Genomic DNA, 57,671 nt, shown 5'->3' with positions numbered 1-57,671 from the left:
TAAAATCTATAGAGATACACCAATATTTGATCAAGTAGAAAATATCGAACAAGTTCAAAAAAATGTAGCAAGTAGTTATGAACTGTATCTAGATAAAGCTAGAAAATATAAAACAATTATTCCCAATGTAGTCGGAATGCCAGCAATGGATGCAATTCCCTTACTTGAAAATTTAGGATTGCGAGTAGAAGTGAAGGGAAAAGGAATTGTAACCAAACAATCACTTGAAGCAGGTGAAAAAATAGGAACAGAAAAACGAATTGTGTTAGAATTATCGTGAATATATTAAAAGACATACTATACAAAGTTCACATTGAAGCTGTTACAGGAGATACAAATATCTCTGTGCGCGAACTTGTTTTTGACTCACGCAAAGTGGAACTCAATGATGTATTTGTTGCTATAAAAGGATATGAATTTGACGGTCATAGTTATATAGACTCAGCAATAAAGTTGGGAGCGATTGCTATAATTTGTGAAGAAATTCCAAAAAAAATTATTCAAGGAATTACATATGTGCAAGTAGATAATACAAGTAGTGCTCTTGCAATTATGGCTTCCAACTATTACGGCAATCCTTCGGAAAATTTAAAACTCATAGGAGTAACAGGAACGAATGGTAAAACAACAATAGCTACATTACTTTATCAACTATTTAAAAAAGCTGGATATAAAGTAGGGTTGTTGTCAACGGTAAAAATATTAGTAAATGATACAGAATATAAAGCTACGCATACAACTCCAGATTCATTGACAATTAACAAATATTTGCAACTCATGAATCATGAAGGAGTTGAATACTGCTTTATGGAAGTTTCTTCTCACGGAATTCACCAAAAAAGAACGGCTGGACTTCATTTTCAAGGAGGAATTTTTACGAATCTTTCGCACGATCATTTAGATTATCATGACACATTTGCGGAATATAGAAATGTTAAAAAGCAGTTTTTTGATGAATTGCCAAAGGAAGCATTCTGTTTAGTAAATATAGATGATAAAAATGGTTTGGTAATGATGCAAAATACACGAGCCAAAAAATACACATATGCACTGAAGACCTATGCAGATTACCGAGCGCAAATCTTAGAAAATAGCTTGGCAGGATTGCTTTTAAAAGTAAATGATAATGAAGTGTGGACAAAACTTATTGGGAATTTCAATGCATACAATCTATTGGCAATTTACGCTACAGCAGAATTATTAGGTCTGGAGGAAATTGAAATACTACGCTTGGTAAGTGAACTTGAAAGTGTAAGTGGACGATTTGAGTATTTTATATCTGCAAATAAAGTAACTGTTATTGTAGATTATGCACATACGCCAGATGCACTAAAAAATGTGCTTGAAACAATCAATAACATACGAACGGGAAATGAGCAATTAATTACGGTTGTAGGTTGTGGAGGTGATCGAGATGTTACTAAGCGTCCTAAAATGGGAAATATTGCTTCTGCGTTAAGTACAAAAGCAATATTCACTTCAGATAATCCGAGAAGTGAAAATCCTGAATCTATCATTGAAGCTATTGAAAAAGGTGTGGAAGCTCAAAATTATAAAAAAACACTGTCTATTACAGATCGAAAACAAGCTATAAAAACAGCATGTCAAATGGCAAGTGAAAATGACATTGTTCTCATCGCGGGGAAAGGACATGAAACCTATCAGGAAATTAAAGGAAAACGCACCGATTTTGACGATTACAAAATTGCAAAGGAAATACTAGAAAATCTTAGTAAATAACCAGTTTAAAAAGAGCGCAACAAAAAGAATATGTTATACTACTTATTTGAATATTTAGAAAAACAATATCAGTTTCCAGGAGCTTCCTTATTTGGATTCTTGAGTTTCCGAGCGGCAATGGCAGTTATTTTTTCATTGTTAATCTCAACAATCTACGGAAAAAGAATTATCCGTTATCTGCGTTCAAAACAAATAGGGGAAACTGTGCGAGACTTAGGCTTGGAAGGGCAGAAGGAAAAAGCAGGGACACCAACAATGGGAGGTCTAATCATTATCCTAGCAACACTAGTACCTGTATTGTTATTTGCTAAACTAGAAAATATATACATCATTTTGTTGATTGTAACTACTGTTTGGATGGGAATTATTGGATTTGTTGATGATTATATCAAGAAATTTAAAAATGATAAAGAAGGGCTTAAAGGTAAATTTAAAGTTTTAGGACAAGTTGGATTGGGAATAATAGTTGGCGCTACACTTTTCTTTCATCAAGACGTGACAATTCGAGAAGAGTTACCAGTAACGCAACAACAAGAAGTGGTGGTGGGAAACAATACGCCTACTAAAAAGTTTGGAGAAGAAAAACGCTCTATGAAAACAACCATCCCTTTTGTAAAAAATAATGAAATTGATTATGCAAAACTAATTACTTGGATTAACCCTGAGTATGCTAAATATGCATGGCTGGTATTTATTCCAATTGTTATTTTTATCATTACAGCGGTGTCAAATGGAGCCAATCTTACCGATGGAATTGATGGTCTCGCCGCAGGAACTTCAGCTATCATTGTTCTTACTTTAGGAATCTTTGCTTGGATATCAGGAAACTTAATTTTCTCAGAATATCTAAACGTAATGTACATACCAAGAGCTGGAGAAATTACTATATATATAGCGGCATTTGTCGGTGCTTTAATAGGTTTTCTTTGGTATAATACATATCCAGCTCAAGTGTTTATGGGAGATACGGGAAGTTTAACCATAGGGGGAATTATTGCAGTTATTGCTATTGCAATTCGTAAAGAGTGGTTAATACCTATTTTATGTGGAATCTTTTTAGCAGAAAATTTATCTGTGGTATTACAAGTAAGTTATTTCAAATACACTAAAAAGAAATTTGGGGAAGGAAGAAGAATATTCAAAATGTCTCCATTACACCATCATTATCAAAAATTAGGATATCATGAAAGTAAAATAGTAACACGATTCTGGATTGTGGGAATCTTGCTAGCGATTTTGACAATTGTGACATTAAAAGTGAGATAACATAAAGTATTGATAAAAGATAGCTTAAATAAAAGAGAAACAAGCAAAAAAGTGTTAAAACAACGATTGGTCATATTAGGAGGTGGAGAAAGTGGAGTAGGAACTGCCATTTTAGGAAAACAGAAAGACTTTGAGGTATTTGTGTCGGATAAAGGAACAATCAAATCGCACTATAAAAAAGTTCTGAATCAGTTTGAAATTGACTGGGAAGAAAAACAGCATACGGAAGCTAAAATTTTCAATGCTGATATCGTAATGAAAAGTCCAGGGATTCCTGATGCAGCTCCTTTAGTAAAACAATTGCATGAAAAAGGAATCTCAGTCATTTCTGAAATAGAATTTGCGGCACAATATACAAATGCAACGATTGTTGGAATTACGGGAAGTAATGGAAAAACAACAACGACCATGCTTACACATCATGTGCTCAAGCAAGGAGGGTTGAATGTGGGAATCGCAGGGAATATTGGAGATAGTTTTGCTAAGCAAGTGGCGAAGCAATCGTTTGATGAATATGTGTTGGAGTTAAGCAGCTTTCAGTTAGATGGCATTATCAACTTTAAACCGCATATAGCAGTCATTACCAACATAACGCCTGATCATTTAGATCGTTACGAATACAAATTTGAAAACTATATCGCATCAAAATTTAGAATTGCGATGAATCAAACTCAAGAAGATTATTTGATTTACGATGCCGATAATGAAGTTCTTGTGAATTGGCTTAAAAAGCATCCGGTCAAATCAACACTAATACCATTTTCTATAGAGAAAAAACTAGAAAATGGCGCATATATAGAAAACAAACAAATAATATTAACAATACAAAATAAGACATTAACTATGCCGACGGATTCGCTAGCACTAGAAGGGAAACACAACACAAAGAACGCAATGGCTGCGTCTGCGGTTGCGCAATTATTAAAAATTAGAAAACAAACCATACGTGAAAGTATGTCTAGTTTTCAAGGAGTAGAACATCGTTTAGAAAAAGTGTTGAAAATTCAAAATGTTCAATACATCAACGATTCAAAGGCTACGAATATCAATGCTACCTATTATGCATTGGAAAGTATGACAACTCAAACAGTTTGGATTGTTGGAGGTGTTGATAAAGGAAATGACTATTCAGATCTTTTACCGTTAGTTCATGAAAAAGTAAAAGCAATTATTTGCTTAGGAGTAGATAACACAAAAATCATTGAAGCTTTTGGACGTGTAACCGACTTAATGGTAGAAACTACCTCTATGGAAGAAGCGGTAAAAATTAGTCATAAGATTGCCGAAAAAGGAGATACTGTATTATTGTCTCCTGCTTGTGCAAGTTTTGACTTATTTGAAAATTATGAAGATAGAGGAAGGCAATTTAAAGAAGCAGTGAGAAGTTTATAAAGTAATGAATACCATCTTTAAAAATATAAAAGGAGATAGAGCGCTTTGGGCAGTAGTGGCCTTATTAGCGCTATTCTCGTTTTTGCCTGTATACAGTGCTAGTAGTAATTTGGCGTATTTATATGGAGATGGTAATACACTTAAATTTCTTATAAAACATGCATCGCATCTATTTTTAGGATTTGCAATTATATATGGTGTACATCGAATGCCATACCATTATTTTAGAGGATTATCTATCATAATGCTTCCAATCGTGTTGTTATTCCTAATATATACATTAGCGCAAGGAACTACTATTGGAGGAGCTAATGCAAGCCGTTGGATGCGAATTCCTTTTGTCGGACTCAAGTTTCAAACATCTACATTGGCAGGTGTGGTATTGATGATTTATGTAGCGAGATACTTATCGCGTATCAAAGACAAAACAGTAACGTTCAAAGAAACCATTGTTCCCTTATGGCTTCCAGTATTTTTAATTGTTGGATTAATCCTTCCTGCTAACTTTTCTACAACAGCAATCATATTTTCAATGGTATTAATGTTGTGCTTTTTGGGAGGTTACCCTTGGAAATATCTCTTAGGAATAGTAGCTGTGGGTATGTTAAGTTTAACAATGTTCATCTTGGCAGCGAAAGCTTTTCCAAGTGCATTTCCTAACAGAGTTGACACTTGGGTCAAGCGGATAGAAAATTTTTCAAGTAATGAAAAAACAGAAGCAAACTATCAAATAGAACGAGCAAAAATTGCAATTGCTAGTGGAGGAATAGTAGGAGTAGGTGCAGGTAAAAGTGTTATGAAAAACTTGTTGCCACAAAGTTCTTCTGATTTTATTTATGCAATCATCGTGGAAGAATATGGTTTAATTGGAGCACTATCATTGCTATTTCTATACTTATTATTACTATTTAGAATTGTAATTGTAGCGCATAAAGCAGATTCTATATTTGGGAAACTGTTAGCTATTGGAGTTGGAATTCCCATAGTATTTCAGGCGCTAATTAATATGGCGGTTGCGGTAGAATTATTTCCTGTTACAGGGCAAACATTGCCACTTATCAGTAGTGGAGGAACATCGATATGGATGACGTGTTTGGCGATAGGAATTGTGTTAAGTGTCAGTAAAAAAAGGGAAGAGATTAAAGAAAATCTAGAAAATCAGGAAAAAGTAGATGAAAACGAAAATCCGTTAGATGTATTAACTGAAGCAATTTAATCCAAAGATATTCTGCTGTGAAACATGCAGCACAAAGAAAAAATAAATAGTCAAATTTTAGACCTAAAAGAATAAACATTGAATAAGCAGGAGCAACCATACAGAATCATACTCTCAGGAGGCGGAACAGGAGGGCATATCTATCCTGCAATTGCGATTGCAAACGAGCTCAAAAGAAGATACCCAACAGCTGAATTTCTATTCGTTGGGGCAAAAGATAGAATGGAGATGGAAAAAGTGCCGCATGCGGGTTATAAAATAGAAGGATTGTGGATTTCTGGCTTACAGCGAAAACTAACGCTCAAAAACCTATTATTTCCTGTAAAATTGATGAGTAGCTTGATAAAATCACGAAAAATCGTTAATAAATTCAAGCCAGATGTAGTAATTGGAACAGGCGGATTTGCAAGCGGTCCTTTATTGAAAGTAGCTTCCAATAAAAAAGTGCCAGCGTTAATTCAGGAACAAAACTCATATGCTGGAATTACGAATAAACTGCTAGGAAAGCAAGTACAAAAAATTTGTGTGGCATATGATAAAATGGATCGATTTTTTCCTAAAGAAAAAATTGTAAAAACAGGAAATCCTGTGCGACAAGACTTATTAGAAATTAAAGGAAAAAAAGAAGAAGCAATTCATCATTTTAAATTAGAAAAAAATAAAAAAACGATTCTTGTAATAGGAGGAAGTTTAGGAGCAGGAAGAATTAATGAGTTGATTGAAAAAGAGCTTCCCTACTTTAAGCAACAGAATGTGCAACTGTTATGGCAATGCGGAAAATATTATTTCGAAAAATATAAAAAACATACTGAATTAGCGTATGTGCAGGTACGTCAATTCATCAATAAAATGGATTTGGCGTATGCTGCCGCAGATATTATTATTTCAAGAGCAGGAGCGAGTTCGGTATCTGAATTGTGTATAGTAGGAAAACCAGTGATTTTTATTCCGTCACCCAATGTAGCAGAAGATCATCAAACAAAAAATGCATTGGCGATTACGGAGCAAAACGCAGGAATTTTAATTCGTGAAAAAGAATTAGATAATCAATTTGAAATATGTTTTGATGAATTGATAGGGTCTGAAAAATTGCAAGCAGATTACGGGGCAAAGATTAAAAAACTAGCCTTGCCAGATGCAACCATGAGGATTGTAGATGAAGTAGAAAAATTATTAGAGAAGTAAAGTGAATTTGGAACAAATACATAACGTTTATTTTATTGGAATTGGAGGCATCGGAATGTCTGCCTTGGCACGTTATTTCAAATTCGTCAATAAAAATGTTGCTGGTTACGACAAAACTAGAACAACCATTACTGAGGCGCTTGAAGAAATGGGAATTGATGTGTCCACAGAAGATAATATCTCTAAAGTAGCTACTGAATTTTTAGATAAAGACAAAACAATTATCATCTATACGCCTGCAATACCCTCATCGCATGCAGAGCTTACATATTTCCGAGAAAACGGATTTACCATTTATAAAAGGGCGCAAGTCTTAGGATTGATAACTAAAGATACATACTGCTTAGCAGTTGCGGGAACACACGGAAAAACAACGACATCTAGTATTTTAGGACATTTATTGGCTGAATCGGGTGTAGAAGTCACAGCTTTTTTAGGAGGTATTGCAGAAAACTATCAATCAAATTTAATTCTCAAAGGAAATAAAATTACGGTAGTGGAAGCAGATGAGTTTGATCGCTCATTTTTACAACTGTCACCTAATATAGCGTGTATCACTTCCGTAGATGCAGATCATTTGGATATTTATGGTGAAAAAGAAGTTTTACAAGATTCTTTTGTAGCCTTTACAAAACGACTCAAATCTGGAGGAGAACTTTTAGTACAGGAAGATATTCAATTACAAGGAATCAAATATGGATTCGATGATGCAGTTGACTATCAAGTGCAAAACATACGTATACAAAACGGAACATACATTATTGATATTAAAACGCCTTCAGAAATAGTGAAGGACATACGATTTAATTTGCCCGGACGACACAACTTGTTAAACGGACTAGTAGCTTTTGCGATGGCGGAGAAAATAGGAACCCCAACCGACCGCCTCGCTAAAGCTATGGAAACATTTAAAGGTGTACAGCGTAGATTTTCATATCAAATTAAAACAACAAACTTTGTATTTATTGATGATTATGCGCATCATCCGACAGAAATCAATGCGCTGCATCAAGCAGTGCGAGAAATGTATCCAGGCAAAAAAGTAACGATAATATTTCAACCACATTTGTTTAGTCGTACAAAAGACTTTGCAGATGAATTTGCTGAAAGCTTATCGCAATTTGATGAAATTATTTTATTGGAAATCTATCCAGCACGAGAAGAACCAGTGGAAGGCATCACTTCTAGTTGGCTGCTTAATAAAATACATAACGAAAAAAAACAGTTGTTAACCAAAAACAAACTCATAGAACAAGTAGCTCATCTTTCAACAGATGTATTGCTTACTGTTGGAGCAGGAGATATTGGAGCAGAAGTAAAAAAAATAAAAAAAGTACTCGCAATTGAAAATTAATTGGAATCTCATAAAAGGAATTGTACTTGTTGCAGTAGTAGTGTTTTTATATGCTTTTTCAGCAAATAGAAATGCAGCACGCATCATAGAAAATCCTGCAATTCAATTTCTAGATGGAGAGCAATATTTCATTACACGTACAATGGTTAATAAATTGTTAATACAAAATAATGATACGGTTACGAACATACGGAAAGAACAGTTAGATTTGGATGTTCTAGAGGAACGTTTACGCGCGAATGAAATGATTCAAGATGCAGAAGTGTATCTGTCTGTAAATGGGACTCTTGGTGCTAAAATTAAACAGCGAACGCCTATTGCACGTATCGCAACTAATGACTCTTATTATGTCGATTCTGAAGGAAAAGCGATGCCTTTATCCACGGTTTCGGCTGCGCGTGTTCCATTTGTAGAAGGACATGTCGATAAAAAAGAGTTGAAAAACATATATGTATTAGCCAACTATATTGCTGCTGATGACTTTCTCAAAAAGAATGTGATCACCATCATACAAAACCAAAACAAAACATTCGATCTGAAATTAAGAGCGAATGACTTTGTGGTACAATTTGGCGACATAAAAAATATAGAAAAGAAGGTGAATAATTTGAAAGCGTTTTTCAAAAAAGCAGCAAAAGACAAAACGCTTGATAATTATACAAAAGTTGATTTAAAATTTACCAATCAAGTAGTGTGCACCAAAAAATAAGTCATGGAAAACAATAACATTGCAGTAGGATTAGACATAGGAACCACGAAGATCGTGGCAATGATTGGGCGAAAAAATGAGTATGGAAAACTAGAAATTCTTGGAGTAGGAAAATCCAAGAGTCTCGGAGTGCATCGTGGTGTGGTAAATAATATTACACAAACAATTCAATCTATTCAGCAAGCAGTACAAGAAGCGGAAAGTGTTTCTGACTTAAAAATTAGTGAAGTTGTTGTTGGAATTGCTGGACAGCATATTCGTAGTTTGCAACATAGCGATTACATCACACGTTCCAATGCAGATGAGGTTATCGATGATTCTGATATTGACATGTTGATTAATCAAGTATATAAATTGGTTATGCTGCCTGGAGAAGAGATTATTCATGTGCTTCCGCAAGAATATAAAGTAGATGGACAAGCAGAAATTAAAGAGCCAATCGGAATGTATGGCGGGCGATTGGAAGCAAATTTCCATGTGGTGGTTGGACAAGTTTCCTCAATAAGAAATATTGGTCGCTGTGTTAAAAGTTCTGGCTTAGGTTTGGCAGGAATCACTCTAGAACCTTTGGCATCTGCTAATGCCGTATTAAGTCAAGAAGAAAAAGAAGCAGGTGTTGCCTTGATTGATATTGGAGGAGGAACCACAGATTTGGCAATTTTTAAAGATGGAATCATTCGTCATACAGCAGTTATCCCTTTTGGAGGAAATGTGATTACAGAAGATATCAAAGAAGGGTGTTCTATCATTGAAAAACAAGCAGAACTACTTAAAATAAAATTTGGTTCAGCGTGGCCAGGAGAAAATAAAGATAATGAGATTGTTTCCATCCCTGGCTTACGCGGTAGAGAACCTAAAGAGATTACGTTAAAAAATCTCTCTAAAATCATTCATGCACGTGTAGTTGAGATTATCGAACAAGCCTATTTAGAAATCAAAAACTACGGACATGAAGAACAAAAGAAAAAACTAATTGCAGGAATTGTGTTGACAGGAGGAGGAAGTCAGTTGAATCATTTAAAACAATTAGTAGAATACATTACTGGAATGGATACGCGAATAGGCTATCCTAACGAACATTTGGCAGGAGACTCAGATGCAGATATGGCAAGTCCGTTATATGCTACTGCTGTCGGATTAGTAATGAATGCTATCGAAAACCAATCAAAAGTTGTTGTTGAAGAAGAAATTGTGGAATCACCTACAGAAACAATTTCAGAAGTAGAAACCACTACAAACGACACAACAGAACATACCAGCGCCCCAAAACCATCGGAACCAAAAAAAGAACGAAAATCAATCTTTGAAAAATGGGCCGATAAGTTAAAAGATTTTTTAGATAACGCAGAATAATAAAAAACCAGTTAAAGAATTATGAGTAGCAACACAGAATTCGGTAACATTTCGTTTGATTTACCAAAAAACCAATCAAATGTAATCAAAGTGATCGGTGTAGGTGGAGGCGGAAGCAACGCCATCAATCACATGTTTCAACAAGGAATAAAAGGTGTAGACTTTGTGATTTGTAATACAGATTCACAAGCTCTTCAAAATAGTCCCGTACCCAACAAAATTCAATTGGGAGTTTCCCTTACGGAAGGACTTGGCGCAGGAGCCAATCCAGAAGTAGGAGAAAAAGCGGCATTGGAAAGCATTGATGACATAGGAACAATGCTTGATACCAATACCAAGATGGTATTTATCACTGCTGGTATGGGTGGAGGAACAGGAACTGGAGCTGCTCCTATCATTGCAAAACTAGCAAAAGATAGAGATATACTTACAGTAGGAATAGTAACAATACCTTTTCAATTTGAAGGAAAAATGCGAAATGCACAAGCACGTATAGGTGTTGAAAAGTTACGTTCGCATGTAGACTCTTTGATAGTAATCAATAATAATAAGCTCAGAGAAGTATATGGTAATCTAGGATTTAAAGCTGGTTTCTCTAAGGCAGATGAAGTTTTATCAACTGCTTCTCGCGGAATTGCAGAAGTAATTACGCATCACTATACGCAAAACATCGACTTACGTGATGCAAAAACTGTGTTATCAAATAGTGGAACAGCGATCATGGGATCGGCTAATGCTTCTGGTGCCAATCGTGCCAGCGAAGCTATTATGAAAGCATTGGATTCTCCGTTGTTAAATGATAATAAAATTGCCGGAGCTAAAAACGTACTGTTGCTTATCGTTTCTGGTTCAGAAGAAATTACGATTGATGAAATTGGAGAAATTAACGATCATATTCAAAATGAAGCAGGTGGAGGAGCAAACATCATTATGGGTGTTGGTGAAGATGAAACATTGGAAGATGCAATTTCTGTAACCATTATTGCGACTGGTTTTGATGTGGATCAGCAAGACGAAATCGTCAATACGGAATCTAAAAAAATTATTCATACACTTGAAGACGAACAACGTGCAGTTCAAAACTTAACACCGAAGCCTACTTCTGTAGTAACACCAACTACGCCAAAGGCAACGATTCCGGTTGAGACTCCAAAAAAAGAAGAAGTGATTCGTCACACATTAGTGGATGATACAGCTGAAATGAAGCTTATTCCAACTACTGAAATACTTAAAAACATGTCAGTGGTCTATGAAGAAGTAAAAGCAATTCAAGAAGATGAATTCATCATCACGAACATGACAGAGGAGATTAAGTCAATTGAAGTGCATGATCCAGAGTTTGTAATTGCAGAAAAGAAGGACGAAAATCAGATTGCTTTTTCATTTGATATGCCGTTAAAAAATTCTTCGGAAGAAACCGTAGAAAAAAAGGAAGATATTATTAAATTTGAACTTTCTTCAGATGAAGTAAATGCGATTGAAGTAAAAGATCATGTAGAAGTTATACCTGTAACCGAAGTAAATGATAAAGGAGTTACACGTTACAGTTTGGACGACTATATGGATGAAGAAGAAACTTCAGAGAAGAAAATGCCTAAAGCTGCAGAAGAAAGTATTGTTTTTGAGAAAAAAGTCATTGATTCTCCTGTAGAGGAAGTACAAAAAGTAGATGAAATTGATCCTTTTAATTCAACGATTGAAGAAAGCTTAAAAAGCAGAGCTGATGAGCGTAGAAGAAAACTAAAAGAATTCAATTATAAATTTAATAATAGCGTTTCTCGCATTGATGAAATTGAAAAACAACCTGCATACAAAAGAGCAGGAATTGAATTGAATGATGCGGCTACAGATTCAAAAGCTTCCCGAACTAGTTTAGGTACGGATAGCAATGATGATATGCAATTAAGAAGTAATAACTCTTTCTTGCACGATAATGTTGACTAATTAGATTTAGTACTATTATATATGTTTTTTAGACCCGGAAATTGCTGTTCTATTTTCGGGTTTAATTTTTTATCTTCGCTATTCAAAAAAATATAAAATCATGGCATTACAACAAGATATAATGACGGCGATGAAAGTTGCAATGAAAACAAAAGATCAAACTGCTTTAGCTGCACTAAGAGCGGTAAAATCTGAAATATTGCTTGCAAAGACTCAAGATGGAGCTAAAGATGAATTATCAGAAGAAGAAGAAATTAAACTGCTTCAAAAGTTAGTAAAACAGCGAAAAGATAGTGCTGTAATATTTAGCGAGCAAGGTCGTGAAGATTTAGTAGAACCAGAATTGGCTCAAGCAGCAATTATTGAACAGTTTTTACCTGAGCAACTATCTGAAGAAGAAATAGAAAAAGTAGTCGTAATGACCATTGATGAGATTGGAGCATCAGGAATGAAAGATATGGGAAGAGTAATGGGCATTGTATCCAAAGAGTTGGCTGGACAAGCGGATGGAAAAACCATATCTACGATTGTCAAAGCTAAATTATCAAATTAAAAGATTTATTTTTTATATAAGTATATCAATGGCCTCGTAGCTCAGCTGAATAGAGCACTGGATTTCGGCTCCAGCGGTCGCAGGTTTGAATCCTGCCGAGGTCACGAATAAATGAAAAGCAAGCTAAAATAAATAGCTTGCTTTTTAATTTTAGCGCGTTTTTCATTTTCAAAGCGGAGCTTTAAGGAAATATAATCCTGCCGAGGTCACAAAATTGTAAAAGCCTGTAATCTTTTAAACTACAGGCTTTATTATTATATTCAAACGGATTTTAGTATATGTTTTTAGGTAACTTTTAAAGGTTAACATTTAATGCATAATCTGAAAACTTGTGTGTAATAAATTAACCGCCACACTCATCAGTTTCTACATAACCTCCTGTTCCGTTTCCTAGTGTTCTTGTTCCTCCATTTGTACCTCCTTTAATTTTATTAAGTTTTATAGATGAAACAGTTTTTTTGTTCAAATTAAGGGTTTTAAAATTCTTTTTTTTCATAATATTTTAAAATTTAATTTTCTGTAAAATACAAATAAATTTAAGATGATTTCTAGTCAAAAAATAAATGAGAGTGTTCCTACAAAAACTTTTATGGTAAATAGTAGTTTCTTTGAAATAACTTACTTCTTCAGTTTTAGGGATAAAATATTTAACCGCCACACTCATCAGTTTGTGCATAGCCTCCTTGAGTTCTAAGCGTGCCTCCATTTGTTGTTTGACAGCTAGTATCATAAGGGTCTTGAGTTTTCTTAGGCGGGCAGGTATGAGTGTCTGGCAGACAACCTGAAATGATAGTTTGTTCAGCACCTCCTAAAATCATACGTAAATTATTGATTTTAGCAATTTTCATTTTTTTCAGTTTTAAATTTTTCATAATGTTAATGATTTTATGTTACAGATGACAAGGTGTAAATTTTTTTTAAAATCTGCTAAATTTTTAATTGATGTTTTATAAAACATCAATTTTTTAACTTGTTGGTAGATAGTGATTTAATGTAATATGAAGGAAGCATTTTTGTTTGAGCTTTAAAAGCTTTAGAAAAAGTCTCCTGACGCTTAAAACCAAACTCTTCTGCAATTGCCTTGATGGTATAAGCTCTTAGTTTTTTGTCATTTTTTAAACGAATCAATGCAGCGTTGATTCGTAATTCGGTTAAATAAGATTTAAAAGGTTTTCCTTTATACGTATTAATTACATTCGATAAATAGGATGTATTAGTTTTTAATTTTTTGGCAACAAAACTTAGGGTACAATCCTGCCGTAAATAATATTCCTTTTTCTCGAAAGTCTCTAAACCTTCTAAAATTTCCAATACACTTTCATCTGTTATAACCGAAGCAATAGTTTTAGTAGGTTCAGATTCGATTTGAGATTGCTCTAAAGTTTCTATAGTTTGTAAAAGATCTTGAAAATGTTTCTTAGCTTGGTGTTGTTTTTTTCTATATAAAAAGAAAAATAAAAAAAGAGATACAACTAAAATGGCTGAGACAGTATACCATAAAGTAGCACGACTTTTTTGCTCTTGTCCATAAAGATCTAAAATAGTTATTTTGTTTTCTAAATCGGCTTTATCGTGCTTCTCGTATATAGTACTAATTACTTCCATATCCATACTATCATTCTTTTTATTTAACTCAGAATATTCGGTAAAAGTTTCCGAGACCTCATTCGTTTTTCCCGTAGCATTATAACTTAATAATAATAGTTCTTTGGCTTCTTCTAAATCGGGAAAATTGATTTTCTTTTTATTTACAATAGTATTTACTTTTTTAAGGGCTAAAATAGCTTCCTCATACTTTTCTTGTTTATAATAGCTTTTTCCTAAATAGAAATATGGAGTAACTAACTGATCTTCATTTGAAACACTCAAAAAGTACGATCTAACTCTTTCAGAAGATATAATAGTTTTGTTATAGTTTCCTTTCTGAAAATCAATAATGGCATCATTCATCAACAAAGGAAAGTAAGCATGTGGATATTTAGCTTCGGAACATTTATTTAGTGCCAAATTATTAAAATACTCAGCCTCCTTTGTATTTTTCATTCTTAGGTATGTGTCTGCAAGGTTCATTAAAAGAACAATCTCATTAAACTCTTTCTCGGAACTATCAATTTTTTCTAATAGCGCAAGAGTCTCTTTGTAAATAGTAACTGCCTCTTTAAGGTTTTTATGTATTTTTTTCAGATAGGCAATGTTAGAAGATACAATAATTAGATGCATAGGATCTCCTGATTTTAAGGAGTGTTTTTTTGCTATTGAATACTCATCAATAGCTTCAAGTTCATTCTCTTTTTCGGAAAGGATATTTCCTCTGAGATTGTGATTGTTAAAGAGCAAAGAATTGTCTTGTAATTCAGTAGCTGTGGTAATGGATTCATCAATGTGCTCTAATGCTAGATCATATTTAGCCATATTTGTAAAGGATTGAGCTATATAGTATTGAGACCAAGCAATTTGAGATTTATTTCCTTTTTTTAAAGCCATTTTGTTGGCCGCAATGGCATATATATTGGCTTTTTTAGGATTATTATATCTATAGGTCAAATACAAAGAATCCAGCTCTTCATATGATTTAAGTGCTAAAGAATCTGACTGTGCATATAGTATTGAAAGATTGGAAATAAGTATAAATAATAAAGTTATTTTATGAATATAAGGGGATTGTTGAGTGCTAAACATATATTAGGTTTATTGAAATTACCCAAATATAACGAGAAGTTACTTTTTATTGAAAAAGAAAGAGAATCTAAATATATTAATTAATGTTTTTTAAGCTTATAAAAAGGAGAAATTTACTTATTAAATTATATGAAAAGACACAATTGATGTTTTATAAAAGGTCAAGTGCATCCCTTTGTTTATAGGCTTTGAGATGTTTTCTTTGAGTTATTATTAATTCAAAATTTATTATTATGAAAAAACAAAATTTCAAATCATTAAAGCTTAACAAGAAATCTATTTCAAATTTTGAAATTACAGGAATTAGTGGTGGAATTACAGGACATCATTGGACATGCAATCCTTCTCATGTAGATAGTAAATGTTGCCCAGCCACAGTAGTTCACACATGTAATTATTCTGATGAAAGAACGTGTACAAACACCACTTTTTAATAGAATAAATAAAGTCATGATCGGAAGAAATTTCGATCATGATTTTTAATAAGTAACTATCGGCTACTTACAATTCAGTTTCCTACTCATCACACAATCTTTCACTCTTCCGAAATGTTTGTACCATAGTGTTATTTTTTCCTTTTTTATTTTCTATGTTTCGTATAATGAAATCAATGTCAAGATATTTATACTAATTCGGAAACTTAGCACGAATTTGATCCAAACATAAATTATGAATACTGCCAATATGTGTATGTTTTTTGGAGATTTCAGGTATGTAAATACCTTCTTGTACTTGCTTGCCAATGGTTTGGTAAGCTTCCCTAAACGAAACACCATTCATTACTAAATTATTAATACTGTCTACAGTAGAAAGATATTTGTACTTTTCATCACTCAAATCAACCTTTTTTACTTGAATTTGTTTGATAGAATGATTGAAGATTTCTAATATGTTTTTTACATCTAAAAAAGCAGCAATCATGTGTTCTTTTAAAAGTTGAAAATCTCTGTGGTAGCCGCTTGGTAAATTGTTTGTAATGAGTAACATTTCTGAATATAGCGCCTGAATTTTATTGCATTTTCCTCGAATGAGTTCAAAAACATCGGGGTTTTTTTTATGAGGCATAATGCTACTTCCTGTCGTGAAAGCATCTGGAAACGAAATAAAACCAAAGTTTTGACTCATATATAAACAAATATCCATCGCAAATCGTGCTAACGTATTGCATAAACTTCCCAATGCCATAGCAACTGTTCGTTCGCTTTTTCCTCTGCTTAATTGTGCAGCAACTACATTGTATTTTAAAGTTTTAAAACCTAATTCATTTGTTGTAAAAGCTCTGTCAATAGGAAAAGAACTTCCGTAACCTGCTGCCGAACCTAAAGGGTTTTGATCTACTGTTTTTAAAGCTGCTTGTAAGAGATACACATCATCAATTAAAAGTTCTGCGTAGGCAGAAAACCATAACCCGAAAGAAGAGGGCATAGCAACTTGTAAATGTGTATACCCAGGTAATAAAACTTCTTTATGTGTTTCTGCCAATTGTAAAAGCGTCTCAAACAAAACTTGTGTTTGCTCTGTGATGAAGTTTAAATTGTCTTTATAAAATAATTGTAAAGCGACCAACACTTGATCGTTTCGAGAACGTGCGGTATGAATCTTTTTTCCCACAGTACCATACGCTTTTGTAAGCTCATATTCAATTTTTGAATGTACATCTTCAAACTGTGATGCTATTACAAAAGTATCGTTGTGTAGTTGCATTAGTAAGGTTTCCAATCCTTCAGTAAGCTGCTCCAATTCTTCAGTAGTAATGCTATTAATTTTATGCAACATTTTTGCATGTGCTAACGAAGCCCATATGTCGTATTTAGCAATATACATATCTATTTCCCTGTCGTTTCCAACAGTAAATGCTTCAATTTTTTTATCTATGTTAATTCCTTTATCCCAAAGTTTCATATGTTTTCTATTTTAGTATACTAGTTTCTTTAATAACTCGATGTAAATTTTAATTCCTTCTTCTATTTCTTCTATATATATAAACTCATCTGCAGTATGTGAACGAGAGCTATCTCCAGGTCCTAATTTTACAGAAGGACAGGACAATACAGCTTGGTCAGATAGTGTGGGAGATCCATAAGTTTTTCTACCCAAAGCAATACCCGCTTGTACCAATGGATGCTCTTTAGGAATAGAGGAAGAGTTTAGTCGTAAGCTTCTTGGAATGATAGATGTGCAAGGCGATTCTTTTTGTAAGATGGAAACAATTTCTTTGTTGGTATATGCATCATTAACACGAACATCAACTACTAAATGTACATTTGCTGGAACGGCATTATGTTGTTTCCCTGCATTGATTTGTGTAACAGTCATTTTTACGTCTCCTAATATAGCAGATGTTTTTTTAAAAGTGTATTCTTGAAACCATTGCAAAACCTTTATGGTGTTATAAATGGCATTGTCTGTGTTGAGATGTGCAGCGTGACTTGGTGTTCCTGTAACGATAGCATCAAAAACCAACAATCCTTTTTCGGCAATGGCTAGTTGCATTAATGTAGGCTCTCCAACAATGGCAACATCAATTTTAGGAATGATAGATAACATACTATTCAATCCATTTTCACCACTACTTTCTTCTTCTGCGGAAGCAACAATGACAAGATTGTACTTTAAGTTTGGTTGATGGTAAAAGTAAGTGAAGGTTGCGATGAGTGAAACCAAACAACCACCAGCATCATTACTTCCTAAGCCGTATAGTTTTCCGTTTTCTATAATGGCTTTAAATGGATTTTTAGTATATCCATTATTAGGTTGTACCGTATCATGATGTGAATTTAAGAGCAATGTAGGTTTGCTTTCTTCAAAATGTAAATTGGTTGCCCAAATGTTATTATTTGTTCTTTTAAAAGGAATGTTGTGTTGCAAAAACCAATTTTCTATATGTATTGCAGTACCTTCTTCTTCAGAGGAAAATGAAGGGGTTTCAATAAGTTGCTTCAGTAACGTAATTGCTTCGTTTGTTAATTTGGTATGGTTCATTTTTGAATGGTTGTATGTTTTAAATTTTTATCCAGCAACATTGCATATTTTCCAATGTGAATTTTTTGTACTTGATGCGTAACTGCATGAAAACAATTAGCGAGCTTTGGCAGCATTCCATCTGTAATGATGTTACTTTTTAATAAGTTTTGATAGTTTTTCGAATCAATTTTTTCAATAACAGAATCGCTGTCATTGACATTTTCTAATACCCCATTTTTTTCAAAGCAATAATATAACTCTGTAGTGTATTCGTTTGTAAAAGCAATGGCTAATTCAGAAGCAACAGTATCTGCATTTGTATTTAACAATTGTCCATTTTTGTCGTGCGTAATTGCACAAAATACAGGAGTAATGTTTTGATTAAGAAGTAGTTTTAATGTGTGAATGTTGACTTTTTGAATGTCCCCTACAAATCCGTAATCAATAGTTGTTACTGCACGTTTCTTTGAAACTATACTATTGCCGTCAGCACCAGAGAGACCAATAGCATTGGTGTTTTTTGCTTGCAGCGTTGCAACGATTGTTTTATTGATTTTCCCTGCATAAACCATAGTTATAATGTCTAAAGTGTCTGCGTTTGTAATACGTCTACCATCTTTTATTTGTACCTCAATATTCATTTGTTGTGCCAATTTGGTAGCTGATTTTCCGCCTCCATGCACCAAAATTTTTGGAGAAGCTAATTTTGCAAAATCATCCAAGAAATTGGCTAAATCATTTTCATCATTTATAATGTTTCCGCCAATTTTTACAATTTTCAATGTTTCCATGATTATAGATTTTCTAAGACTTTTTTTAATATTATTTGCGCAGAAAACACCCTGTTATGTGCCTGTTGAATTACTACAGAGTGCTCTCCATCTAATACCGCATCTTCCACCACAACATTTCTTCTTACGGGTAAACAATGCATAAATTTTGCAGTATTCAATTTCTCCTTTGTTATCATCCAATTGGAGTCCTGATGTAACACTTTTCCATAGGATTCATAACTACTCCAGTTTTTCACATATACAAAATCAGCATTTTTTAAAGCTTCTTTTTGATTGTAACAAATAGGTATGTTTTTAGTGATTTCGGAGTTGAGTTCATAACCTTTAGGATGTGTTATGCTAAAATCAACATTGAGTTTTTGCATCATTTTTACAAACGAATTAGCTACTGCTTGTGGCAACGCTTTTGGGTGTGGTGCCCACGATAAAACCACCTTTGGTTTTTCTATGGTTTTTAATTCTTCAATGGTTATAGCATCTGCTAATGCCTGTAGCGGATGTTTTGTAGCACTTTCCATGTTGATTACTGGAACAGTGGCATATTTAACAAAGCTTTGTATGACATATTCTGATTCATCTTTTTCTTTATCAATTAAACTCGGAAACGCTCTTACAGCGATTATATCTGCATATTGTGAAATAACGAGTGCTGCTTCTTTAATATGCTCTGCAGCATTCAAATTCATTGTAATGCCATTTTCAAACTCTAAGTTCCAAGCATCTGTAACGTTTAACGTTGTTACTTGCATACCTAAATTTTTAGCCGCTTTTTCAGTACTCAATCTGGTGCGCAAACTCGCATTAAAAAAGAGCATTACTAAAGTTTTATTTTTTCCTATGTCCGAATAGTTATACGGATTTTTCTTAAGTATTAAAGCTTCTTGTATTGTTTCAGTAACGTTCTCTATGTCGTATATACTAATGTATTTTTTCATACTACTGCTTTTAGTGCTTTAAAAAATTGATCCATATGCTGTTGTTGAATGGTTAATGGAGGAAGTATTCTCAATAAATTTGGATTTTTAGAACTTCCTGTAAATACCTTCTGATCATGAATTAATTGCGTTCTCAATGTAGCAATTGGAAAATCGAATTCTAACCCAAGCATCAATCCTCTTCCTTTTACTTTTTTAATTTGCGGGATCTCTTTTGCTTTTTCTTTGAAATAATTTGACATATGTTTTGTGTGGTCGAGCAATTTCTCTTCTTCTAATACTTTTAATACAGCCAAAGAAGCAGAACATGCCAAATGATTGCCTCCAAAGGTGGTGCCTAACAAACCGTGAGTAGCTTTGATAGCTGGATGAATTAGAATTCCTCCGACAGGAAACCCATTCCCCATACCTTTTGCTATAGAAATAATATCTGGAGTTATGTTGTGTTTCTGAAAAGCAAAAAAATCGCCCGTTCGTCCGTAACCACATTGAATCTCATCTGCTATTAAAAGAGTCTTATATTTTTTTGTCAATTGTTCTAATCCTTGATAAAATGTTGTAGACGCTTCATCTAAACCACCAATCCCTTGAATTATTTCTACAATTACAGCGCACACATCATTTTTAGATAATGCCTTTTCAAGGGTTATTAAATCTCCTAATTCAATTAACTCTACTTCTTGTTGAGCATTAATAGGAGCAATTATTTTGGGATTGTCGGTGGCTACTACTGCAGCTGAAGTTCGCCCGTGAAATCCATTTTTAAATGCAACTACTTTGCTCTTTCCTGTATGGAAAGAAGCTAGTTTTAAGGCGTTTTCATTAGCTTCTGCACCTGAATTACAGAGAAATAAGTGGTAGTGTTCACATCCAGAAATTTTACAAAGTTTAGTAGATAATTCGTGTTGTAGAGGATTTTGAATGGAATTGCTATAAAAACCAAGTTTAGCCACTTGATGACTGATGTTTTTTACATATTCAGGATGTGAATGCCCAATTGAAATGACAGCATGACCTCCGTATAAATCAAGATACTTTATATTATTATCATCATACACAAAAACATCTTTTGCCTTAATTGGCGTTACATCAAAAAGTGGATATACATCAAATAAACTCATATCTGTTCTTCTTTAATGGTGTTAATTTTATTGAATGATGCAACCATTCCTTGAATTAATGAGGAGCTTAATCCTTTATGTTCCATTTCATTCAATCCTTCTATAGTACATCCTTTTGGAGTCGTCACTTTATCTATTTCTTCTTCAGGATGATTTCCTGTTGTGATTAATAAGTTTGCGGCACCTTCACTAGTAAACATTGCTAATTCTTGCGCTTCTTTTGCATCAAAACCTAATTGAATTGCTGCTTGTGTTGTGGCCCTTATTAATCGCATCCAAAAAGCAATTCCGCTTGCGCAAACTACAGTAGCCGCTTGCATTTGCGTTTCTGGAATCACAATAGAGTTTCCTAGCCTATTAAAGATTGCTTGCGCAATTTTAATTCGCTCTTTACCGTTTACATTCGAGCATAAACAGGTCATCGATTTACCTACAGCGATAGCAGTATTAGGCATGGCTCTTATAACAAATTGATTATCACCAACTATCGATTCTATTTTTGAAATGGAAAAGCCCGTAATTGTGGATATTAAGACATGTTTTTCTGTCAACACATGTTTGATGCTGTTCAAAATGGTTTCAAAATGTCTTGGCTGTACAGCAAAAATTAAAATGTCGGAATTCTTGACCGCTTCTTCGTTATTCGAGGTTAAAAAAACGTTAGTGAAGCTTGTAAATTCTTGAAGTTCTTCTAAATTACGTTTTGTTAAGTACAGAGTAGTTATTGCGTTAGTAGTAATTAACCCTTTAGCGATAGACTTCCCTAAATTACCTGTTCCTATAATTGCGATTTTCATATAGATTTTAGTTAAAAAAAGTTGGCTTTTAATTGCAATCCTTCAGTTTCTTCAAACCCGAACATTAGGTTCATATTTTCAATAGCTTGTCCGGACGCTCCTTTTAAAAGATTATCGATGCAACTTGTTATTAATAATTTATTGTTGTGTTTATGTAAATGAATAAAGCATTTGTTAGTGTTTATTACTTGTTTTAAATGCAAATCGTACTCAGATACAAATGTGAATGCTGCTTTTTTATAGTATTCTTTGTAGAGTGATATAGCTTTGTTTAAAGAAGCTTCATATTTTGTATAGAGAGTTGCAAAAATTCCTCTTGAGAAATTGCCTCTGTTTGGTATAAAATTAATCTCACCATCAAAATCACTTTGGAGTTGTTTAACTGACTGATTGATTTCTCCTAAATGCTGATGTGTAAAAGGTTTGTAATAGGAAAAATTGTTGTCTCTCCATGTGAAATGAGTGGTTTTACTCAATGAAGTTCCTGCACCGGTAGCTCCTGTTACGGCATTAATATGAACATCCTCTTTTATAAGATTAGCATTGGCTAATGGTAATAAGGCTAGCTGAATAGCTGTTGCGAAACAGCCTGGATTTGCAATATAATTAGCTCCTTTAATTGTTTCTTTTTGTAATTCAGGCAGACCATAAACAAAGTCTTTTTCTTGAAAGTTTTTATTAGATTTTAATCTAAAATCAGAGCTTAAATCTATAATTTTAGTTTTTGCTGAAAATTTATTTTCTGTCAAAAATGCTTTCGAATTTCCATGCCCTAAACATAAAAAAACAAGATCTACATCAGTATTAATAGTGGAGGTAAATAACATATCGATAGTACCAATTAAATCTTGATGTACTTCACTAATTTTATTTCCCGCATTTGAAGTACTGTACACAAAATTGATTTTTACTTTTGTATGATGTATCAATAATCTAATCAATTCACCTGCTGTATATCCTGCTCCTCCAATAATTCCAACTTGTATCATAGGTTTGAGTTTACTTGTTGATAAATTTTGTTTTGATTTCCCACAATCTTTATAAAACCTTTGGCTTCATCAGCGGTCCAATTGGAGTTCATTTCTCCATAACTGCCAAATTTTGCATTCATTAAATCGTGTTTGGACGCAATACCGTCTAAAGTGAAATGATATGGTTTTAATGTGATGAAAACATTTCCAGAAACTGTTTCTTGGCTGCTTTGTAAATAACTTTCAATATCACGCATTACAGGATCTAAGTATTGTCCTTCATGTAAATGCATACCATAAAAACTAGCGAGATACTCTTTGTGTTGCAGTTGCCATTTGGTTAATACATGCTTTTCCAATAGATGATGTGCTTTGATACAGATAATAGCTGCAGCGGCTTCAAACCCAACTCGTCCTTTAATCCCAACGATGGTATCGCCTACATGAATGTCTCTTCCTATGGCAAAACTAGAGGTTAATTTGTTTAAGATTTCGATATTAATTTCTGGAACGTTTTGTTTTCCATTCACAGCAACCAATTCCCCTTTTAGAAAGGTAAGTTGAACCTTTTCCTCTTCTTGTTTTTGAAGTTGTGAAGGATATGCTTCTTCAGGTAATGTTTTATGGGAAGTCAAGGTTTCGTCTCCACCAACACTTGTTCCCCAAAGTCCTTTGTTGATAGAATATTTTGCTTTCTTCCAAGACCAATCGATTCCATTCATTTTTAAATACTGAATTTCTTTTTCACGTGTTAATTTTTGATCTCTTATAGGTGTAATGATTTCAATTTCTGGAGCTAGTGTTTGAAAAATCATATCAAAACGGACTTGATCGTTTCCTGCGCCTGTACTTCCGTGTGCAATGTATGTTGCATTCACACTTTTCGCATATTCTATAATTTCAATAGCTTGCACAATACGTTCAGCACTTACCGATAGTGGATAGGTATTATTTTTTAACACATTTCCAAAAATTAAATATTTGACTACCTTTTTATAATAAGTGCTAACTGCATTAATATTTTTATACGTCGAAACACCTATTTTATATGCGTTTTCTTCAATTTTTTTAATTTCTTCTTCTGAAAATCCGCCAGTATTTACACTTACGGCATGTACTTCAAAATGTTTGTCTTTGGCCAAATGGATTGCACAATAGGATGTGTCTAATCCACCACTATATGCAAGCACTAATTTTTTTGGAGTATTCATTTTTTATCTTTTTTTAGAAATAAGGTTTGTTTAATACTTTTTAATCTATTGAAAACCTTCTCTTTAATTTTTGTTTTTTGTATTTGATCATTTGAGTTCGGATCGTACAACATGCCTGTGCATAAGCACATTTTTTGTTGCGTGCGTTGTAAAACGTCAAAGTTTTTACACGTTTGACAACCATTCCAAAAAGATTGATCTTCTGTGAGTTCTGAAAATGGAACTGGTTTGTAACCTAACTCACTGTTGAGCTTCATAACAGCTAATCCAGTAGTGATGCTGAATACTTTTGCATTAGGAAACTTTGCTCTAGAGTGTTCAAATATTTTTTTCTTTATTTGTTTAGCAATGCCTTTTCCTCGATAGTCAGGATGCACAATGAGTCCAGAGTTTGCGACAAATTTTCCATGACTCCAAGCTTCGATATAACAAAAACCTACAAACGTTTTACCGTCTAAAGCAATGACAGCATTTCCTTGTGCCATTTTTGAGATTATATATTCTGGCTTTCGCTTTGCGATTCCTGTTCCTCTTATCTGAGCAGCTTGTAGGATAGTTTCACAAATAGTTTCAGCGTAAACGCTATGTGAATTGTTTGCAATGACAATTTCCATGTGTTCAATTAAAAAATGATTAAAATATTATTTAGATGTATCTTGAAGAGAAAGAACCGGACTCACCTAAGTTCCCAAAATAGAAGTGCACCCTTACGGGCGTCGGATAAAAAAGCGGCGTACAGGAATATTGTTATTTATTAAAATAACGCTACTCTGGTAAAATGATATAGAAAAATTATGATTCAAGAAAAATAAATAAAACATTAATGAATAAAATACTGTGCTCGCTTGTAGAATTAGCAGCGTCGGCGTCGAAAACGCACTTCGGGTAGTATTCTATATGTCTTATTTTGAGAAATCATGAAAGCAAAAGTACTAAATTAAGTTTTATATCATCAATTCAAAAGATGATTTTTTTTGATATTTTACAAAGTAAAATGTGTTTCTCAAACTTTTTATTAAAATGTAAAGCTATAAAGACTCGTAATTAAAACACGTTATTTGTTTTACTTTTCAATACTGAAATTCACAATTACTAACTATTAAGAACAAGTAGCTCTTATAATTAACTCCGTAGGAAGTATAATTTTTTGAGGAATGGAAGAGATTCCACTTTTTTTGTTTTCAATCTCATTTAGTAAAAGCTGAGTGGCCTTTTTTCCCATTTTATATCCTGGTTGTTTAACTGTTGAAAGAGGAGGATTGGTAACAGAGGACATAAACCAATTGCTAAAACCAAAAACAGCAATTTCGTCAGGAACAGTAATAGAATGATCTGAAAAATATTTCATGGCTCCAATGGCAACTGCGTCTGTAATTGTAAAAACAGCATCTACGGTATTTTGATGATCTTCTATCAATTTTGCCGCTGTTTTATAACCATCTTTAAAGTCAGAATTTTTATTACATATGTATACGAGCGAAGGGTCGTAACTAATTCCGTGATCTTCTAAGGCTTTTTTGTAACCTAAAAAACGATCAATAGAATTTTGTGGATTTAAATCGCCTCGAAAATGGGCAATTCGCCTATGACCTTTATTAATTAAATGCGTAACAGCATCATATGCAGCTTTTCTGTCATCAATAACCACTTTGCTACAATTGACAGTTTTTGCTATTTTATCAAATAAAATAAGCGGAATATTGTATTCTTGTACACGCTTTAAATGATCAAAATTGTTAGTATTGTTGGAAAGTGAAATTAAAATTCCATCAACCCCTTTTTTTAAAAGTAAATCAATTTGTTTCTTCTCTAATTCATAGTTCTCATTAGATTGCATCAAAATAACCAAATAGCCACTTTTTTCTGCTTTATTGAGAATTCCATCAATTACTTTCGAAAAAAAATGATGAACTAAAGCAGGAATAACGACACCTATAGTTTTAGATTCTTGTGTACGCAAATAAACAGCAGAAGCATTAGGGACAAAATTCATCGATTTTGCCATATTCTTGACAATTTGCTTTGTATTTTCACTAATGTCAGGATAATCCTTTAATGCTTTTGAAACTGTAGTAACTGAAACGCCTAGTTTCTCTGCAATTTGCTTTAATGTAACAGTTTTCATAAAACTAAATATACTGTCTTAACACGGCACAACCAAATGTAATAATCAAAATAGCAATAATCTTTTACTAAAACGTTTTAGTAAAATCTAAAACGTTTTAGTAGAGAAATATTTATAAATAGAGTTATTAAATTATAGATTTGGTAACAATAACATCCAAAAATTATAAATAATGAAATTTAAATCTACGCGTTTAAGAGAAATGCTCTTCATGATTTTATTCCTCTTTTTAGGATATAGTTATGCGCAAACAGGGAGTATTTCTGGGATCATTACAGATCAGGGAAAACTTCCTTTACCTGGAGCAAATATTATTGTAAAAGATACGAGTAAAGGAGCTGTCACAGATTTTAATGGTGCATACACAATTCATGATGTAGCTAATGGTTCATATACAATTGTTATATCATCAGTAGGATACAAAACACAAGAAGTAACTGTTAGTATTAATAATGATACCCAAAATGTGAGTGTTTCTTTAGAAGAAGATTTATTATCACTCAATGAAGTAGTCATTACGGGTTCTTCAAATCCAAGAAAAAAGATTGAATCTAGTGTGGCAATTACTTCAATAGGAGTAAAGCAAATTGAAGAAAGAGCTCCTATCAGTACAGCTGATATCCTACAATCAGTTCCAGGGTTTTTAGTAGAAACTTCAGGAGGAGAAGTTGGAAATAACCTTTTTGCACGTGGTATTCCTGCAGCTGGAGCATATGAATTTGTGCAAATTCAAGAAGACGGATTACCTGTTTTTGAAGATGGAGCACTTCAATTTGCAAATGCAGATAATTGGTATAGACTTGACGAAACGGTAAAAAGAATGGAAGCCGTAAGAGGAGGTTCTGCATCAATTTTTGCGACAAATTCACCAGGAGGAATTATCAATTTCATCTCTAAAACAGGCCAAAATGAGCTTCAAGGACGTGCCAAAATGACTGTTGGAGATTACGGACTGTTTCGTACAGATTTGAATATTGGAGGTGCAATCGTTGAAGATAAATTATTCTTTAATATTGGCGGATTTTACAGAGTTGATGATGGAATTAGAAGTCCTGGATACGAAGCAAATCGTGGAGGACAAATGAAATTTAATGTAACATATAAATTTGACAAAGGATATGCGCGTATCAATTATAAAAAACTAAATGATCGCAACTTATTTTTATTGCCTATTCCTTTAAAAGGAGACAATGATGGAAATCCAGAAGAATTTGCAGGTTTTGACGCTAACTATGGAACATTGGCTTCTAGAAACTTTAGTCGCTTGCGTGTACCACAATTAGGAGGCGGATTTTTTGAAAGAGATTTAGAAGATGGAGTAAACCCAAATGTTGATGCTATTGGAGGAGAATTTCAGTATGAAATATCAGAAGTTGTAAAAGTGAAAAACTCATTTAGAAGCACAAAGATTGATTTAAACTACAATGCAATTTTTAGTACAGGAGGACCAAATACACAAGATGATTTTGCAACAAGTACCGCACAATTTCCTATTGCTAATGCAGCTGATGCAGCATATACATATGTAGACAATGGGCAAGCATTAAATTCGAATACGTTGGTTATGCGTGCAGATCATTGGGCAATTGATAAAGACATGAGTAATTTTGCTAATAATCTGAACTTTAGCTTTAATTGGGATAAAATTGATGTAACTGTTGGATACTATTACTCAAATTGGAAATCCAATCAATACTGGAACTGGAGTAACTATTTAGTAGATGTTTCTGATAATGCAAGATTGGTAAACTTAGTAGATACTAGCACAGGAATTTCACGAACTTGGAACGGAGTTGAGCGTATTACGTGGTTGGAAAGAGATGCGCAAACCAAAGGGAAGTTAAATGCAATTTATGTAGATGCAGAAATTAAGTTGAGCGATAATTTAACAGGAAATGTAGGATTGCGTTATGATGACAATCAGTATTCAGGGTATAGAGACAATGCACAATTTTTCTCAACCAATTTAGGAATTCTAGCAAATAATACTGCGGATGACGCCGTAACAGTAGTAGCAGGAAATCCATACACCTATTGGGAATATGATGTAAGTGAGCTGTCGTATACGATGGCATTAAACTACAAGTTTTCCGAAAACATGGCGATGTACGGGCGTTACAGTCGCGGATTCCGTTCTCCGATTGAAGAAGCGTATTACGACAATGCTACCAACTTGGATAATATTGAAATCACAAAAGTAAATCAAACAGAACTTGGTTTTAAGTATTCTCAGCCAAAATTTGCTGTATTTGCCAACGTATTCTACATGAGTATGGACAATATTGCTTTTGCTGATATTTTAGCAAATGGGACATCAGAAAATAGATTTGCAGACGTAAATAACTTAGGAATTGAAGTAGAAACTAATATAAAAATTGGGAACGTGGGAATAGATGCGAGTGCTACCTTGCAAAATCCAAAATATAAAGACTTTACAGGAACTAATGCAGATGGAAGTACATTTGATTATGACGGCAATACAGCTAGAAGAATTCCTAAATTTTTCTTCAACTTACGCCCAAATGTTGACATCACTAAAAAATTGAACTTTTATACACAATGGTCATACTTTGGAGAAAAATTTACCAATGAAAACAATGAAGTAGCATTGCCTTCTTTTAGTGTGTTTAATGCTGGATTAGCTTACAAAGTAAAGAACTTACGTTTTGCTTTGGACGGAACCAATTTGTTCAATGCCATCGGATTGACGGAAGGAAACCCAAGACAAACAACCAATGCAAACGATGATGTGTTCTTAGCGAGACCAATTTTGGGAAGAGCATTTAGGTTATCTGTTGCACTCGATTTTTAAAAAAAGTAAGTGTTAATAATTTAGAGCTAGTTTTTTAATTTATTTAATTCATCTATTTGAATGCTGCTTCGGACAAAGGCAGCATTCAATTCATTTGACTCAATAACAACGCATGAAAAATCTTGGTATAAAAATAGCATTGTACATTAATTATTTCGTTTTCGCCATTCTGCTAAATAGTGTTGGAATTGTCATTGCAAAAGCGATTAATGTATATCAGGTGAGTGAATCTAATGCTTCTGTTTTAGAAGCATTTAAAGACTTGCCAATTGCAATAGTATCTTTTATAGTCGCTTCATTTTTACCAAGATTTGGATACAAAAAAGCAATGCTCACTGCTTTAGCAATTGTTTTTGTTGGATGTTTGGCAATGATTTTTGGAAATACATTTATGTATACCAAACTTTTGTTTCTCACAATAGGAATCAGTTTTGCGCTAATAAAGCTTTCTGTCTATTCATTAATTGGAGTATTGACAGAGTCAAAAAAAGAACATGCAGCTTTCATGAGTTCTATAGAAGGTTTTTTCATGATTGGAATTGCTACTGCTTACTTTTTATTTCCTGCATTTTATTCGGAAACAGATCCAAATGCTTGGCTTAATGTTTATTATGTAGTGGCAGGACTTATCGCAATATCATTTCTAGTTTTATTGTTTTCAAAAGTAGCTCATGTAGAAACAACAACTGTTACTACTTTAAAAGAAGACGTAAAAGTATCAATTGGATTAATAACGATTCCTCTTGTACTTGTGTTTCTCGCAGCAGCATTTTTCTTTGTAATGATTGAACAAGGAATCATGACATGGTTGCCAAGATTCAACGAAAAAATATTTCAATTTTCAGATGTGCTTAGTGTGCAAATGGCAAGTATCTTAGCATTATCCTTGGCTTTAGGGCGTTTTATTGCGGGATATCTTTCCAAAAAAATTTCATGGGTATATTTAGTCATTGGTTGTGTTATTACATCATGTGTTATCTTGGTTACGGTATTGCCAAAATTAAGTTCTAACCCTTCTTCTATAGATACTATACAAACACTTAACGGTGTGCCAGTAATTGGATTCATTCTTCCATTAATAGGATTATTCATAGCTCCAATTTATCCATTATTAAACTCTTCTGTGCTAAGTTCATTGCCACAAAAATTACATTCTCCTATGTCTGGATTAATCATTGTTTTTTCAGCATTAGGAGGCACTTTAGGATCGCGTATTGTAGGTGAACTTTTTGAATCTATTGGAGGAGCAGATGCTTTTTACTTTCTTCTAATTCCAATGCTTGCTGTAATTATTGCTGTTGTGTTGATTGATAAATTATCTAAAAAAAGACAAAATACGGTGACAAAATGAAGTTGGAGATTGATGTAAAAACAACCATGCAAGCTTTGCTGTCTTCAGAAGACACAACGGGTAGTTATACAATTACTGTCGAAGATACAGGATCGAAAAAATTTCAACTAATTGCAAAAGATGGAACTGTTATTTCTGTATTTGGTACCTATCATTTAGGTAACCTTTTGCAAGAACTAGCAATTGCACAGTCAGATGAAATTGAAATTGATTACATTTTTGAAGAACCTATAACAAGGCTTTCAAGAATTATCAAAGAGCATCACTGGAATGTTTTAACCAGAAAAATGGATGCTGAAGGTTTGCTAAAAGTATTGGAAGACGAAAAGATGCAAGGAGATAAACTATATGTGTATGTGCCTGAATCTGATCCAATCGCATTTGATTTCTATCAAAAAATCACAAAAAATCATCAAAACATCTCTTTAGAAATTATTCCTGAAAAAATGACAGGGAGATATCTAAAAACACTTCATGAAAATCCTGGAATATTGACTCTGTCTTTTGATAAAATTTCTGGGGAAAGTGCTCCATTTGTAGTTCCAGGAGGGCGATTCAATGAAATGTATGGCTGGGATAGTTATTTTATTGGTATTGGATTGATGATAGATGATGAATTTGATGTAACAAAAGGAATGATTGATAACTTGGAATATCAAATAGTACATTATGGTAAAATATTGAACGCCAATAGAAACTATTATTTATCGCGATCTCAACCGCCTTTTTTTACTTCGTTTGTTAGAGAGTTTTATGAAAAATATAAGAACAAACTATCTAAATCTTGGCTGTATCAAAAACTAACAACGGCTATCAAAGAATATCATAATGTTTGGATGCGACCAAACTTGCGACTCACAGAAAATAAACTGAATCGCTACTATGGAGAAGGAACAGGAATTCCTATGGAAACCGAAAAAGGCCATTTCGATTTCATTCTAAAAAAATATGCAAAAAAACATGAAAAATCGATAGCTGATTTTACTGAATTGTATCGAAAAGGAGTCATCCTAGAACCTGAATTGGATTTGTATTTTATTCATGATAGAAGCATGAGAGAAAGCGGACATGACACTACGAGTCGTCTAGATAATTGTTCGGCACATTTGAATACTGTCGATTTGAATTCACTATTATACAAGTACGAAACGGATATTGCATATCTTATCAATACCTATTTTGACGATACTCTTGAGGTGAATAATACAATCATGAAAAGCGCAGATTGGGAGCAAAAGGCGCAAAATAGAAAGAAGGCCATCAATGCACTACTTTGGTGCGAAACAGAGGCTACTTATTATGATTATAATTTTGTAAAACAGACATTTCATAAAACAATTTCTGTCACAAATTTATATCCATTATGGGCTGGACTTTGTAATGAAGAACAAGCTAAAAAACTCATAAAAACACAATTGTTACCGTTAGTTTGTAAAGGAGGAGTCGCTTCAATGCTTCGAAAAAAAGAGGAGAATCATTCTGAAAAACCTGAGCGACAATGGGATTTTCCGTATGGTTGGGCTCCACATCAAATGCTAACATGGAAAGGATTGCAAACATATGGTTATACCGAATTATGTCAACAATTGATTTATAGATGGTTGTGGTTACTATTAAAAACAACAGTTGATTACAATGGGTTAATTCCGGAAAAATTTAACGTGGAAACATGTACGCATAAAGTAACTGCAGAATATGGAAATGTAGGAACAGGTTTTAAGTATATTTCTGAAGGAGGTTTTGGATGGACAAATGCTTCATTTAAGTTAGGAATAGCTCTTCTCGATGCGCGCTATGTAAAAGCTTTAAACGATTTAAAAGATCCAGAAGAACTATTCAAGTAGAATCAATATTTTTCAATAACAGACTAATTTTTTGGTTACTCTTTTTGCCTAAAACATTACAAACTTCAAATTATTGCTAATGAAAATACTAGTTAGTGAATATCACTACGAGTATTCATAATTTCAAAAGCATGAATCTTCCAAAATTGAAGGAAAATAAAGCAAAACATTCACTAAAATAAATGCGATTTTTAGTATTGTGAAAAATTAATAATTACCTTAAATTAGGCAGACTTTTTTATAACTGCCCTTACATGAAATTAAAATCCCTCATCTTAAGATTACTATTTCTTATTGTAATTATATTATTAAATGCCTGTGTAGGAAAAGCTAAAAAAAATGCTTCTTCAACTAATGATACAGAAATTACTACTGAAACGATTACAGACATAGAAGACTTAGTTAAAAACACATACTATATATGGGTTGACAAAATAAACGTTCGAGAAACACCAAACAGTCAAGGAAAAATTGTTGGCACGTATACAAATAATACGTTGGAGATTCTTGGTGAAAAATCAGATCAAAAAGAAACCATTGTATTGCGAAATGTAGCTTATGAAGCAAATTGGTTTAAAGTAAAAACAAAAGACAATAAAGAAGGTTGGGTTTTTGGCGGAGCCATTAAACAGGAAGGAGATGATTTGCCTGAAGAAGAGATTACTACAGATACTTTTGATTTTCCTTTTTTTGGGAAATTTAATCTCACTACTTGGGCAGACTTAGGTATGACACGTCGATTAGGAGGAGATGCCGAAACTTCTACTTATCGCTTTATGAAAGATGGGGAAATTTTAGAAATTGAAAAAACTGAAGTCGGTGAGTATGGGTATCATCACACGTATAAATTGATGGATACCAACGAAAATCTACTAAAAGAACGGAATTTTAGTTTTACAGTAAATACGGACAGTCGTAAAACGGTGATGGAACTGACCGAAATAGTTAAAGACTATGAAAAAAACAAACAGTATTCACGTAGTCAAAATGTGAATACTCATTTCATGCAAATGAACGCTCGTCCGTTAAGGGTTAATGGAGAATGGAAAGTCACAGATTTATAAAGCGGAAAACATTTTAGTCTCTTCAAAAACTGACGTTATATTATCTACACAAGTCACGATATTCTCGAAGAGCATTATCAACAAAATAAAAAAGCATGATAGTTGAGGTTAGGAAATATTCAATGTTTTGAGCTTCAAGCAGCAAATTCGTTTAGATCAAGACCGCAAAGTGACGAAATATAGTACCTTTGTGCCAAATTATATATTATGGCAACTTTTCAAGATTTTGACGTATCCAAGCAATTACAGTATGCTATTGAAGATTTGGGGTTTGAAACTCCAACACCTATCCAAGAGCAATCTTTTTCAATAATCCGATCAGGAAAAGATGTAGTAGGAATTGCACAAACAGGAACAGGAAAAACATTTGCATATATGTTGCCTTTGCTACGCGATTTAAAATTCTCCAAACAAATCAACCCTCGAATTTTAGTATTAGTTCCTACGCGGGAATTAGTTATTCAAGTGGTAGAACAAATAGAATTGTTTGCTAAGTACATCAACGTGCGGATTGTAGGCGTGTATGGAGGTGTTAATATGAACACACAAGCGCAAAGCTTACAGCAAGGTGCAGATATTGTAGTGGCAACACCTGGGCGTTTATATGATTTAGTTTTAAGTAGAGCATTACAACTCAAAGCAATCAAAAAATTAGTCATTGATGAAGTGGATGTAATGTTAGATTTAGGATTTCGTTACCAAATTACCAATATCTTTGAGTTATTGCCTGAGCAACGTCAAAATATCATGTTTTCGGCAACTATGACAGATGACGTGAATACTTTAATTGACGATTTTTTTATTGCTCCTCACAAAATTTCTATAGCAGTAAGCGGAACTCCGTTGGAAAACATTTCCCAAACTTGTTATGCGGTTCCCAATTTTTACACTAAAGTTAATCTTTTGACCTATTTATTAAAAGATAAGGAAACGTATAGTAAAGTTCTTGTTTTTATTACCAATAAACGGTTGGCAGATCGACTATTTGAATCTTTACAACGCGATTTTGGAGAAGAGGTAGCTGTCATTCACTCTAATAAAACTCAGAATTACAGAATTCGTTCTATTGAAAATTTTAATACAGGAGAAAACCGAATTCTAATAGCTACAGATGTTATAGCACGTGGTTTAGATTTAGATATGATTACACATGTTTTCAATTTTAACACGCCTAACTATCCCGAAAACTATATGCATCGCATTGGTCGTGCAGGTCGTGCAAAAGCCAAAGGAAATGCTATTCTATTCTACACTGAAAAAGAAAAAGAATATAAAGAAGCAATTGAAACTTTAATGAATTATGAAATTCCTCAAGTCGTATTTCCTGATGCTGTTACTATCTCAAGTGAATTAGCTCCAGAGGAACAAACAAAAATTGCCGAAATCAACAACCCATCAAAAGAAGAAGGACTTGCCAAAGGATTTCACGAAAAGAAAGAAAAAAATAAAAAAACGAATCAAGGAGGTTCGTATCGAAGAGAAATTGCCAAAAAGTATAAAAAACCAAAAACCAGAGGTGATAAAAATTACAATCGAAGAAATAAGAATAAAAAAAGATAATTCGTAACTTTCTATCCATTCAATACATGACTTATGAAAAATCGTTGCTTTCTTCTGGCATTCTTTACAATTACAATCGGTTTTGGACAAGATATAGTTGAAACCATCGATAAAGAAAATCGCAAATGTCTTGAAAATACAATGCCTACGACACTTTGGGGTGTTAAATGTGAGAAGGCTGCACTCGCTTCTTGGCAGAAACTCATGACTGAGACTTTACAGCAATTAAAAGCGAAATCAAAACACTTGTCGGTGGCTTCATTAGAAGATTCACAAAAAAAATGGCTCGCATTTCAAAAAGCCGATTTAGCTTTCTATGCCGCATTTTATCACAAACAATATGAAGGAGGTACGATGACAATGGCAGCAACTGCAAGGCATGAAAAACAACAATTCCGTGAGCGAACCTTGTATCTATTGGAGTTTTTAGAAATGTTACAGGAAGAGTGATGTAAAAACTTCAAACTTTTTATCAAGAATAAAATCATTGCTTTAAAATAGCTTCTATTTGTAGCGATTATTCCTTATGTTTGTAGTAACGTAGTTAATAAACCCAAACGTTATGAAAAATATTCAGGCAAACATCAAGCATTTGCGTTCGCTTAAAGGATTTTCACAAGAGCGTTTTGCAGAAGTCTTAGGCTGGTCACGCTCAATGGTTGGTTCGTATGAAGAAGGTCGTTCAGAACCACCTATCGATCGCTTGATTGATCTTTCAGATTATTTCAAATTACCTATTGATATATTGGTCAAAAATGATTTGACAAAGGCTAAAGACACTTCGTTTATGCAAATCGGTAATCAACGTTTATTGTTTCCAATTACAGTTGATGAAAACGATGAAGAGCTTATTGAAATTATTCCAACGCAGGCTTCTGCTGGTTATTTAGCGGGATATGCTGATCCTGAATATATAGAGCAATTGCAAAAAATCAAACTTCCTTTTCTTCCTACTGGAACGCATCGCGCATTTCCTATAAAAGGAGATTCTATGCTACCCGTAAAAGATGGTTCCTATATTGTTGCCAAATTTGTAGATGACATTTCTGATGTAAAAGATGGTCGAACCTACATTGTTCTAACTAAAAATGACGGATTAGTATACAAGCGCGTATACAAACACTTTACAGAGCAAGCTTTACTTTTAAAAAGTGATAACAAAGCATACGAACCTTACCATGTTCCCATTGAAGAAGTATTAGAAATATGGGAATTTACTTGTTGCATCAATACACAAGAGTACGATGAAAAAGAATTAAAATTGAGTAGTATTATGACTATGTTTCGTGAATTGCAAGTAGAATTGGAAGCTGTCAAAAGAATGTCATAAATATGTCTAAAAAACAAGTATATACTATTATAGATGTTGAAACAACTGGCAGAACCAACAAAATTACAGAAATTTCTATTTTTAAGTTTGATGGTGAAACAATCGTAGATGAGTTTACTTCATTGGTCAATCCGAAAGTGCTAATTCCTACGCATATTACAGCGCTGACGGGAATTGATAATGCAATGGTAGCAAATGCTCCAACTTTTGCAGAAATAGCGAAAGACATATGCCGAATTACAAAAGACAGTATTTTTGTAGCGCATAATGTGAATTTTGACTACAATATAATTCGTAATGAATTCAAAACCTTAGATATTGATTTTAGACGAAAAAAACTATGTACAGTACGCCTATCTCGAACGTTGATTCCAGATTTGTCTTCGTATAGTTTGGGAAAATTATGTAAATCGCTTAACATTCATATTTCTAACAGACATCGTGCGCGTGGAGATGCTGCTGCTACCGTTATTTTATTTCAATTATTACTCACTCAAGAAAACGCCGAAGCTACATTTCAAAAATTTTTAAAGCACAATTCAAAAGAAGCTACTTTACCGCCACATTTGCCTAGTAAAATATTTGAAGCATTGCCAGAGCAACCTGGTGTGTATTATTTCAAAGACAAAAAAGGAAAAATTATTTATGTAGGGAAAGCAAAAAATATTCAAAAACGGGTATTAGGGCATTTTTATGATAAATCGAAAAAAGAACTCGATCTTTGTAGGGAAACAGCTGATATTGATTATGAACTGTCGGGAAGTGAATTGATTGCATTGTTAATGGAAGATGCTGCTATCAAAGAATACTATCCACAGTATAACACAGCTTCCAAACGGATGCCAAAACGCTTTGCCATTTTTGATTATTACGATCGTCGTGGTGTACGACATTTGGCAATCAATGATGCTAAAAAAACACCAAATCCGTTCATCATTTTTTATACTATTCGTGATTGTAGAACATACTTGGAACGCTTATGCATGCAGTTTGAATTATGTCCTAAATATTGTCATTTGCAAGAAGGTGTTACCGAATGTTCGCACTTTATGATACAATCCTGTAAAGGAGTATGCAAACAGGAGGAGCATGTAGATACCTACAATACCCGAGTAGCTGAAGCTATTTTACAAAGTTCAGAATCGTCACAAAATGTTGTAATCAAGCAAAAAGGAAGAACCGTGAATGAAGAAGCTTTTGTACTGGTAAAAAATGGGGTATACTTAGGATATGGATTTATTGAAAACGATTCGCAAATTTCGCATGCGGACGAATTAGAAAGTTACCTCATAAAACAAAAAGATAATATAGATGTGCAACGAATTCTGCGAAAAGAATTAGTAAAAACAAATAGTTCTACTCGTTTAATTGTTTAGCGGTTGTAAAAAAAAGTGTCATTTTATGACGAAAGTCATTGTTTTGTAACGAATTCAATTTCTGTAACTTAAGTAACTTTTCAATCACTTATTGTTCTCTACTTTTATAACTCTAATCTTAAAAATCCATCAAAATGAAAGTAGAACAAATTTATACAGGATGTTTAGCGCATGCCGCATATTATATAGAAAGTAATGGTGTTGCAGCAGTTTTTGATCCTCTTCGAGAAGTACAATCATATATAGATAGAGCTACAAAAGACAATGCTCAGATTAAATATGTATTTGAAACACATTTTCATGCAGATTTTGTAAGTGGTCATTTAGACTTACAGAAAAAAACAGGAGCAGAAATTGTTTTTGGACCTAATGCCAAACCTGCCTATGAAGCCATAGTAGCTAAAGATGGTCAGGTATTTGAAATTGGCGACTATAAAGTAAAGGCAATCCATACACCTGGACATACTATGGAAAGTACGACATATCTTCTTATTGACGAAAATAATCAAGAACATGGAATTATTACAGGAGACACATTATTTATAGGAGATGTCGGTAGACCGGACTTAGCACAGCATGTTATTTCCGATTTAACAGAAGACAAACTTGCGGGATTACTTTACGACTCTCTACGCAATAAAATTTTACCACTTAATGATGATTTAATTGTATATCCTAATCATGGGGCAGGATCTGCTTGTGGAAAAATGATGAGTAAAGAAACTACAGATACATTAGGAAACCAGAAAAAAACAAATTACGCACTTCAAGAAATGACCAAAGAAGAATTTAAAAAAGCGTTGTTGACAGGTTTGACAACGCCTCCTGGTTATTTTCCACAAAATGTATTAATGAATATTCAAGGGTATGAAAGTTTAGATACAGTGATGAATCGAGCAACGAGAGCATTAACACCTGAAGAATTTGAAGTTGTAGCAAATGAAACAGATGCCTTGATTCTTGATACAAGAGATGCTTCTGATTTTGCAAAAGGATTTATTCCTAATAGTATCAATATAGGACTGACTGGCAATTTTGCACAATGGGTTGGAGAAATGATTCCTGATGTAAAACAAAATATATTATTAATCACAGAACCAGGAAAGGAAGAAGAAGCAATCACAAGGTTATCTAGAGTGGGATATGATTTTGCATTAGGCTATTTAAAAGATGGTTTTTCTTCTTGGGAAAAAAGTGGAAAAGATATGGAGACTATTGGTCGAATTTCTGCTACGGATTTCGAACAGAGCTATACTTCTCAAAAACCACTTATTATTGATGTTCGCAAAAAAAGTGAATACGATTCTGAACATGTGATTGATGCTATCAATATTCCTTTAAACGAAATCAATCAACATTTAGCTGAGATTCCAAAAAATAAACCATTCATTCTTCATTGTGCTGGCGGTTACAGAAGTATGGTTGCAGCGTCCATTTTGAAACAACGAGGTTGGGATGATTTTGTCGATGTAAAAGGCGGTTTTAAAGAAATATCAGAAACAGCTGTACCAAAATCAGACTATGTGTGTCCGACTACTTTGTTATAGGTATTTACAAGAACATACCGTTTTCTTAAGAATTTAACAACTTTCTTAATGCTGAAGTGTCTTGAAATGATGGAAGCTGGTCAAAGCACATTTTGAGACACTTTTTTTATAAAATCTATAGTGTGTAACTCATGTTACTGCTTGGGTTAACGCCTATTACTAACTTGCACTCATAATAAAAAAAAGACATGAAAACTTCCATCATAGTACAAAACTTAAAATGTGGCGGTTGTGCTAAAACAATCACTTCCAAATTATCTGAATTAAAAGGTGTTTCAAAAATTGAAGTCAATAATGAAACTGCTAGTGTTTCTTTTGAAGCTGAAAACACAGAAGTAGCTATACAAGTAAAAGAAAAATTGAAAACTTTAGGATATCCTTCTATTGATGATACTAATGGAATCCTTACAAAAGCCAAATCATTTGTTAGCTGTGCTTCCGGAAAAATGAAGTGATTCTGTCTACAACTCTAATTTCTCTAAAATAATCGTAAAAATGAAGCATTCTACACGTATTCTTTTGGCTCTGTTGTTTCTCCTATTAATTGGTTGCCAAGATTCAAAAACACGCAACTACGTACTCGTTTCAAACGAGACAAGTTTACTCAATACGTCTGCAGGAGAGCATCCTGGAAAAAAACTGATGGAAACCAAATGCTATATTTGTCATCATCCGTCAGCAGATCACGATCAAAGAATAGCGCCGCCTATGGTTGCTATTAAATCTCACTACATTACCGATGATATTTCAAAAAATGAATTTTCGAATGCTATTTGGGAATTTGTCAAAAAACCCAGCAAAGAAAAATCGAGAATGAGAGGTGCTGTAAGGCGATTTGGAGTTATGCCGTATCAACCCTTTACAGAAGAAGAGATTAAAAGCATTGCAGAGTATATGTTTGATCATAAAATTGAAGAACCAACTTGGTTCAAAAAACATATAGAAGAAGAGTCTAATGGCAAAATAAAGCATAGAAACGAACCGAGAAAATGAATGGCAACATTGCTTTGAAAGACTTTAAAAATTACTATACACCGTTTCTATTATTTGGAATAGCGCTCTTGCTAACTTTACATGCAAATGCACAAGATCAAAAGGTAACACACTTTAGCAACTGGAATACGTTAAATATTCAAAAAAAGTTGAATGATCAATGGTTTATAAACTCAGAGTTTAATGTACGACGTACCAACTTTCAAAGCGATTGGCAACAATTTATTATTCGACCTATCATTCATTACAAATTTGAAAAAAATGCAGATATTGCAATTGGCTATAGCTTTATAAAAAACTATGCTTTTGCTTCTTTCAGTTCTCCTATTAATGCAATTGAAAATAATATATTTCAACAGCTAACTTTTAAACATCAGCTCACAGTATTTTCTCTTAAACATCGTTTGCGCTTGGAAGAACGATTCATTGCAAATACAGTTCAAAATGAACTTGGAAGTTACGAAACTCAAGGAACTAACTACAAAAACCGTTTTCGATATAGATTTCAAATCAGTATTCCTGTAAGTCATAAAAAAGCAAGTCATCCAATCTTCTTAATTGTCTATGACGAGGCTTTCTTTAACTTAGAAAATCAATTGCGACCACAAAAGCTTGAGCAAAACTGGATATTTGTTGGTTTGTCATTTCGCGCCAACAATCATATCAATGTCCGCACTGGATATCATGATATTTACGTGATGAAAGAAAATTTACAAATCAATAATCAAATTTGGGAAACGACACTTACCTATCAATTGTAACCAATACTAAGACACACATAAAAAATGAGCAATCAAAAGAAAATACAAAGCGTATGTAACTTAAGTTGCTGCAAATGGTTTAAATATAAATTAATTTTATAGTGTAAAATAAAATCAATAACAAAAAACTATAAAAAATGAACTTAGAAACACAAGTACAAGAGCCAAAAAACTCCATGTTACGAATTGGAGATATTGCTCCTGATTTTGAAGCAGTGACTACCAAAGGAAACATAAAAATGTCAGATTTTGCCAAAGACAAATGGATTGTAATGTTTTCGCATCCTGCAGATTTTACGCCAGTTTGTACAACGGAAATGAGTGGATTTGCTACAAGAAAAGCTGAATTTGACGCATTAAATGCAGAATTGCTAGGATTAAGTATTGATAGTATTCATGCACATTTAGGTTGGGTACAAAATGTAAGAGAAAATACAGGGGTTTATTTTGACTTTCCAATCATTGCAGATATTGATATGAAAGTATCAAAGTTGTACGGAATGCTACAACCCAATGAAAGTGAAACCGCAGCTGTACGCGCTGTTTTCTTCATTGATCCATCCAAAAAAGTACGATTAATTATGTACTATCCATTAAATGTAGGTCGCAATATGGATGAAATTTTACGTGTACTAGATGCATTACAAGTTTCAGACAAATACAAAGTTGCAATGCCATTAGATTGGAAAAGAGGTGATAAGGCAATTTGTCCACCGCCAAAATCGTTAGATGCGTTAAATGAACGGTTGGCAGATGATTCTGTAGAAAAAATCACTTGGTATTTAGCCAAAAAAGATATTTAAAATACAAAAGGCTTTAGAGGTAATTTCTAGAGCCTTTTTTTAACACTAAAAAGTATAAATTAGGTGACTTTCATCACATTCTAAACTAACTTTTCGTTGTATTTTTGCCGGCGATGAAATTTACACGAATTGCAATCATATATATAATTGGTTTTATCGTTTTTATAAGTAGTATAAAAACAGCGATTGTGTATTCGTATTACTTTATCAATCCAGACAATTTTACGGCTCTTTTTTGCGAAAATACAGATAAGCCTGAGCTTGAATGTAATGGAAAATGTTATTTAAAAAAGGTAACACAAAATCAACTCGAATCTTCTAAAGATGATTCACTTCCTGTGGTCAATTTAGACCTTAAAAATATCCTTTTATATTTTTATCCAAATAAAGCGGTATTTGAGGTAAATTCTACAGAAATTCAAGAATCTACAACACTATTCTACTATACTAATTTATATACTTTTCAAGTAAATCATTCCATTTTTCATCCGCCAAATAATCGTTTTTACATATAAAAAAGAATTCACTTAATAGGGCATTCATTTGAACTGCTCTCACCTAACTATTGTAAAAAAAAACGATAATGAAAAAAATGATTTTAGCGTTAGTGTGCGCTTGCATTGGCTATATTAGTTATAGTCAAGAAAATACGACAAACCCGAAAGATACAATTACAAAAACAATCAAATTAAACGAAGTTCTCATTCAGGGAAATCCTAAAAAAGATCCTGTATTGACTATTGTCAAGACTGAAACGGAAAAAAATATTGTACAGCCTAAAAACGTAGCAGATCTTTTTAACTACCTTACTGGATTTTCGCTAATAAAAAGAGGAAACTACGCAATTGATCCTTCTTTTAGAGCTTCTCAATACGAACAATTAAATATTCAATTTGATGGTGGTACAAAAGCCATGCACGCATGCCCTAACCGTATGGATCCAATTACTACACATGTAATTCCTGAAGAAATAGAAAAAATAGAAGTAATAAAAGGCCCTTATTCTGTGCGGTATGGAGCTAATTATGGAGGTGTAGTCAATTTGGTAACTCAAAAAACCAATTTCCAAGAAAAAGGGTGGCACGGTTCTATAAATTCTGGATATGAAACCAATGGAAATTCGTTTGTTTCTATGGGAAAGATACAGTATGTCTCAGGCACTTATGATATTACAGCCAATGGAGGATATCGTGACTTTGGAAACTACGAAGATGGTACTGGACTTGAAATTCCATCTGCATTTAGAAGTGCAGATTACGGAATAAAAGTTGGTTTCAATCCAAAAGATAATCAACGCTTACAAATACATTGGCGTCAATCGTTTGGACGAGATGTGTTGCATGCTGGTTTGCCAATGGACACTGACGAAGACAACAGTAGTATTTTATCAGTAGATTATAGACTTGCACCTCAATCGAATAGTATTGATGAATTTAACGCAAAGGTGTATTATTCGTATGTAGATCATATCATGTCGAATAAAAGACGTCCTAATTTTATGATGACAGAAGCTGTTTCTTCGATTGAAGCTACTACTTCAGGAGGAAAACTTGAAATGACCTTAACTCCAACAAAAAATTGGACCTTATTTACAGGAGTGGATGCATTACTAATTGCAAGAGATGGAAATAGAGATCGATTGGTAAAACGAAACATGATGGGTATGCCTTTGCCACAACCTGTAAATTTCGTTGACAAAATCTGGCAAGATTCATATGTGAACGATTTTGGCGTGTTTGCCGAAAACAAATATGCGCTAAATAGCACAACTATCATAACTGCAGGTTTGCGATACGATTTGGTTACATCTGACATTAAAGATCCAGAAGATGATTTTGCAGCAATATATGATTTAACAAAACGTAATGAGCATAACATCTCAGGAACTATTTCGATTAAAAAATATATTTCTGAAGAAACAATTTTAGAAGTAGCGTATGGTCGTGGTGTTCGTTCTGCCAACATGATTGAGCGTTTTATCAATCACTTTACTGTAGGGCAAGATGCCTTTGAATATGTTGGAAACCCAAACTTAAAAGCAGAAGTAAACCATCAATTTGAAATTGGGATTAAAGGAAAAACATGGCTTTTTAATAACGATAGTTTTTTGAACTATTCTTTTTCAGGGTTTTATGCAAATCTTGATAATACAATACTAGCAGTGGTAGATCCAAGTTTGTCAAGAAAATTCATGCCGATGGCACAGCCGCAAGAAGTAAAACGTTTTACAAATATTAAAAACGCATACAAAACAGGTATCGAAGCAAGTATCGGTTTTGATGTGCTACAAGATCTAGCTTTCAGTGCGAATGTAGCCTATGTATACAGTAAAAATAAAGACCTTAGTGAGAGTTTGCCATTAACACCTCCATTAACCAGTAGTTTTGAACTCCTTTTTGAAAAAGAAAAATTTTGGGCACGCGCAAATTACAACGTCACGTCACGCCAAGATCACATTTCAACTTCTTTTAGGGAACAAAAAACACTTGGTTATCAAACCCTCGACTTACGTTTTGGTATGCAGCCCGTAAAAAAAGTAACCATTGGAGTAGCGGCACTTAATATATTTGATAAAGAATATAATAATCATTTGAACTTTTCTTTTCGAAACTTAGACGGCTTCGGTAACGAACCAATTAATGATCCTGGAAGAAATTTTTCTGCATTTATTCAATACAGTTTTTAAATTTTCATCGTAAAACTCGATTCAAAAAAGCAACTACTAAAAGCCTTATTCTTTTTAAAATAAGGCTTTTTTTTATTTTCTAATGAAGAGTAAAAATTGTAGTTTTAATAAAAAATAATGATGAAAGAAAACTCATCAATCAATGATGTAACTTTTGAAACTCAGTCGCAAATAACTCAAAAACCACTGAGTCAACGAGACAAAAAAAAGATTAAGCAGCAGCTTGTACTCACTTCTATTATAGCCTTTTTTGCCATTTGTCTTTTTGGAGCTATTTTTTATTTTATTTCTTCAACGCTTAAAAGTAATGACGGTTTTGGAGCTATTCCATTCATTATGTTTGGGATTATTGGACTTGTTTTTACTTTTATAATTGGCTACATGTTTATGTCTACCATCAAAGATGCGCGAAGCGGAGTAAAAAATGTCATCGAGGGGATTATAGAAGATAAAAGATTGGATATTAAAAAAAGCAGTTCCAATAGAGTACACGGCACTGGTGCGCGAGGAGCTCGTTCAAGTGGTAGTAGCACCAAAAGATATTACTACATTACTGTACATGGTACACAACATAAAATAGACTATAAAATGTTTAATGAAGTAAGTGTAGGTGATTATGTTTATTTTGAGATGACTCCTAAGTCTGGAATTTTATTAGATTATAAATTGTTAGAGAAAGGAGAAAAAACACAACAAAAATCGTTACATAAAGGCTTTACACATGCCAACTATCCGGCATCCAAAATAAAAGAAGCTCCAATGCAAAAACGGGAAGTAGATAATTTACATCAGTATTATACACAAAAAAGAAACTACCGACTTCGAATAATGGGCTTTCTTAGTATTCCTATTATTGGGTTATGGTATTATGGATTCCCTTTTTTGCTATTATTTATCTTTCCAGTTCCAATTATTTTACTTTACCAACTATACAAACTGATACGATTATATCTAAACTATAAAAAATCAATTGACTCTAATCGTAAAAAAATGATCACGACTTTTATCACAGATAAAACGTATGTGACTATAAAGAACAATAATAGACTTACCATAAAGTATAAGCTAAAAACAACCTACAAAACTATAGATGTAAAGGAGGAGTTGTATGATTTTATGAATATTGACGAAGAAATCATTCTTCATCAGCCGCTGTATTTAAATACATATACTTTTGGCATTACATATGAAGAAGTGTATTATGAAAATTAGAAATACACTTTTGTAGATATTCTTTCCCAAAGACGAGCAAAATGATTTTTTCACAAATAAATTAGAGTGCTAAAAGTACTTATACCTTACAATAGATTGCTTGTGTTTTTCCCAACTTTAGTTCTTATGAAGAGGTTTTTCATCTTAGGGAAAAAGCATTTGTAAAGCAATTGTTGCTAAATTGATATATTTATGCTAAATTAGTATAGTAACAAAAATGTAGTTATGAAAATAGACTTGTGTCCTAATTGTGGTTCTGATCAATATATAAAAAGTGGTATTATAAACGATCGTCAACGGTATAAGTGTAAAAAATGCAACTATTTCTTTTCTGTCAATAAATTAGGAAAAAAAATTGATGATTACTATGTAAACAAATCGCTTCAATTGTATCTGGAAGGATTAACCTATCGTGAAATTGAACGTATTTTAGGAATTTCACATGTCAGTATCATGAACTGGGTAAAAAAGTACAACATTAAGCGTCCATATAATACAAATTACCATCCTACGTACAAAATATTAAATGCAACAGAACTAGGGATGTATTTTCAAAATCCCAAAAACATCAAAGGAGCAGGTGTAATTGTAACTGAATTAGGAGACAAGTTTATGCTAATCAAGTGGGAACGATTTAGAGATTAGTATATTAAATTTCCAAAAAAGTATATAGGTTTTCGTTTCTAAAATTGTTTTTAAGAGTTTCGTAATGCACACAAAACCAATTTTATAACTAACTAACTCTTAAAACGAATGAAAAAACTAACCTACCTATTGATAGGATGTATTCTGATTTCCTTTCAATATGTGAACGCTCAGGGCGCACCTGATTATTCTGGCGGAATGAAAGTGAAGCTTAATGAAGATGGTTCTAAATATTTTAGAATTATTTCTTGGGCACAATTTTGGACGCAATACAATTCTGATAGACCATTAGACGCTAATGGGAATGAGCAAAGTGATGTAAACTTTAGTATCCGTAGAGCACGTGTATTGATGTATGCTCAACTCAATGAAAAATTTTTAATTCTTACACATTTTGGACTTAATAGTTTGAACGGAGATAATATGTCTCCTATAGGAACTGGCGATCGTTCTCAGCTTTTCTTTCACGGTGTTTGGGGACAATTTAACTTCAATAAAAACCATGCTATTGGAGGAGGTTTGCACTATTGGAATGGAATCTCAAGACTCAACAATCAAAGTACGCTGAATATGATGACGTTAGATAATCAGCGTCAAGCTTGGGCTACTATTGGACTATCTGACCAGTTTGCACGTCACATGGGAGTCTATTTTAAAGGAAAATTTGAACGATTCCAATATCGCTTGGCAATTAATGACGCAGTAACCAATAACTTGCAAGAAACGGCCAATCCAGTTCCTGATGGAAATGCAGTTTATGCAGGAAGACGTTTGTTAGGCTCGAAAGATGCGGGTAGAACGTATGCAGGATATTTTGACTTTCACTTTTTTGATCAAGAATCAAACTTTTTACCATATAAAGTGGGTAGTTACCTTGGTGGGAAAAAGGTATTTAATATAGGAGCAGGTTTCTTTTATCACCCAAATGGATCTGTTGTTGCGAATACTGCAGGAGAACTTTCTGGAGAAGATGTTACTATATTTGGAATAGATGCTTTTTATGATGCGCCTATTGGTAAAAAAGGTGGCGCAATTACAGCATATGCACTAGCACAATTCAATGATTATGGTAAAAATTATACACTTGGAAGAACTTACGAAACAGGTTCGCTATTACATGGACACGTTGGATATGTATTGCCATCAGATAAGAAAACAAAATTCCAACCGTATGTACAATTTGACGCTCGAAAAATAGACGCTATTGACGATAATGCAACCTCATTTGGTGTTGGACTAAACACTTACCTTAGTGGACATCATTCCAAATTATCACTAGAATATTTTAATACAAAATACGGAAACTCTGATGCTGTCGGGACACTTACCCTACAAGCAATGATTTACCTATAAAAACTAACCAACTATGAGTGATCAAAAACAACGCGCAAAGGCGTACTGGAAAGCAAATCTCAAATACCTTCTTATTTTACTATCGATATGGTTTGTGGTTTCCTATTGCTGTGGAATTCTATTCAGAGAACAGCTTAACCAAATTAGACTAGGAGGATTCAAGCTAGGTTTCTGGTTTGCACAACAAGGCTCTATCTACGTATTCGTAATTCTCATCTTTGTATACGTACGGTTAATGAACAAATTAGATAAAAAATACGGTTTTGATGAGTAACCCTAACAAATCTTAAAAATAAAAATTATGAGTGTACAAACGTGGACTTGGATCTTGGTAGGGATTACTTTTGCCCTATATTTTGGAATAGCAATTTGGGCTCGTGCGGGTTCAACAAAAGAATTTTATGTAGCTGGTGGAGGTGTTTCTCCTCTAGCAAATGGTATGGCAACAGCAGCTGATTGGATGAGTGCTGCCTCGTTTATCTCCATGGCGGGAATTATTTCATTTGCAGGCTATGATGGCTCTGTGTACCTTATGGGATGGACAGGAGGATACGTGCTATTAGCTTTATTATTAGCACCGTATTTGCGAAAATTTGGAAAATTCACTGTCCCTGATTTCATTGGAGATCGGTATTATTCAAACGCAGCTAGAACCGTAGCCGTTATCTGTGCGTTAATTGTGTCATTTACGTATGTAGCTGGACAAATGCGCGGTGTAGGGATTGTATTTTCTCAATTTTTGCAAGTAGATATCGACCTCGGAGTAGTTATCGGAATGGCGGTAGTATTGGTATTTGCTTTTTTAGGCGGAATGAAAGGAATTACGTATACGCAAGTAGCGCAATATTGTGTTTTAATCTTTGCATTTATGGTACCTGCATTCTTTATCTCTATGCAAATGACAGGAAATATAATTCCTCAAATTGGAATGGGTGGAGAAGTGGAGCCCAATGTATTTTTACTCGACAAATTAGATGCATTACACACACAATTAGGTTTTAACGAGTATACTAGTGGAACCAAATCTACTTGGGATGTATTTGCAATCACACTAGCGTTAATGGTAGGAACAGCAGGATTACCACACGTAATTGTGCGTTTCTTTACCGTACCAAAAGTAAAAGATGCTCGTAAATCAGCAGGTTTGGCATTGCTATTTATTGCAATATTATATACAACAGCACCAGCTATTGCAGTTTTCTCTCGAACAAATTTAATAGAAACTGTAAGTGATAAAGAATATCAACAAATTCCAGAATGGTTTAAAAACTGGGAAAATACTGGGTTAATTGCTTGGGCAGACAAAAACGGAGATGGAAAAATTCAGTATGTTGCAGGAAATGCACTAAATGGTAAAAAACCTATATATTCAGAAACTGACCAAAGAGGAACTCACGGAGAGCGTTTAATCACTAATGCTAGTACTGAAACTAATGAGTTGTATGTTGATAGAGATATTATGGTATTGGCAAATCCAGAAATAGCCCGATTACCTAACTGGGTAATTGCGCTTGTTGCAGCTGGTGGATTGGCTGCGGCTTTATCAACAGCTGCAGGATTACTTTTAGTAATTTCAACATCAATTTCGCATGATTTGATTAAAAAGCAATTAAAACCAAACATCTCAGAAAAAGGTGAATTACTAGCAGCTCGTATTTCAATCTTAGTAGCAATCATCATTGCAGGTTTATTTGGAATATATCCACCTGGATTTGTCGCCGCCGTCGTCGCCTTAGCATTCGGATTGGCAGCAGCTTCTTTCTTCCCAGCAATAATTCTTGGGATATTTGATAAAAGAATGAATAAAGAAGGAGCAGTAGCCGGAATGGTTGTAGGTATTTTATTAATGCTGTTTTATATGATTCGATACAAAACAGGATTAGTAGGAGTGATGGAGCCGCTGCCTAAAAGCGAGTGGTGGTTTGGAACATCGCCAGAAGGTTTTGGAACCATTGCCATGATTGTGAATGTGGTGGTTTCAGTAGTTGTTTCAAGAGTAACGCCTGCACCACCAAAAGATGTGCAAGAAATGGTAGAGAACATCCGAATCCCTTCAGGAGCTGGAGAAGCTTCTGTTCATTAAACCTTAGTAAATTGTAATATGTTAGTTTAAAAATCAACACTATCGTCATAGTGTTGATTTTTTCCTATTTTTAAGTAGAAAACAATAAATCCATGAAAAAGCGACACGAACAGAAATTAGTAGTCTTATCAATTGCATTGTTCTTGGTATTTAACATTCCTTTTGCTCTTACTTTTAATAGTGATACAGCTTTTTTAGGCGTGCCAACTTTCTACTTTTCGATTTTCTCTGTATGGTTACTCTCAATCATTATTTCGTACATTGTTTTAAAACGTCATTATGAATAATTATACGCTTGTATGTATTATTATAAGCTACCTAGCGGTTCTATTTTACATTGCGTTTTTAGCAGAAAAAAAGCGACAAAGTAAATGGGTTAATAATCCATATGTATATACATTTTCATTGGCTGTATATTGTTCGGCTTGGACGTATTACGGAAGCATTGGAATAGCAGCAAACTCAGGCATTAACTTTTTACCTATTTACCTTGGACCTGTAATTGCGGCACCATTATGGATAGTTGTACTTCGAAAGATTATCCGGATCTCAAAACAACACAAAATATCTTCCATTGCCGATTTTATCTCACTGCGTTACGGAAACAATCGTTTTCTAGGAGCATTAGTTACCATAGTTTGTTTACTAGGAACACTTCCTTACATTTCGCTTCAATTGAAAGCAGTCTCGGAAACTTTTGAAATTATGGCTGATGAAACTAGTTATGTATCTACGACTGTATTTGATGACTCTACTTTTTATGTTGCTTTGCTTTTGGCAATTTTTGCTACTTTTTTTGGAACTCAAAACACGGACGCTTCCGAAAAACACAAAGGGATTATTGCCTCGGTAGCGTTTGAATCTATTTTAAAACTTATTTTCTTTTTAATAATTGGCGTATATATTACTTTTTACTTGTTTGATGGTACAACAGACATTTACCAGCAAATGTCTGAAAGTATGGAAGGTTTTTCTAAGCTAGTAACCTTGGGAAGTGTGGAAAATGGCTTTGATTGGTTATTCATGATTGCACTCGCTTTTATGGCTATATTTTTATTGCCTAGACAATTTCAGGTAACTGTTTTAGAAAATACACGTGAAAAATACTTAAAGAAAGCTATTTGGCTATTTCCTCTGTACTTACTATTATTCAATTTCTTTGTTATTTTTATAGCTTGGGCAGGAAAATTAACATTCGGAAGCACTCAAAATGCTGAATATTACACACTATTATTGCCGCTGGAAAACGGTAATTCATTTTTAGCTACCTTGGTCTTTCTCGGAGGGTTTTCAGCAGTTATTTCTATGGTAATTGTTTCGACGCTTGCATTATCAATTATGGTAAGTAACAACTTGATTATTCCTTATGGTTTTTTGGATAAATTCATTAAAAATCAGCCCGAACGCAATGCAAAGTATATCAAAAACATACGCCGCATTTCTATTTTTCTAATCATTATTGGTGCGTATTTCTTTTACATTTCTTTTTCCAAAGAATTGTCTCTCTATTCAATCGGTTTAATTTCATTTGTTATTATTTCACAATTGGCACCTTCCTTTTTCATAGGGTTGTTTTGGAATCGAGGTGCATCAAAAGCAGCAGTTGTAGGGATTATTTCTGGAACACTGATTACGTTCTATACCTTGGTATTACCATTTGTTGTACAATCATATACAGGAACGGATGATTTTATTCAACACGGAATCAATGGTATGGACTGGTCAAAGCCACATGCGCTTTTTGGAATCCACTTTTTAAGTCCGCCAGCACACGCTTTTTTTTGGAGTATGAGTGTTAATATTTTATGTTATTTGACATTTTCACTGACATCTAAAGGAAATTATCGGGAGCGAAACTATGCAGAAATGTTTGTAGATAGCCGTAACTTTAATACGTTACAAGATAGTGCCTTGGTTTGGAAAGGAGAAGCATACGTGACAGATATTAAAAATGTACTAGCTCGTTTTTTAGGTGAAAAACGAGCGGCTAGAGCTTTAAAAATATTTTTTACCAAATACAATTTATCACCTGATACGCAATTGGCAGATGCACGATTAATTAACTTTTCTGAAAAACTGTTGACAGGAAGCATTGGAGGCGCTTCCGCTAAAATACTAATTGCAAGTGTGGTAAAAGAAGAACAGATAAGTTTGGTAGAAGTATTGAAAATTCTTGAAGAGTCAAAAGAAAATATTGTGAGTAATAAAATACTCCGTGAAAAATCGGAAGAATTATCTCAACTGTCTTCTAAACTCAAAAATGCCAATGAAGAACTCATCACAAAAGACAAGCAAAAGGATGAATTTTTAGATACCGTGGCACATGAATTAAAAACGCCTATCACAGGTATTAGAGCTGCTACTGAATTGTTAATGGATGACGATGATGACATGCCAAAAGATGTGAAAAATCAATTTTTAAAAAATATCCTACAAGATTCAGATCGCTTGGCGAGACTTATCAATAATATTTTAGACTTTGAGAAATTAGAAACTGGACGCTTACACTTAGATGTTCAATCACACGATTTACAAAAAACTATCGAAAAAGCAGTAACCAGTATTCAACAGATTGCTTCAAGGAAAAATATTCGTGTGACCAACAAAGTAATACATTCGGTTATGATTCCGTATGACGAAGATCGAATCATTCAAGTATTGACAAATTTATTGTCTAATGCGATTAAATTTTGCCCAGTTGAAAATGGACATGTTTCTATTGATTGCAAATTGGGTAATAATAAAGTAGAAGTTGAAGTTCAAGACAATGGAAAAGGGATTCCTCCAGAAGATCACGACTATATTTTTGATAAATTTTATCAATCAAAACATCAAAATACAATCAAGCCGCAAGGGAGTGGTTTGGGATTGGCAATTACAAAGCAAATCGTTGAAAAGCACGGTGGAAAAATTTGGGCAAAAAAAGAAGTAAAAAAGGGCGCAACGCTTGTTTTTACGCTACCTTTTGCATAAATTGGTGTCAGTTATAAAACAATGAAAAAAATTTTAATTGTCGACGACGAACCAAACATTGTAATGTCGTTAGAATATGCGTTTAAAAAGCAAGATTTTGAAGTGTTCATTGCTAGAGACGGAAGTGAAGCATTAGAAATCTTAAAATATCAGACACCTGATGTCATTTTGTTAGATATCATGATGCCCAATGTAGATGGCTACCAAACGCTAACTTATATTAAACAAACGAAAGGTTTAGAACATACAAAAGTAGTGTTCTTAACTGCTAAAAATAAAGCTTCAGATATTGAAAAAGGGTTACAACTTGGAGCTGATAAATATGTAACAAAACCCTTTTCAGTAAAAAAAATAATTTCAGAAATACTGGAATTACTTACTTAAAAAAGTCTTTTACGTCTTTTTAAATATTGGTTTTGTGTGCAAACAGATCATATTTAATTTAAGTTTAAAGACATGAAACTACGTATCAATCCTTTAGCGTCAGATATAATTATTACTATCTACGTTATTGCAACACTCTTCGTTCGATTCAAATATGAAGCCGAAGCAAATGTAAGTACTATGAACTCAATAGTTATGGGAGTTTGTTTTGTGGTAATTATTTGGGCACTGATCAAGCTTAAGGTGCTCAATCCAAATTGGTTTGGGTTGTTTCATTCCAAAAAAACGAAATCATGAGATATCAAGATTTTTACCAAAAAAGCATCGAACATCCTGAAGTTTTCTGGAAAGAACAAGCAAACCATCTAGATTGGCATACGCAGCCAAATACCATACTTTCAAAAGATACATTTAAGTATCCTCAGTGGTTTGAAGATGGAAAACTTAACTTGAGTTATTTGTGCATTGACAAACATATTCATGATGGTTTTGGAGAACAACATGCAATTATTTATGATTCTCCTGTGACTAAAAAAAAGCAATACATTACATTTAATGAATTACAGGTAGAAGTTTCGAAGCTAGCAGGCGGCTTGCAGCAATTAGGATTACAAAAAGGAGATACTTGTATCATATACATGCCTATGATTCCACAAGCAATCTATGCAATGCTAGCATGTGCTCGTATTGGTGTAATTCATTCTGTGGTTTTTGGAGGCTTTGCTCCACACGAGCTTGCCATTCGTATTGACGATTGTAAACCAAAAGCAATTATAACAGCTTCAAATGGGATTGAAATTGAGCGAATTATCCCCTACAAACCTTATGTTGACGAAGCCATTGAAAAAGCAGCTCACAAACCTAACCATGTAATCGTTTTCGATCGGAAACTTGGTGTTGACATTCCTCAAAAGAATTACGATATAGCATATGCTTCTCTTGTGAAAAATGCAACATTTACAGAAGCAATTCCATTAGAATCTACGCATCCTTCATACATTTTATATACTTCAGGAACTACAGGAACTCCCAAAGGAATCATTCGAGATACAGGCGGTTATGCCACGGCATTAAAATTTTCTATGAAATATATATACGGTGTCAATGAAGGGGAAACTTTTTGGGCAGCAAGTGATGTGGGCTGGGTTGTAGGTCATAGTTACATTGTATACGGACCTTTGCTAAATAGAAATACAACTATTTTGTTTGAAGGAAAACCAATCAAAACACCTGATGCTTCAACATTTTGGCGTGTAATCAGCGAACATAATGTCAAAGTGATGTTTACAGCTCCTACGGCAATACGAGCAATTAAAAAAGAAGACCCTGAAGGAAAATTATTGAAGCAGTTTGACCTTTCTTGTTTAAGATATCAATTTTTAGCAGGAGAACGGTGTGACGTAGCTACTCTCAATTGGACACAAAAACAACTCAATGTTCCAGTAATCGATCATTGGTGGCAAACTGAAAGTGGTTGGCCAATGCTGGCAAATATGACTGGTGTAGAATTGCAAAAAATAAAAGCAGGCTCGGCAGGTTTTCCTGTTTGCGGATACGACATTCAAATAGTGGACGAAGCAGGGAAAAAAGTATTGCCAAACACAGAAGGGTATGTTGTTGTTAAGTTGCCATTGCCACCAGGGACATTGCAAAATCTTTGGGGAAATCCAGAACGATTCAAGAAAGGATATCTAGAACGCTTTCCAGACTATTATTTTTCGGGTGATGGCGGTTACAAAGATGACGAAGGTTATATATTTATTACTGGTCGCGTAGATGATATAATCAATGTAGCTGGTCATCGATTATCCACTGCTGAAATGGAAGAAGTTGTCGCTTCTCACAAATCTGTAGCCGAATGCGCTGTTTTTGGAGTACATTGTGAAATTAAAGGACAAAAACCTTTAGGGTTAATCGTTTTAAAATCAGGCGAAAATTCACTGTCGTCTAATATCCAAGAAGAAATCATACAAGAAGTTCGTCATGAAATTGGTGCTGTAGCGTCATTCAAAGATGTATTAATCGTAAATCGTCTTCCAAAAACACGTAGTGGAAAAATTCTACGTAAATTACTGCGAAATATAGCAGACACGAATGAATACAAAATTCCATCAACCATAGACGATATTTCCATAATTAATGAAATACAAGCCATATATAAAAATCACCATATTGGCATTCACAAATAAAAAATAATCAACCATGAGTAATTATCACATAAAACATTTAGAAGAATACTATCAAGTATATCGAAAATCTGTTCGCAATCCAGAAGTTTTTTGGGAAGAAATCGCCGAAGAACATTTTACTTGGCGAAAGCGTTGGGATAAAGTATTAGAATGGGACTTTACCAAACCTGAAGTAAAATGGTTTGAAGGAGCAGAACTGAATATTACTGAAAATTGTATTGATCGTCATCTACATATTCGTGGCGATAAAACGGCTATTATCTTTGAACCAAATGATCCAAAAGAAGAAGCACAACACATTTCTTATCGTGAATTGCATGACAAAGTATGTCGTTTTGCGAACGTTCTTAAAGAAAAAGGAATTCAAAAAGGCGATCGTGTGTGTATCTATTTACCAATGATTCCAGAATTAGCTATTGCTGTATTGGCTTGTGCCAGAATTGGAGCTATACATTCGGTTGTTTTTGCTGGATTTTCTTCCACTGCTTTGGCAACACGTATCAATGATGCAACTTGTAAAATGGTGATAACTAGTGATGGCTCCTATCGAGGAGCAAAGACCATCGATCTTAAGGGAATTGTAGACGAAGCTTTGGAGAGTTGTGACTGTGTAGAAAGTGTATTGGTAGCAAAAAGAATTCATGCAGATATTAAAATGAAAGAAGGACGCGATTATTGGTTACAACCTTTATTGGACGAAGCTTATCACGATTGTGTTCCTGAAATTATGAATGCAGAAGATCCCCTTTTTATACTATATACTTCTGGATCAACCGGAAAACCAAAAGGAATGGTGCACTCAACCGCAGGGTATATGGTATATACGGCATATACTTTTAAAAATGTCTTCCAATATCGTGAAAAAGACGTGTATTGGTGCACAGCTGATATAGGATGGATTACAGGTCATAGTTATATAGTTTACGGACCTTTATGCAACGGTGCTACAACGGTCATGTTTGAAGGCGTACCGAGTTATCCAGATTTTGGCCGATTTTGGGAAATTGTAGAAAAACATAAAGTAAGTCAATTTTACACAGCTCCTACTGCTATTCGCGCATTGGCAAAAGAAGGTGTAGAGCATTTGGAAAAACACGATTTATCTTCTTTAAAAGTCTTAGGAACTGTTGGTGAGCCAATCAACGAAGAAGCCTGGCATTGGTATGATGACAATGTAGGAAAACGAAAAGCACCAATTGTAGATACATGGTGGCAAACCGAAACAGGTGGAATTATGATTACTCCAATTGCTTTTGCAACACCAACAAAACCAACCTATGCAACATTACCTTTTATTGGAATTCAGCCGGCACTAATGGATGAAAACGGTCAAGAAATCAAAGGAAATCAAGTAGATGGACGACTTTGCATCAAGTTTCCTTGGCCAAGTATGGCACGTACCATTTGGGGAAATCATCAGCGATACAAAGACACTTATTTTTCTGCGTATGAAAATAAATATTTTACAGGTGATGGAGCATTACGAGATGAAGTAGGGTATTACCGAATTACGGGAAGAGTAGATGATGTGATTATTGTATCTGGTCACAATCTTGGAACAGCTCCAATAGAAGATGCTATTAATGAGCATCCAGCGGTAGCAGAATCTGCAATTGTAGGTTTTCCTCATGATATTAAAGGAAATGCATTATACGGTTATGTCACATTAAAAGAAACTGGAGAAAGTCGTAATCAAGATAATTTGCGAAAAGAAATCAATCAAATCATTACTGAGCAAATTGGTCCGATTGCGAAACTTGATAAAGTGCAGTTTACCAACGGTTTACCGAAAACACGAAGTGGAAAGATTATGAGACGCATTTTACGAAAAATTGCTAGTAAAGACACCAGTAACTTGGGAGATATCAGTACGTTGCTCAATCCAGAAGTTGTACAAGACATTATGGACAATGCACTATAACGTTATTTAAAAATTTGAATGATCAAAAGCGAGCTATATATAGCTCGCTTTTTTAATTTGGTAGCTTTCTCCATTGTAAAAAGAGGCCTTAGTCTATCCTTAAAGATTGATTGATACAAATAAGAGCAATTAAGTACCTTAAAAATATAGATTAACTGCGTACTTTTCTGTATCTAAAGAATAAGGTTATTATCAAAAAAAATAGTCCAATTGCATAATAAAGCCAAGTATTTGTTGCTTTTGGGAGTTCTAGGGGACTAATATCTCCTGCAATCACAAAACTTGCCCAATAATAAGGATGAGTAAAGTTTTCATCGTCTGTTAGTTCTATGTATTGTTGTTTGGCAAGCTGTAGCGCAATAGCTTTGTTTTTTCCAGCTTTTAAGTTTTGATAAAATAAATCCATAATCTGAGCTGTTGTTTTATCAGGAACTTTCCATAAACTCATTACGGTACTTTTGGCACCAGCATAATA

The 57,671-nt window shown here is 33.8% G+C and carries 52 protein-coding genes and 1 tRNA gene (2 of these 53 running past the window's edge); 39 read left to right on the top strand and 14 right to left on the bottom strand.

Annotated features, from left to right (window positions below; translation table 11 throughout):
* From AA088_RS04370 to AA088_RS04315, 12 genes are all read left to right on the top strand, one after another.
* A protein-coding gene (locus tag AA088_RS04370; RefSeq protein WP_046743734.1) for a penicillin-binding protein crosses the window boundary here: on the top strand, positions 1-280 show its end. Its footprint begins 1,715 nt before the window's first position; 280 of the gene's 1,995 nt are visible here — the last part of the coding sequence; its start codon lies beyond the left edge, outside the window; its stop codon occupies positions 278-280.
* The gene (locus AA088_RS04365; RefSeq protein WP_046743733.1) at positions 277-1,740 is read left to right on the top strand and encodes a UDP-N-acetylmuramoyl-L-alanyl-D-glutamate--2,6-diaminopimelate ligase; all 1,464 of its coding nucleotides are present in this window, start codon (positions 277-279) and stop codon (positions 1,738-1,740) included. Before AA088_RS04370 ends, AA088_RS04365 begins: the two co-directional genes overlap by 4 nt.
* Positions 1,741-1,770: 30 nt before the next feature.
* The gene (gene mraY / locus AA088_RS04360) at positions 1,771-3,006 is read left to right on the top strand and encodes a phospho-N-acetylmuramoyl-pentapeptide-transferase (protein ID WP_046743732.1); all 1,236 of its coding nucleotides are present in this window, start codon (positions 1,771-1,773) and stop codon (positions 3,004-3,006) included.
* Positions 3,007-3,057: 51 nt separating this feature from the next.
* Positions 3,058-4,398, top strand: coding sequence for a UDP-N-acetylmuramoyl-L-alanine--D-glutamate ligase (murD, locus tag AA088_RS04355; protein WP_046744142.1), 1,341 nt, complete (start codon positions 3,058-3,060; stop codon positions 4,396-4,398).
* 4 nt (positions 4,399-4,402) lie between these two features.
* Positions 4,403-5,614, top strand: a complete 1,212-nt coding sequence (locus AA088_RS04350; protein WP_046743731.1) for an FtsW/RodA/SpoVE family cell cycle protein — start codon at positions 4,403-4,405, stop codon at positions 5,612-5,614.
* Between the two features lie 78 nt (positions 5,615-5,692).
* Positions 5,693-6,799 carry an undecaprenyldiphospho-muramoylpentapeptide beta-N-acetylglucosaminyltransferase gene (murG, locus tag AA088_RS04345; RefSeq protein WP_046743730.1) on the top strand — a complete coding sequence of 369 codons (1,107 nt, stop codon included), beginning with the start codon at positions 5,693-5,695 and terminating at the stop codon, positions 6,797-6,799.
* A gap of 1 nt (position 6,800) precedes the next feature.
* A complete protein-coding gene (murC, locus tag AA088_RS04340) occupies positions 6,801-8,153 on the top strand; it encodes a UDP-N-acetylmuramate--L-alanine ligase (RefSeq protein WP_046743729.1) in 1,353 nt (450 codons plus the stop codon).
* A complete protein-coding gene (locus AA088_RS04335) occupies positions 8,143-8,862 on the top strand; it encodes a cell division protein FtsQ/DivIB (RefSeq protein WP_046743728.1) in 720 nt (239 codons plus the stop codon). The genes murC and AA088_RS04335 overlap by 11 nt, the downstream gene beginning before the upstream one ends.
* Positions 8,863-8,865: 3 nt before the next feature.
* Positions 8,866-10,215 carry a cell division protein FtsA gene (gene ftsA / locus AA088_RS04330; protein WP_046743727.1) on the top strand — a complete coding sequence of 450 codons (1,350 nt, stop codon included), beginning with the start codon at positions 8,866-8,868 and terminating at the stop codon, positions 10,213-10,215.
* 21 nt (positions 10,216-10,236) lie between these two features.
* Positions 10,237-12,159: a cell division protein FtsZ gene (gene ftsZ / locus AA088_RS04325; RefSeq protein WP_046743726.1), complete on the top strand. Its 1,923-nt coding sequence runs from the start codon at positions 10,237-10,239 to the stop codon at positions 12,157-12,159.
* 100 nt (positions 12,160-12,259) lie between these two features.
* Entirely contained in the window at positions 12,260-12,712 is a 453-nt protein-coding gene (locus AA088_RS04320) for a GatB/YqeY domain-containing protein (RefSeq protein ID WP_046743725.1), read from the top strand.
* Between the two features lie 30 nt (positions 12,713-12,742).
* A tRNA-Arg gene (locus AA088_RS04315) sits at positions 12,743-12,816 on the top strand.
* Between the two features lie 239 nt (positions 12,817-13,055).
* On the opposite strand, the gene AA088_RS18175 is transcribed toward AA088_RS04315, so the two are convergent.
* The 3 genes from AA088_RS18175 to AA088_RS04305 all read right to left on the bottom strand — a co-directional run bounded on the left by AA088_RS18175 (position 13,056) and on the right by AA088_RS04305 (position 15,391).
* On the bottom strand, positions 13,056-13,208 hold the full coding sequence (locus AA088_RS18175; protein ID WP_156168402.1) for a hypothetical protein: 153 nt from the start codon (positions 13,206-13,208) through the stop codon (positions 13,056-13,058).
* A gap of 151 nt (positions 13,209-13,359) precedes the next feature.
* On the bottom strand, positions 13,360-13,560 hold the full coding sequence (locus AA088_RS04310; RefSeq protein WP_156168400.1) for a hypothetical protein: 201 nt from the start codon (positions 13,558-13,560) through the stop codon (positions 13,360-13,362).
* A gap of 109 nt (positions 13,561-13,669) precedes the next feature.
* Positions 13,670-15,391 carry an AraC family transcriptional regulator gene (locus AA088_RS04305; protein ID WP_082106558.1) on the bottom strand — a complete coding sequence of 574 codons (1,722 nt, stop codon included), beginning with the start codon at positions 15,389-15,391 and terminating at the stop codon, positions 13,670-13,672.
* 233 nt (positions 15,392-15,624) lie between these two features.
* On the opposite strand from AA088_RS04305, the gene AA088_RS04300 reads away from it, so the two are divergent.
* Entirely contained in the window at positions 15,625-15,825 is a 201-nt protein-coding gene (locus AA088_RS04300) for a hypothetical protein (protein ID WP_046743722.1), read from the top strand.
* Positions 15,826-16,018: 193 nt separating this feature from the next.
* On the opposite strand, the gene argH is transcribed toward AA088_RS04300, so the two are convergent.
* From argH to AA088_RS04250, 10 genes are all read right to left on the bottom strand, one after another.
* Complete coding sequence (argH, locus tag AA088_RS04295) at positions 16,019-17,293, bottom strand: argininosuccinate lyase (protein ID WP_046743721.1); 1,275 nt, start codon at positions 17,291-17,293, stop codon at positions 16,019-16,021.
* A 12-nt stretch (positions 17,294-17,305) separates the two neighbouring features.
* The gene (locus AA088_RS04290) at positions 17,306-18,373 is read right to left on the bottom strand and encodes a M20 family metallo-hydrolase (RefSeq protein WP_046743720.1); all 1,068 of its coding nucleotides are present in this window, start codon (positions 18,371-18,373) and stop codon (positions 17,306-17,308) included.
* The gene (argB, locus tag AA088_RS04285; protein ID WP_174442398.1) at positions 18,370-19,146 is read right to left on the bottom strand and encodes an acetylglutamate kinase; all 777 of its coding nucleotides are present in this window, start codon (positions 19,144-19,146) and stop codon (positions 18,370-18,372) included. The genes AA088_RS04290 and argB overlap by 4 nt, the downstream gene beginning before the upstream one ends.
* Before the next feature lie 2 nt (positions 19,147-19,148).
* Positions 19,149-20,084: a Rossmann-fold NAD(P)-binding domain-containing protein gene (locus AA088_RS04280; RefSeq protein WP_046743718.1), complete on the bottom strand. Its 936-nt coding sequence runs from the start codon at positions 20,082-20,084 to the stop codon at positions 19,149-19,151.
* Positions 20,081-21,205: an aspartate aminotransferase family protein gene (locus tag AA088_RS04275; RefSeq protein WP_046743717.1), complete on the bottom strand. Its 1,125-nt coding sequence runs from the start codon at positions 21,203-21,205 to the stop codon at positions 20,081-20,083. The genes AA088_RS04280 and AA088_RS04275 overlap by 4 nt, the downstream gene beginning before the upstream one ends.
* Positions 21,202-22,002 carry a pyrroline-5-carboxylate reductase gene (gene proC / locus AA088_RS04270; protein ID WP_046743716.1) on the bottom strand — a complete coding sequence of 267 codons (801 nt, stop codon included), beginning with the start codon at positions 22,000-22,002 and terminating at the stop codon, positions 21,202-21,204. The genes AA088_RS04275 and proC overlap by 4 nt, the downstream gene beginning before the upstream one ends.
* An 11-nt stretch (positions 22,003-22,013) precedes the next feature.
* Entirely contained in the window at positions 22,014-22,991 is a 978-nt protein-coding gene (gene argC / locus AA088_RS04265; RefSeq protein ID WP_046743715.1) for an N-acetyl-gamma-glutamyl-phosphate reductase, read from the bottom strand.
* The gene (locus tag AA088_RS04260) at positions 22,988-24,184 is read right to left on the bottom strand and encodes an argininosuccinate synthase domain-containing protein (RefSeq protein ID WP_046743714.1); all 1,197 of its coding nucleotides are present in this window, start codon (positions 24,182-24,184) and stop codon (positions 22,988-22,990) included. Before AA088_RS04260 ends, argC begins: the two co-directional genes overlap by 4 nt.
* On the bottom strand, positions 24,181-24,798 hold the full coding sequence (locus AA088_RS04255) for a GNAT family N-acetyltransferase (protein WP_046743713.1): 618 nt from the start codon (positions 24,796-24,798) through the stop codon (positions 24,181-24,183). Before AA088_RS04255 ends, AA088_RS04260 begins: the two co-directional genes overlap by 4 nt.
* 485 nt (positions 24,799-25,283) lie before the next feature.
* Entirely contained in the window at positions 25,284-26,309 is a 1,026-nt protein-coding gene (locus AA088_RS04250) for a LacI family DNA-binding transcriptional regulator (RefSeq protein ID WP_046743712.1), read from the bottom strand.
* Positions 26,310-26,481: 172 nt separating this feature from the next.
* Between AA088_RS04250 and AA088_RS04245 the strand changes: the two genes are divergently transcribed.
* From AA088_RS04245 to acs, 26 genes are all read left to right on the top strand, one after another.
* Entirely contained in the window at positions 26,482-29,121 is a 2,640-nt protein-coding gene (locus tag AA088_RS04245; RefSeq protein ID WP_052752780.1) for a TonB-dependent receptor, read from the top strand.
* Positions 29,122-29,233: 112 nt separating this feature from the next.
* Complete coding sequence (locus AA088_RS04240; protein WP_046743711.1) at positions 29,234-30,472, top strand: MFS transporter; 1,239 nt, start codon at positions 29,234-29,236, stop codon at positions 30,470-30,472.
* On the top strand, positions 30,469-32,316 hold the full coding sequence (locus AA088_RS04235) for a trehalase family glycosidase (RefSeq protein WP_046743710.1): 1,848 nt from the start codon (positions 30,469-30,471) through the stop codon (positions 32,314-32,316). Before AA088_RS04240 ends, AA088_RS04235 begins: the two co-directional genes overlap by 4 nt.
* A 254-nt stretch (positions 32,317-32,570) precedes the next feature.
* Entirely contained in the window at positions 32,571-33,380 is an 810-nt protein-coding gene (locus AA088_RS04230) for an SH3 domain-containing protein (protein ID WP_046743709.1), read from the top strand.
* A 207-nt stretch (positions 33,381-33,587) separates the two neighbouring features.
* Positions 33,588-34,940, top strand: a complete 1,353-nt coding sequence (locus AA088_RS04225) for a DEAD/DEAH box helicase (protein WP_046743708.1) — start codon at positions 33,588-33,590, stop codon at positions 34,938-34,940.
* Between the two features lie 33 nt (positions 34,941-34,973).
* The gene (locus AA088_RS04220) at positions 34,974-35,390 is read left to right on the top strand and encodes a lysozyme inhibitor LprI family protein (protein ID WP_046743707.1); all 417 of its coding nucleotides are present in this window, start codon (positions 34,974-34,976) and stop codon (positions 35,388-35,390) included.
* 112 nt (positions 35,391-35,502) lie between these two features.
* Positions 35,503-36,270, top strand: coding sequence for an XRE family transcriptional regulator (locus AA088_RS04215; RefSeq protein WP_046743706.1), 768 nt, complete (start codon positions 35,503-35,505; stop codon positions 36,268-36,270).
* A 2-nt stretch (positions 36,271-36,272) separates the two neighbouring features.
* Complete coding sequence (locus AA088_RS04210) at positions 36,273-37,646, top strand: exonuclease domain-containing protein (RefSeq protein ID WP_046743705.1); 1,374 nt, start codon at positions 36,273-36,275, stop codon at positions 37,644-37,646.
* Between the two features lie 134 nt (positions 37,647-37,780).
* Positions 37,781-39,193 (top strand): rhodanese-like domain-containing protein, encoded by a 1,413-nt coding sequence (locus AA088_RS04205; protein ID WP_046743704.1) that lies wholly within the window; start codon positions 37,781-37,783, stop codon positions 39,191-39,193.
* A 188-nt stretch (positions 39,194-39,381) separates the two neighbouring features.
* Positions 39,382-39,648: a heavy-metal-associated domain-containing protein gene (locus AA088_RS04200; RefSeq protein ID WP_046743703.1), complete on the top strand. Its 267-nt coding sequence runs from the start codon at positions 39,382-39,384 to the stop codon at positions 39,646-39,648.
* 40 nt (positions 39,649-39,688) lie between these two features.
* Positions 39,689-40,186 carry a c-type cytochrome gene (locus AA088_RS04195; RefSeq protein WP_052752779.1) on the top strand — a complete coding sequence of 166 codons (498 nt, stop codon included), beginning with the start codon at positions 39,689-39,691 and terminating at the stop codon, positions 40,184-40,186.
* A complete protein-coding gene (locus tag AA088_RS04190; protein ID WP_052752778.1) occupies positions 40,183-40,947 on the top strand; it encodes a DUF2490 domain-containing protein in 765 nt (254 codons plus the stop codon). The genes AA088_RS04195 and AA088_RS04190 overlap by 4 nt, the downstream gene beginning before the upstream one ends.
* Positions 40,948-41,084: 137 nt before the next feature.
* Positions 41,085-41,750: a peroxiredoxin gene (locus AA088_RS04185; protein ID WP_046743702.1), complete on the top strand. Its 666-nt coding sequence runs from the start codon at positions 41,085-41,087 to the stop codon at positions 41,748-41,750.
* Between the two features lie 113 nt (positions 41,751-41,863).
* Positions 41,864-42,265 carry a hypothetical protein gene (locus tag AA088_RS04180; protein WP_046743701.1) on the top strand — a complete coding sequence of 134 codons (402 nt, stop codon included), beginning with the start codon at positions 41,864-41,866 and terminating at the stop codon, positions 42,263-42,265.
* 68 nt (positions 42,266-42,333) lie between these two features.
* Positions 42,334-44,436, top strand: coding sequence for a TonB-dependent receptor domain-containing protein (locus AA088_RS04175; RefSeq protein ID WP_046743700.1), 2,103 nt, complete (start codon positions 42,334-42,336; stop codon positions 44,434-44,436).
* Positions 44,437-44,553: 117 nt separating this feature from the next.
* Positions 44,554-45,648: a hypothetical protein gene (locus tag AA088_RS04170; protein WP_156168398.1), complete on the top strand. Its 1,095-nt coding sequence runs from the start codon at positions 44,554-44,556 to the stop codon at positions 45,646-45,648.
* A gap of 225 nt (positions 45,649-45,873) precedes the next feature.
* A complete protein-coding gene (locus tag AA088_RS04165) occupies positions 45,874-46,293 on the top strand; it encodes a transposase-like zinc-binding domain-containing protein (RefSeq protein ID WP_046743698.1) in 420 nt (139 codons plus the stop codon).
* 108 nt (positions 46,294-46,401) lie between these two features.
* Positions 46,402-47,646, top strand: a complete 1,245-nt coding sequence (locus AA088_RS04160; protein ID WP_046743697.1) for a hypothetical protein — start codon at positions 46,402-46,404, stop codon at positions 47,644-47,646.
* 13 nt (positions 47,647-47,659) lie between these two features.
* A complete protein-coding gene (locus AA088_RS04155; protein ID WP_046743696.1) occupies positions 47,660-47,920 on the top strand; it encodes a DUF4212 domain-containing protein in 261 nt (86 codons plus the stop codon).
* Positions 47,921-47,947: 27 nt separating this feature from the next.
* Complete coding sequence (locus AA088_RS04150; protein ID WP_046743695.1) at positions 47,948-49,729, top strand: sodium:solute symporter family protein; 1,782 nt, start codon at positions 47,948-47,950, stop codon at positions 49,727-49,729.
* 92 nt (positions 49,730-49,821) lie between these two features.
* On the top strand, positions 49,822-50,016 hold the full coding sequence (locus AA088_RS04145) for a hypothetical protein (RefSeq protein ID WP_046743694.1): 195 nt from the start codon (positions 49,822-49,824) through the stop codon (positions 50,014-50,016).
* A complete protein-coding gene (locus AA088_RS04140; protein ID WP_046743693.1) occupies positions 50,009-52,702 on the top strand; it encodes an ATP-binding protein in 2,694 nt (897 codons plus the stop codon). Before AA088_RS04145 ends, AA088_RS04140 begins: the two co-directional genes overlap by 8 nt.
* A 21-nt stretch (positions 52,703-52,723) precedes the next feature.
* Positions 52,724-53,086, top strand: a complete 363-nt coding sequence (locus tag AA088_RS04135) for a response regulator transcription factor (RefSeq protein WP_046743692.1) — start codon at positions 52,724-52,726, stop codon at positions 53,084-53,086.
* Positions 53,087-53,158: 72 nt separating this feature from the next.
* Positions 53,159-53,383 carry a hypothetical protein gene (locus tag AA088_RS04130; RefSeq protein WP_046743691.1) on the top strand — a complete coding sequence of 75 codons (225 nt, stop codon included), beginning with the start codon at positions 53,159-53,161 and terminating at the stop codon, positions 53,381-53,383.
* On the top strand, positions 53,380-55,275 hold the full coding sequence (locus AA088_RS04125) for an acetate--CoA ligase (protein ID WP_046743690.1): 1,896 nt from the start codon (positions 53,380-53,382) through the stop codon (positions 55,273-55,275). Before AA088_RS04130 ends, AA088_RS04125 begins: the two co-directional genes overlap by 4 nt.
* A 13-nt stretch (positions 55,276-55,288) precedes the next feature.
* Positions 55,289-57,196, top strand: a complete 1,908-nt coding sequence (gene acs, locus AA088_RS04120) for an acetate--CoA ligase (RefSeq protein WP_046743689.1) — start codon at positions 55,289-55,291, stop codon at positions 57,194-57,196.
* Between the two features lie 151 nt (positions 57,197-57,347).
* On the opposite strand, the gene AA088_RS04115 is transcribed toward acs, so the two are convergent.
* On the bottom strand, positions 57,348-57,671 hold the final stretch of the coding sequence (locus AA088_RS04115; RefSeq protein ID WP_046743688.1) for a CHAT domain-containing protein. Its footprint extends 2,472 nt past the window's final position; 324 of the gene's 2,796 nt are visible here — the last part of the coding sequence; its start codon lies beyond the right edge, outside the window — the gene reads right to left on this strand; its stop codon occupies positions 57,348-57,350.

Origin of the sequence: Kordia zhangzhouensis (assembly GCF_001005305.1) — a bacterium.
Lineage (GTDB): Bacteria > Bacteroidota > Bacteroidia > Flavobacteriales > Flavobacteriaceae > Kordia > Kordia zhangzhouensis.
This window is presented reverse-complemented; position numbering and strand designations above follow the sequence as displayed.

Excerpts from the sequence above, each read along its gene's own strand:
- mraY (WP_046743732.1), top strand. The coding sequence starts at position 1,771 with ATGTTATACTACTTATTTGAATATTTAGAAAAACAATATCAGTTTCCA.
- AA088_RS04350 (WP_046743731.1), top strand. The coding sequence starts at position 4,403 with ATGAATACCATCTTTAAAAATATAAAAGGAGATAGAGCGCTTTGGGCA.
- ftsA (WP_046743727.1), top strand. The coding sequence starts at position 8,866 with ATGGAAAACAATAACATTGCAGTAGGATTAGACATAGGAACCACGAAG.
- ftsZ (WP_046743726.1), top strand. The coding sequence starts at position 10,237 with ATGAGTAGCAACACAGAATTCGGTAACATTTCGTTTGATTTACCAAAA.
- AA088_RS04320 (WP_046743725.1), top strand. The coding sequence starts at position 12,260 with ATGGCATTACAACAAGATATAATGACGGCGATGAAAGTTGCAATGAAA.
- AA088_RS18175 (WP_156168402.1), bottom strand. The coding sequence starts at position 13,208 with ATGAAAAAAAAGAATTTTAAAACCCTTAATTTGAACAAAAAAACTGTT.
- AA088_RS04310 (WP_156168400.1), bottom strand. The coding sequence starts at position 13,560 with ATGAAAATTGCTAAAATCAATAATTTACGTATGATTTTAGGAGGTGCT.
- AA088_RS04305 (WP_082106558.1), bottom strand. The coding sequence starts at position 15,391 with ATGTTTAGCACTCAACAATCCCCTTATATTCATAAAATAACTTTATTA.
- AA088_RS04300 (WP_046743722.1), top strand. The coding sequence starts at position 15,625 with ATGAAAAAACAAAATTTCAAATCATTAAAGCTTAACAAGAAATCTATT.
- argH (WP_046743721.1), bottom strand. The coding sequence starts at position 17,293 with ATGAAACTTTGGGATAAAGGAATTAACATAGATAAAAAAATTGAAGCA.
- AA088_RS04290 (WP_046743720.1), bottom strand. The coding sequence starts at position 18,373 with ATGAACCATACCAAATTAACAAACGAAGCAATTACGTTACTGAAGCAA.
- argB (WP_174442398.1), bottom strand. The coding sequence starts at position 19,146 with ATGGAAACATTGAAAATTGTAAAAATTGGCGGAAACATTATAAATGAT.
- AA088_RS04280 (WP_046743718.1), bottom strand. The coding sequence starts at position 20,084 with ATGAAAAAATACATTAGTATATACGACATAGAGAACGTTACTGAAACA.
- AA088_RS04275 (WP_046743717.1), bottom strand. The coding sequence starts at position 21,205 with ATGAGTTTATTTGATGTATATCCACTTTTTGATGTAACGCCAATTAAG.
- proC (WP_046743716.1), bottom strand. The coding sequence starts at position 22,002 with ATGAAAATCGCAATTATAGGAACAGGTAATTTAGGGAAGTCTATCGCT.
- argC (WP_046743715.1), bottom strand. The coding sequence starts at position 22,991 with ATGATACAAGTTGGAATTATTGGAGGAGCAGGATATACAGCAGGTGAA.
- AA088_RS04260 (WP_046743714.1), bottom strand. The coding sequence starts at position 24,184 with ATGAATACTCCAAAAAAATTAGTGCTTGCATATAGTGGTGGATTAGAC.
- AA088_RS04255 (WP_046743713.1), bottom strand. The coding sequence starts at position 24,798 with ATGGAAATTGTCATTGCAAACAATTCACATAGCGTTTACGCTGAAACT.
- AA088_RS04250 (WP_046743712.1), bottom strand. The coding sequence starts at position 26,309 with ATGAAAACTGTTACATTAAAGCAAATTGCAGAGAAACTAGGCGTTTCA.
- AA088_RS04245 (WP_052752780.1), top strand. The coding sequence starts at position 26,482 with ATGAAATTTAAATCTACGCGTTTAAGAGAAATGCTCTTCATGATTTTA.
- AA088_RS04240 (WP_046743711.1), top strand. The coding sequence starts at position 29,234 with ATGAAAAATCTTGGTATAAAAATAGCATTGTACATTAATTATTTCGTT.
- AA088_RS04235 (WP_046743710.1), top strand. The coding sequence starts at position 30,469 with ATGAAGTTGGAGATTGATGTAAAAACAACCATGCAAGCTTTGCTGTCT.
- AA088_RS04230 (WP_046743709.1), top strand. The coding sequence starts at position 32,571 with ATGAAATTAAAATCCCTCATCTTAAGATTACTATTTCTTATTGTAATT.
- AA088_RS04225 (WP_046743708.1), top strand. The coding sequence starts at position 33,588 with ATGGCAACTTTTCAAGATTTTGACGTATCCAAGCAATTACAGTATGCT.
- AA088_RS04220 (WP_046743707.1), top strand. The coding sequence starts at position 34,974 with ATGAAAAATCGTTGCTTTCTTCTGGCATTCTTTACAATTACAATCGGT.
- AA088_RS04215 (WP_046743706.1), top strand. The coding sequence starts at position 35,503 with ATGAAAAATATTCAGGCAAACATCAAGCATTTGCGTTCGCTTAAAGGA.
- AA088_RS04210 (WP_046743705.1), top strand. The coding sequence starts at position 36,273 with ATGTCTAAAAAACAAGTATATACTATTATAGATGTTGAAACAACTGGC.
- AA088_RS04205 (WP_046743704.1), top strand. The coding sequence starts at position 37,781 with ATGAAAGTAGAACAAATTTATACAGGATGTTTAGCGCATGCCGCATAT.
- AA088_RS04200 (WP_046743703.1), top strand. The coding sequence starts at position 39,382 with ATGAAAACTTCCATCATAGTACAAAACTTAAAATGTGGCGGTTGTGCT.
- AA088_RS04195 (WP_052752779.1), top strand. The coding sequence starts at position 39,689 with ATGAAGCATTCTACACGTATTCTTTTGGCTCTGTTGTTTCTCCTATTA.
- AA088_RS04190 (WP_052752778.1), top strand. The coding sequence starts at position 40,183 with ATGAATGGCAACATTGCTTTGAAAGACTTTAAAAATTACTATACACCG.
- AA088_RS04185 (WP_046743702.1), top strand. The coding sequence starts at position 41,085 with ATGAACTTAGAAACACAAGTACAAGAGCCAAAAAACTCCATGTTACGA.
- AA088_RS04180 (WP_046743701.1), top strand. The coding sequence starts at position 41,864 with ATGAAATTTACACGAATTGCAATCATATATATAATTGGTTTTATCGTT.
- AA088_RS04175 (WP_046743700.1), top strand. The coding sequence starts at position 42,334 with ATGAAAAAAATGATTTTAGCGTTAGTGTGCGCTTGCATTGGCTATATT.
- AA088_RS04170 (WP_156168398.1), top strand. The coding sequence starts at position 44,554 with ATGATGAAAGAAAACTCATCAATCAATGATGTAACTTTTGAAACTCAG.
- AA088_RS04165 (WP_046743698.1), top strand. The coding sequence starts at position 45,874 with ATGAAAATAGACTTGTGTCCTAATTGTGGTTCTGATCAATATATAAAA.
- AA088_RS04160 (WP_046743697.1), top strand. The coding sequence starts at position 46,402 with ATGAAAAAACTAACCTACCTATTGATAGGATGTATTCTGATTTCCTTT.
- AA088_RS04155 (WP_046743696.1), top strand. The coding sequence starts at position 47,660 with ATGAGTGATCAAAAACAACGCGCAAAGGCGTACTGGAAAGCAAATCTC.
- AA088_RS04150 (WP_046743695.1), top strand. The coding sequence starts at position 47,948 with ATGAGTGTACAAACGTGGACTTGGATCTTGGTAGGGATTACTTTTGCC.
- AA088_RS04145 (WP_046743694.1), top strand. The coding sequence starts at position 49,822 with ATGAAAAAGCGACACGAACAGAAATTAGTAGTCTTATCAATTGCATTG.
- AA088_RS04140 (WP_046743693.1), top strand. The coding sequence starts at position 50,009 with ATGAATAATTATACGCTTGTATGTATTATTATAAGCTACCTAGCGGTT.
- AA088_RS04135 (WP_046743692.1), top strand. The coding sequence starts at position 52,724 with ATGAAAAAAATTTTAATTGTCGACGACGAACCAAACATTGTAATGTCG.
- AA088_RS04130 (WP_046743691.1), top strand. The coding sequence starts at position 53,159 with ATGAAACTACGTATCAATCCTTTAGCGTCAGATATAATTATTACTATC.
- AA088_RS04125 (WP_046743690.1), top strand. The coding sequence starts at position 53,380 with ATGAGATATCAAGATTTTTACCAAAAAAGCATCGAACATCCTGAAGTT.
- acs (WP_046743689.1), top strand. The coding sequence starts at position 55,289 with ATGAGTAATTATCACATAAAACATTTAGAAGAATACTATCAAGTATAT.